This window comes from Flavobacterium terrae (assembly GCF_900142035.1).
GTDB classification, from domain to species: domain Bacteria; phylum Bacteroidota; class Bacteroidia; order Flavobacteriales; family Flavobacteriaceae; genus Flavobacterium; species Flavobacterium terrae.
The window spans coordinates 922,742-972,192 of record NZ_FQZI01000001.1 but is presented as its reverse complement, the minus strand read 5'-3'; the positions used below and the strand labels follow the sequence as shown (position 1 = coordinate 972,192).

The 49,451-nt window shown below is 31.8% G+C and carries 46 protein-coding genes (1 of these 46 cut by a window edge); 8 read left to right on the top strand and 38 right to left on the bottom strand.

The genetic code is table 11. From position 1 onward, the window contains the following. Positions 1-668: 668 nt before the first annotated feature. Positions 669-1,922: an ABC transporter permease gene (locus BUC09_RS04300; RefSeq protein WP_073308978.1), complete on the bottom strand. Its 1,254-nt coding sequence runs from the start codon at positions 1,920-1,922 to the stop codon at positions 669-671. A gap of 3 nt (positions 1,923-1,925) precedes the next feature. Between BUC09_RS04300 and BUC09_RS04295 the strand changes: the two genes are divergently transcribed. Then, positions 1,926-3,197: an exo-beta-N-acetylmuramidase NamZ family protein gene (locus BUC09_RS04295; protein ID WP_394332998.1), complete on the top strand. Its 1,272-nt coding sequence runs from the start codon at positions 1,926-1,928 to the stop codon at positions 3,195-3,197. Positions 3,198-3,244: 47 nt separating this feature from the next. Here the strand turns inward: BUC09_RS04295 and BUC09_RS04290 are convergent, their stop codons facing one another. After that, complete coding sequence (locus BUC09_RS04290; RefSeq protein WP_200778471.1) at positions 3,245-3,742, bottom strand: YkgJ family cysteine cluster protein; 498 nt, start codon at positions 3,740-3,742, stop codon at positions 3,245-3,247. 77 nt (positions 3,743-3,819) lie between these two features. On the opposite strand from BUC09_RS04290, the gene BUC09_RS04285 reads away from it, so the two are divergent. After that, positions 3,820-4,521, top strand: a complete 702-nt coding sequence (locus BUC09_RS04285) for a class I SAM-dependent methyltransferase (RefSeq protein WP_073308974.1) — start codon at positions 3,820-3,822, stop codon at positions 4,519-4,521. A gap of 110 nt (positions 4,522-4,631) precedes the next feature. Here the strand turns inward: BUC09_RS04285 and BUC09_RS04280 are convergent, their stop codons facing one another. The 11 genes from BUC09_RS04280 to BUC09_RS04225 form a co-directional block, all read right to left on the bottom strand. Then, the gene (locus BUC09_RS04280) at positions 4,632-5,789 is read right to left on the bottom strand and encodes an aminotransferase class V-fold PLP-dependent enzyme (RefSeq protein ID WP_073308972.1); all 1,158 of its coding nucleotides are present in this window, start codon (positions 5,787-5,789) and stop codon (positions 4,632-4,634) included. 57 nt (positions 5,790-5,846) lie between these two features. Then, complete coding sequence (locus tag BUC09_RS04275) at positions 5,847-6,239, bottom strand: energy transducer TonB (RefSeq protein ID WP_073308970.1); 393 nt, start codon at positions 6,237-6,239, stop codon at positions 5,847-5,849. 176 nt (positions 6,240-6,415) lie between these two features. After that, entirely contained in the window at positions 6,416-6,811 is a 396-nt protein-coding gene (locus tag BUC09_RS04270) for an energy transducer TonB (RefSeq protein ID WP_073308968.1), read from the bottom strand. 141 nt (positions 6,812-6,952) lie between these two features. Next, on the bottom strand, positions 6,953-7,339 hold the full coding sequence (locus tag BUC09_RS04265) for an energy transducer TonB (protein ID WP_073308966.1): 387 nt from the start codon (positions 7,337-7,339) through the stop codon (positions 6,953-6,955). After that, the gene (locus tag BUC09_RS04260) at positions 7,339-7,971 is read right to left on the bottom strand and encodes a 7-carboxy-7-deazaguanine synthase QueE (RefSeq protein WP_073308964.1); all 633 of its coding nucleotides are present in this window, start codon (positions 7,969-7,971) and stop codon (positions 7,339-7,341) included. Before BUC09_RS04260 ends, BUC09_RS04265 begins: the two co-directional genes overlap by 1 nt. Before the next feature lie 162 nt (positions 7,972-8,133). Next, positions 8,134-9,813: a tetratricopeptide repeat protein gene (locus BUC09_RS04255; RefSeq protein WP_317041190.1), complete on the bottom strand. Its 1,680-nt coding sequence runs from the start codon at positions 9,811-9,813 to the stop codon at positions 8,134-8,136. 23 nt (positions 9,814-9,836) lie between these two features. Further along, a complete protein-coding gene (locus BUC09_RS04250; protein ID WP_073308960.1) occupies positions 9,837-10,748 on the bottom strand; it encodes a PstS family phosphate ABC transporter substrate-binding protein in 912 nt (303 codons plus the stop codon). Positions 10,749-10,973: 225 nt separating this feature from the next. Further along, on the bottom strand, positions 10,974-11,783 hold the full coding sequence (locus BUC09_RS04240; protein WP_073308956.1) for an energy transducer TonB: 810 nt from the start codon (positions 11,781-11,783) through the stop codon (positions 10,974-10,976). Positions 11,784-11,801: 18 nt separating this feature from the next. Beyond that, a complete protein-coding gene (locus tag BUC09_RS04235; protein WP_073308953.1) occupies positions 11,802-12,356 on the bottom strand; it encodes an ExbD/TolR family protein in 555 nt (184 codons plus the stop codon). Positions 12,357-12,376: 20 nt separating this feature from the next. Then, a complete protein-coding gene (locus BUC09_RS04230) occupies positions 12,377-12,988 on the bottom strand; it encodes an ExbD/TolR family protein (protein WP_073308952.1) in 612 nt (203 codons plus the stop codon). Positions 12,989-13,049: 61 nt separating this feature from the next. Continuing rightward, positions 13,050-13,877: a MotA/TolQ/ExbB proton channel family protein gene (locus BUC09_RS04225; RefSeq protein WP_073308950.1), complete on the bottom strand. Its 828-nt coding sequence runs from the start codon at positions 13,875-13,877 to the stop codon at positions 13,050-13,052. A 386-nt stretch (positions 13,878-14,263) separates the two neighbouring features. Between BUC09_RS04225 and BUC09_RS04220 the strand changes: the two genes are divergently transcribed. Next, positions 14,264-15,769, top strand: coding sequence for a helicase HerA-like domain-containing protein (locus tag BUC09_RS04220; RefSeq protein WP_073308948.1), 1,506 nt, complete (start codon positions 14,264-14,266; stop codon positions 15,767-15,769). Positions 15,770-15,816: 47 nt separating this feature from the next. Continuing rightward, positions 15,817-16,179, top strand: a complete 363-nt coding sequence (locus BUC09_RS04215) for a cupin domain-containing protein (RefSeq protein ID WP_073308946.1) — start codon at positions 15,817-15,819, stop codon at positions 16,177-16,179. Between the two features lie 44 nt (positions 16,180-16,223). On the opposite strand, the gene BUC09_RS04210 is transcribed toward BUC09_RS04215, so the two are convergent. The 8 genes from BUC09_RS04210 to BUC09_RS04175 all read right to left on the bottom strand — a co-directional run bounded on the left by BUC09_RS04210 (position 16,224) and on the right by BUC09_RS04175 (position 28,547). Continuing rightward, on the bottom strand, positions 16,224-17,579 hold the full coding sequence (locus BUC09_RS04210) for an FAD-dependent oxidoreductase (RefSeq protein ID WP_073308944.1): 1,356 nt from the start codon (positions 17,577-17,579) through the stop codon (positions 16,224-16,226). Between the two features lie 65 nt (positions 17,580-17,644). Then, positions 17,645-20,032, bottom strand: coding sequence for a penicillin acylase family protein (locus BUC09_RS04205; protein WP_073308942.1), 2,388 nt, complete (start codon positions 20,030-20,032; stop codon positions 17,645-17,647). Between the two features lie 112 nt (positions 20,033-20,144). Then, on the bottom strand, positions 20,145-20,543 hold the full coding sequence (locus BUC09_RS04200; RefSeq protein WP_073308940.1) for a glycine zipper family protein: 399 nt from the start codon (positions 20,541-20,543) through the stop codon (positions 20,145-20,147). Between the two features lie 167 nt (positions 20,544-20,710). Continuing rightward, positions 20,711-21,796, bottom strand: a complete 1,086-nt coding sequence (locus BUC09_RS04195; RefSeq protein WP_073308937.1) for an agmatinase family protein — start codon at positions 21,794-21,796, stop codon at positions 20,711-20,713. Between the two features lie 97 nt (positions 21,797-21,893). Then, positions 21,894-23,990 (bottom strand): T9SS type A sorting domain-containing protein, encoded by a 2,097-nt coding sequence (locus BUC09_RS04190; RefSeq protein ID WP_073308936.1) that lies wholly within the window; start codon positions 23,988-23,990, stop codon positions 21,894-21,896. An 82-nt stretch (positions 23,991-24,072) separates the two neighbouring features. Continuing rightward, the gene (gene kynU, locus BUC09_RS04185; RefSeq protein WP_073308934.1) at positions 24,073-25,347 is read right to left on the bottom strand and encodes a kynureninase; all 1,275 of its coding nucleotides are present in this window, start codon (positions 25,345-25,347) and stop codon (positions 24,073-24,075) included. 164 nt (positions 25,348-25,511) lie between these two features. Then, positions 25,512-26,561 carry a tRNA preQ1(34) S-adenosylmethionine ribosyltransferase-isomerase QueA gene (queA, locus tag BUC09_RS04180; protein ID WP_073308932.1) on the bottom strand — a complete coding sequence of 350 codons (1,050 nt, stop codon included), beginning with the start codon at positions 26,559-26,561 and terminating at the stop codon, positions 25,512-25,514. A gap of 162 nt (positions 26,562-26,723) precedes the next feature. Then, positions 26,724-28,547: a LamG-like jellyroll fold domain-containing protein gene (locus BUC09_RS04175; RefSeq protein WP_084127085.1), complete on the bottom strand. Its 1,824-nt coding sequence runs from the start codon at positions 28,545-28,547 to the stop codon at positions 26,724-26,726. 245 nt (positions 28,548-28,792) lie between these two features. Here BUC09_RS04175 and BUC09_RS04170 point away from each other — a divergent pair, with 245 nt between their 5' ends. Together BUC09_RS04170 and BUC09_RS04165 are read left to right on the top strand one after the other, a co-directional pair. Next, entirely contained in the window at positions 28,793-31,618 is a 2,826-nt protein-coding gene (locus tag BUC09_RS04170) for a sensor histidine kinase (protein ID WP_073308928.1), read from the top strand. Continuing rightward, complete coding sequence (locus tag BUC09_RS04165; RefSeq protein ID WP_073308926.1) at positions 31,599-32,345, top strand: LytR/AlgR family response regulator transcription factor; 747 nt, start codon at positions 31,599-31,601, stop codon at positions 32,343-32,345. The genes BUC09_RS04170 and BUC09_RS04165 overlap by 20 nt, the downstream gene beginning before the upstream one ends. Position 32,346: 1 nt before the next feature. Here BUC09_RS04165 and aroA read toward each other — a convergent pair whose 3' ends face one another. The 7 genes from aroA to rsgA are packed head-to-tail and all read right to left on the bottom strand — an operon-like array spanning position 32,347 to position 39,518. Beyond that, entirely contained in the window at positions 32,347-33,591 is a 1,245-nt protein-coding gene (gene aroA / locus BUC09_RS04160) for a 3-phosphoshikimate 1-carboxyvinyltransferase (RefSeq protein ID WP_073308924.1), read from the bottom strand. Then, the gene (locus tag BUC09_RS04155) at positions 33,591-33,917 is read right to left on the bottom strand and encodes a DMT family transporter (RefSeq protein ID WP_073308922.1); all 327 of its coding nucleotides are present in this window, start codon (positions 33,915-33,917) and stop codon (positions 33,591-33,593) included. Before BUC09_RS04155 ends, aroA begins: the two co-directional genes overlap by 1 nt. Before the next feature lies 1 nt (position 33,918). Continuing rightward, positions 33,919-34,245: a nucleotide pyrophosphohydrolase gene (locus BUC09_RS04150; RefSeq protein WP_073308920.1), complete on the bottom strand. Its 327-nt coding sequence runs from the start codon at positions 34,243-34,245 to the stop codon at positions 33,919-33,921. A 2-nt stretch (positions 34,246-34,247) separates the two neighbouring features. Continuing rightward, entirely contained in the window at positions 34,248-36,176 is a 1,929-nt protein-coding gene (locus tag BUC09_RS04145) for a DUF3857 domain-containing protein (RefSeq protein ID WP_073308918.1), read from the bottom strand. A gap of 15 nt (positions 36,177-36,191) precedes the next feature. Next, positions 36,192-38,087 (bottom strand): DUF3857 domain-containing protein, encoded by a 1,896-nt coding sequence (locus BUC09_RS04140; RefSeq protein ID WP_073308916.1) that lies wholly within the window; start codon positions 38,085-38,087, stop codon positions 36,192-36,194. 6 nt (positions 38,088-38,093) lie between these two features. Beyond that, positions 38,094-38,546: a D-aminoacyl-tRNA deacylase gene (dtd, locus tag BUC09_RS04135; protein ID WP_073308913.1), complete on the bottom strand. Its 453-nt coding sequence runs from the start codon at positions 38,544-38,546 to the stop codon at positions 38,094-38,096. Between the two features lie 3 nt (positions 38,547-38,549). Next, positions 38,550-39,518, bottom strand: coding sequence for a ribosome small subunit-dependent GTPase A (gene rsgA, locus BUC09_RS04130; RefSeq protein ID WP_073308911.1), 969 nt, complete (start codon positions 39,516-39,518; stop codon positions 38,550-38,552). Between the two features lie 63 nt (positions 39,519-39,581). On the opposite strand from rsgA, the gene BUC09_RS04125 reads away from it, so the two are divergent. Then, the gene (locus BUC09_RS04125; protein ID WP_073308909.1) at positions 39,582-40,025 is read left to right on the top strand and encodes a hypothetical protein; all 444 of its coding nucleotides are present in this window, start codon (positions 39,582-39,584) and stop codon (positions 40,023-40,025) included. Between the two features lie 24 nt (positions 40,026-40,049). Here BUC09_RS04125 and BUC09_RS04120 read toward each other — a convergent pair whose 3' ends face one another. The 8 genes from BUC09_RS04120 to BUC09_RS04085 form a co-directional block, all read right to left on the bottom strand. After that, on the bottom strand, positions 40,050-41,129 hold the full coding sequence (locus BUC09_RS04120; protein ID WP_073308907.1) for a bifunctional 3-deoxy-7-phosphoheptulonate synthase/chorismate mutase type II: 1,080 nt from the start codon (positions 41,127-41,129) through the stop codon (positions 40,050-40,052). Between the two features lie 2 nt (positions 41,130-41,131). Continuing rightward, positions 41,132-42,007 (bottom strand): prephenate dehydratase, encoded by an 876-nt coding sequence (locus tag BUC09_RS04115; RefSeq protein WP_073308905.1) that lies wholly within the window; start codon positions 42,005-42,007, stop codon positions 41,132-41,134. Positions 42,008-42,252: 245 nt separating this feature from the next. After that, complete coding sequence (folE, locus tag BUC09_RS04110) at positions 42,253-42,939, bottom strand: GTP cyclohydrolase I FolE (protein WP_073308903.1); 687 nt, start codon at positions 42,937-42,939, stop codon at positions 42,253-42,255. A 32-nt stretch (positions 42,940-42,971) separates the two neighbouring features. Further along, positions 42,972-43,283 (bottom strand): TIGR03643 family protein, encoded by a 312-nt coding sequence (locus BUC09_RS04105; RefSeq protein WP_073308901.1) that lies wholly within the window; start codon positions 43,281-43,283, stop codon positions 42,972-42,974. Between the two features lie 57 nt (positions 43,284-43,340). After that, positions 43,341-44,816, bottom strand: coding sequence for a cryptochrome/photolyase family protein (locus tag BUC09_RS04100; protein ID WP_234972515.1), 1,476 nt, complete (start codon positions 44,814-44,816; stop codon positions 43,341-43,343). Positions 44,817-44,847: 31 nt separating this feature from the next. After that, a complete protein-coding gene (locus BUC09_RS04095) occupies positions 44,848-45,015 on the bottom strand; it encodes a DUF2256 domain-containing protein (protein WP_073308899.1) in 168 nt (55 codons plus the stop codon). Continuing rightward, a complete protein-coding gene (locus BUC09_RS04090) occupies positions 44,996-46,303 on the bottom strand; it encodes an ABC1 kinase family protein (RefSeq protein WP_073308897.1) in 1,308 nt (435 codons plus the stop codon). Before BUC09_RS04090 ends, BUC09_RS04095 begins: the two co-directional genes overlap by 20 nt. Beyond that, positions 46,300-46,974 (bottom strand): TetR family transcriptional regulator C-terminal domain-containing protein, encoded by a 675-nt coding sequence (locus BUC09_RS04085; protein WP_073308895.1) that lies wholly within the window; start codon positions 46,972-46,974, stop codon positions 46,300-46,302. Before BUC09_RS04085 ends, BUC09_RS04090 begins: the two co-directional genes overlap by 4 nt. A 119-nt stretch (positions 46,975-47,093) precedes the next feature. Here BUC09_RS04085 and gldA point away from each other — a divergent pair, with 119 nt between their 5' ends. Beyond that, entirely contained in the window at positions 47,094-47,990 is an 897-nt protein-coding gene (gene gldA / locus BUC09_RS04080) for a gliding motility-associated ABC transporter ATP-binding subunit GldA (RefSeq protein WP_073308893.1), read from the top strand. 39 nt (positions 47,991-48,029) lie between these two features. Here the strand turns inward: gldA and metF are convergent, their stop codons facing one another. Beyond that, positions 48,030-48,986, bottom strand: a complete 957-nt coding sequence (gene metF, locus BUC09_RS04075) for a methylenetetrahydrofolate reductase [NAD(P)H] (protein ID WP_073308891.1) — start codon at positions 48,984-48,986, stop codon at positions 48,030-48,032. 1 nt (position 48,987) lies between these two features. After that, a protein-coding gene (metH, locus tag BUC09_RS04070) for a methionine synthase (RefSeq protein WP_073308890.1) crosses the window boundary here: on the bottom strand, positions 48,988-49,451 show its final stretch. The gene runs 2,215 nt beyond the window's last position; only the last 464 of its 2,679 coding nucleotides appear in the window; its start codon lies beyond the right edge, outside the window; the stop codon is at positions 48,988-48,990.

The window sequence follows — 49,451 nt, the reverse complement described above, 5'->3', positions numbered from 1 at the left end:
GCGGCTGTCAATCCAATATGTCTATGAACGTTTCTTCTTATTTCTCGCTTAACTTCTTTCGTTGTTTTTGCGGGTGCAAAGGTAAGAACTCTTTTTCTATTTACCAAAACTTTTTGAAACTTTTTTTTGAGAAAATTTTCAGTCCGTTTTAATTATCAATATCCTTAAGAACCTCTCCGTTGCGGGGTGCAAAGATAACATCTTTATTTTCTTATCTCCAAATCTTTTTGCAATTTTTTTTTAAGTTTTTCACTCTCGCTTTAAACTCAATCACTTAAAGATTTTTTAACACTATGATAAAGAACTTCGCTTGTTTTGCATGTCACTCGTTGTTCAATGCGGGTGCAAAAGTACCACCTTTTTTCAATTACACAAGCCTTTTGCAAAACTTTTTTTGAAGTTTTTTACAGTTCTTCTGACCGTCAATAAGTTAGCTTTGAAAGTTTTTTTAAGCAGTCGGATTTTTCTGCAACTTCTGTGGTTTAGCTATTCTATACTATATATAGGTACAGCTTTTTCTATACTATATAGATGTATCGCGTGAGGGATAGAAGCGACATCCTTTAATACGGTCATTGAGCGTAGCCGAAATGACCGTATTAAAGATACAGCGGAAAGCCCGACCCGAAGGGGCACGCAATGAAATAAAAATTAAATGAGATTTAAAACTAACTAAACTTGATAGCTTTTACTGGAGAAATTTTAGTAATGATGTGAGAAGGTATATGTAACACAAGGAAACAAACTATAACAGTACCTAAGTTCAACAAGAATATATACCATAGATTAATATCTACAGGCGCTGTGTCTACATAGTAATTTTCTGGATTAAGCTTGACTATACCAAAGTACTTCTGAATAAGCAACAATCCAACACCTATAACATTACCCCAAAGAAGCCCTTGAGCAATTAAGTACAAAGCATTAAATAAGAATATTTTTCTAACTGTCCAGTTATTTGCACCTATTGATTTTAGTATACCAATCATTTGTGTTCTTTCCAAAATCAAAACCAGTAATGCTACAACCATATTTATAGTTGCCACAACTATCATGATAGAAAGAATTACTAATATATTAAAGTCAAACAGTTTTAGCCATTCAAAAATGTAGAAGTATTTCTGCGAAATGGTTTGAGTATCTAAAGTTTTAGAAGCATCTTCTTTATTTTGAGAGTTATTATAAACCTCTGCCCCTTTTTGCTCAATTTTATTAAAGTCATCCAGAAAAACCTCAAAAGAACCTACTTCTGTAGGTTTCCATTTGTTCATTTTTTGTATATGACGAATATCCCCCAATAAGAAAGTAGCATCAAATTCTTGAAATCCTGAATTATAAATACCTACTATTTTAAAGACCCTAAGGTTTGGAAGCTGATTACCTCCTTCTTTCATAAAGAAAGTATTACACTTATCACCAAGTTTTAATTCAAGTCGATTTGCTAAGTATTCTGATATTATTATTTCGGGGTTTAATTCTTCTTTAAGATTAGGAATTCTTCCTTCTACTAAATACTCTGTTAGATTATCCCATTTGTAGTCCTTACCAACTCCTTTGAATACAATTCCTTCAAAAGACTTTTCTGTTCTTATTATTCCAGCTTTACTAGCAACCGCTTGAATATGATTTATACCTTGAACCGATTTAAACTTTGGATAAAAGTCTTGGTTAGTTGAAACAGGATTAACACTTACCTCAGATTGATTGTCATCAAAATTTGAAATAACAATATGTCCATTGAATGCCGCGATTTTTTGACGTATTTTATTTTGAAGACCAATCCCAGTTGCTACGGAAACAATCATCATAATTAACCCTATAGCAATAGCAGCTATCGCAATTTTTATAATTGGCGAAGATATATTACTTTTATGGTCTTTAGCCCTTGTTAACCTTCGGGCAATAAAATATTCTAAATTCAAAAGATGATGATTTACAGATTCTCTATTCGACGTATAAATACAATCGTTGGTGTCAAAAATACATTTTTATTCTTGTTTTTAACAATGATTTCGTGTGGAAATTGCAAAAAGACAGAAGAAATCTCTAATCAGACATCTGTAGAAACTAAAGAAATTAAAATATCAGAACCTATTAAAACTGGTGCCGATAATTCTCAAGCTTACTTACCAATCCTAAAAGACAAAAAAGTTGGTATAGTTACCAATCAAACCGGAATACTTTCTAATAAAACTCATTTGGTAGATTTTTTAATCGAAAAGAAAATCAATCTACAAAAAATATATGCTCCAGAACATGGTTTTCGAGGAACGGCAGATGCTGGTGAATTAATAAAAGATGGTAAAGACACCAAAACTGGTTTACCAATAGTTTCTTTATACGGAAACAACAAGAAACCAAAACCAGAGCAATTAGCAGGAATTGATGTTATGATTTTTGACTTACAAGATGTAGGTGCGAGATTCTACACCTATATATCTTCTTTACATTATGTAATGGAAGCTTGCGCGGAAAACAATATTCCATTAATTGTTTTAGATCGACCGAATCCAAATGGCGGCATAGTTGATGGACCAATTTTAGAAAAAGAACACACTAGTTTCGTAGGTATGCACCAAATACCAATTCTTCACGGGATGACAATTGGCGAATACGCTAAAATGATCAATGGAGAAAAATGGTTAAACCCTTCGACAAGCTCAGAGCAAGTGAAACAATGTAAACTAGAAATTATTACTTGTTTGAATTACAATAGAAATATGCAATATGACTTACTAGCAAAACCATCACCCAACTTACCAAACTCACAAGCCATAAACTTATATGCTAGCTTGTGTCTTTTTGAAGGCACTAACATAAGTGTTGGTAGAGGCACAGAAATGCAATTTCAGATTTACGGATCACCTTATTTAAAGAATACTGGTTTTAGCTTTACTCCTAAACCAAATTTTGGCGCTAAAGATCCTGTTTGGAACGGAAAAGAATGCTTTGGAGAAGATTTGACAAAAATTGAAAAAGTAAATCGTCTTGAATTGAAATGGCTAATTAAAGCTTATAAAGAAAACTCAGAAACTAAAAACCCTTTCTTTAACGATTTCTTTATCAAATTAGCTGGAACCAAAAAATTACAGCAACAAATTGAAAGTGGAGTTTCTGAAACCGAAATTAGAAAGTCATGGGAAAAAGGGTTAGAAGACTTTAAAACAATGAGAGAAAAATATCTAATCTATAAATAACACTTAGATTTCGCTCAGGCTACTATCCTAAAAAAGAAAATGCCACTTTAAAGAGGCATTTTCTTTTTCATTTCTTCTACAATATTATAAGCGGCTGGGCAGATAGCAACGTTTTTTAATGTCAGATTTGAAATTTGCTGAAATTTCTTCCTATCAGTATGGGGAAATTCCCGACAAGCTTTTGGACGAACATCATAAATCATGCAGTAATTTTCATTGTCCAAAAACGTACAAGGGACGCTTTGTAATACATAATCATTATCCTCATCTATTTTTAAATACTGATCTATGAACTGCTGTGGTTTTAAACGAAAGTGTTTAGCTATTCGTTCAATATCTACAGAAGTGAATAATGGACCAGTTGTTTTACAACAATTAGCACATTCTAAGCAATCTGTTCTTTTAAATTCGGCCTCATGCAACTCCTGCATTACATAATCAATATTTTTAGGAGCTTTCTTTTTCAGCTTATCAAAATACTTTTTGTTTTCGTTATGCTTATCTTTGGCTAACTTTTGTAATATGTTGATTTGAGGATTTGTCAATTTGTTTATTTAATAAATGAAACGCAAAATTATAGAAAACGAATCAACAAATAATCGAATCATCAAATAAACTTAAAATGAAAGATCTTTTCGGCAAAGCTATATTAGATTATCAAACCAATAATTCACCTAAAAACTTAATTACTGAAACTAATATATCTGAAGCAGATGAAATGTCTGTTGACTATTTATTTCGTTCCTTTAAAAACATGCCTGAAATTGAGCAAAAGGCTTTGCAACTCTCTAAAGGCAAAATTCTTGATGTAGGTTGCGGAGCTGGAAGTCATGCTCTTTATTTACAAGAAAAAGGACTTGATGTGACCGCTATAGATATCTCACAGAATGCTATTGAGGCTTGTACATTGAGAGGTGTTCAAAAAGCATTCGTTGCTGACATTTTAAATGTAGACAATTCTAAAAAGTTTGATACCATTTTATTATTAATGAACGGCACAGGAATCTTTGGAACGCTAAAGGAAACTTCTAAATTTCTTCAAAAACTGAAATCATTACTTTCAGATAATGGTCAAATATTAATTGATTCTTCCGATTTGATTTATATGTATGATCAAGATGAAGATGGAGCCTATGAAGTTCCTGCAAATGGTTATTATGGTGAATTAACTTTTACTGTACATTATAAAGGTGAAACCGAAAAATCATTTCCTTGGCTATATTTAGATTACAACACGCTCCAAAATGCTTGTCATGCTAATGGCTTGCAATGTGAATTAATTCACGAAGGAAAACATTTTGATTATTTAGCGAGATTATATTAGGAGCTTTTTCCAGCTGTCCGTTATATCTTTTATTGTAGTCTTCGAGAACACTTCAACAAGCTAAGTGTAACACCTGAGACTACAATAAAAGGATGCCACTTCCATCTGGGCTATTTTTTTATCAAATCAGTTGTAGCAATAATCTCTTCTAATGCCTTATACAACTTATCCAAATCTTCTTGTGAGTTATAGCCATTAATAGAATATCTGATGAAGATATTTCCATTTAAAGGCATAACTGGAACCTGAATCTTATACTTATCGTAAAGAAGTGCTTTTAACTCAACTGGTTGATCTGTTTTAACTGGAACGCTTGCCATTTGTCCTAAAAATTCATCTGTAATTGGACAAATTGGTTGAGTACCCAATAAATCACAAAAACGCTGATAATTTTCAAAGACTATTTGTTTGCACTTTTTTGAAACTTCTTTCCAATTATTTTCCTCTAAAAAACTGATTACAGTTGGCGTACACAAATATTGAGCTATATCATTTGTACCTTGATATTCATGATAATCTAGAAATTGGCTATCACTAGGCGCTAAACTTTCATAACCCCAACTCACCACCAAAGGGTCTAAATCATTTTGAAATTCTTCTTTCACATATAAAAATGAGCTTCCTTTAGGGGCTAACATCCATTTATGCAATGTCCCAGTATAATAATCAGGATTTAATTCTGAAATATTCAAATCAATATGTCCTGGAACATGCGCACCATCAACGATTGTTATCAATCCGAGTTCTTGAGCTTTATCACAAATTTCTTTAACTGGAAAAATTAAAGCCGTTGCACTAGAGAAATGATTTAAGAAGATTACTTTAGTTTTATCACTATAACCCTTCCAAAATTCTTCTAGGAGTTGTTCTTTAGATTGAACTGGCAAAGTTATATTTTGACGAATATATTTGACACCTGTTTTTTTACAGAAAAAATTCCATGTTCTATCCATGGCTCCGTACTCATGATTAGTAGCTAGAATTTCATCTCCAGGTTGAAGATTCAAGCTTCTCATTATAGTGTTTATGGCAACAGTTGGATTGGGAATAAAGAAAAAATCTTTTTCTCTGCAATGGATAAACTCTGCTAGAGATTTTTTAGCATCCTTTAAATATTGAGATTGTTTAACAACAATAAAATTGACAGGATCATTTTCAAGTTCTTTTTGAAAACGTTGATACTCTTCAAAAATTAGTTTTGGAGAAGCCCCAAATGAACCATGATTTAAAAAAGTAATTGAATTATCTAATTGAAAAAAGGATTTCATAAATTATTTTTAACAACGTAAAAATAAAAAATCCCGAACATCAATTCGGGATTTTCTTTATTTAATTGTAATTGGAAAGTTATAAACTACAGGAACATTTTGTCCTTTTTGTCTTCCAGGTGTCCATTTAGGACATTTTGATAAGACTCTTTTTATTTCTTTCCCCGCATTTCCAACATCTTTAAGTATATCAACATTACTTATTGTTCCATCTGCACCAATAATTATACTTACTTGTACAACTCCTGTTGCACCTCCTCCTTCTTCCTCTTCAGGAACTTGGTAGTTCTTCATCACAAATCTCATAAACTCAGTTATTCCTCCTGGAAACATTGGCTTAACCTCTACAGATTCGAAAGGTATTGGAGCCTCAACGCTTTTATCAATTTTATTGGAAAAAACTAGGTTAATACATAAAAAAGATAAAATTAAAATAGCAATTTTTTTCATACTCTAATCAATTTTGTGTTACTTTTTCCAGCTAATAAAACTAGACAACAATAATACAATTGATTTTGATGAAATGCACAAAAAAATCGATGAAATGCAATTAACAGACTGATTTTTAATAAAATACCCACAAAAATTAATTTTGTGGGTATCATTTATTTGCTTTTTAAGGCTAGTTAGTTTCTAATAGTTATTGGCAAGGTAAAAAGAACTCTTGCTGGTTTTCCTTCATGATCTCCAGCTGTCCATTTAGGTGATAATGACAAAACTCTTTTAATCTCTTCAGCGGTCCCATGTCCCAAATCATTGACAACTTTAACATCGCTTATCGAACCATTTGTTTCTATGACAAAAGTAACTTTTAAAACTCCTCTTAAATCTTCAACTTCAGGGACTCTGAAGTTTTTTCCAACAAATTTAATAAATTCGTTATTTCCGCCTGGAAAGATTGGTTGATTTTCTACATTTTCAAAAGGAATTACAGCCGTTTTATTAACAACACTCATTGGTGATTGTGCTAAGCTTATCTGAGCAACAAATAATGTTACTATAAGAATCAGAAGTTTTTTCATATGTCGTGGTATTTATAGGTTTCTAAAAACAACCAAAACAAAGTAAGTAAAGCTTTTTTATTGGGGCAAAAAAGTATATAATATGCGAATGTAAATTTTTTTTTATTAAAAACAAAACATTATGTTAATTTTTAAAAATTATCATTCTTTATATTTGAATTCAACTGGAAATTTCAAATTAATAGACACTGGCTTACCTCCTCTCATTGCGGGTTGCCAAATTGGAGCTTCTTTTAATACTTTTATTACTTCGGCGGCAAAGTCCATATCTTTGAATTCAACAATTCTAATATTTTTTATTTCTCCTGTAGTAATTATATCAAATGTAAAAACAACCCTACCGGCCTGTTTTATTTTTGTTTTATCAATTTTGCTGTAAATATAATTGCTAAATAACTCAATTCCTCCACCATTAAATTTCGGTTGAATTAAATCTCCATTAAGATAAACTTCATCTTCACCTTGAATTTGACCTATAGCAGAAAATGAATTTAATGCCAACAAGAAAAGTAAAACAATATTCTTCATTAAGGGATATTTAAATATTTATGTGTTTGAAGTGAAACTCGCCATTTTGGATTACTCATAACATAATCCACAATTAGTGGAGTTATTTCATCCCTCTTACTCCATTCTGGTTGCAAAAATAAGATTGCTTTATTATTAACCTTCTCTGCCTGTTCTTCTGCAAAAATGAAGTCGTGTTTATTATAAATAATAACTTTTAATTCGTCTGCAATAGCATATGCATCGTCTACGGGTAGTTTTGTTTTTTTGGGAGATAAGCAAAACCAATCCCATGTCCCAGTGACACTATAAGCTCCCGAAGTTTCAATATGCACTCTTAAGTTTGCTTCCTTAAGTTTAGTAGTCAACTGTGACATATCCCAAGTCAATGGCTCCCCACCAGTTACAACTACTGTTTCAGCGTACTTTTTAGCATTAGACACAATTTTTTCTATATGGGTAGGAGGGTGAAGTTCTGCATTCCAGCTTTCTTTTACATCACACCAGTGACACCCAACATCACAACCGCCTATTCGAACAAAATACGCAGCTGTACCTGTATGATATCCTTCACCTTGAATAGTATAAAACTCTTCCATTAAGGGAAGCATTTCTCCCTTTTCAACAGCCAACTGTGTATGTTTTTCAAGCATTGTTGTAAAATTCTAAATTATTGGGGTGCAAAGATAGTCAATTCAAATCTTACATTAAACATTTTTAACCTTTTAGAAAATAAGTCTTTGAAACAAATAAACTAAAAAGAATATTTAAAATTGTCATAAAAAAACCGCTTCTTAAAAGAAGCGGTTTTAAAATTATTTTAAAGCTTTTTGAAGATTTAAAGTATCTGCATTTGTAGGCTCTAGAGCTAAAGCTTTAGCGATATAATCATTCGATTTAGCCTTATCTGTTTTTGAATAATATCTAGCCAATTCTTGATAAGCCTCAACAAATTTACTCTTATTCTTTTCAACTGTTTCAGGACCTTTGTCTGTAACAACTTTTACAAACTCTTCATAGCTCTTTGCCATTTGGTCTTTAGCAGCAGCATCTGTTAATACTCCATTCACTCTAGCTCTATAAATATGAGCATCTTGAGTTGTTGGAGAAGCTAAAGTTACATTAGCAAAAGCAACATCTGCTTTTTTTAGAGCTTCAACAACATCTGCCTTTTTCACATCTTCACCAGCATATTCAAAATATAAAGAATATCCTAAAAAGAAATTATCATACAAATAATTTTGTGAGTTTGGATTTGAAGTAGCTACTTCATAAATCCCAGCTGCATATTTATATAACTTTTGGTCAAAATATACTTTTCCTATGTCATTTAATTCATTAGCCATAGGCTTATCTAAATTAACTGCTTTTTGAAAATTTGCAACAGCTGTTTTATACAAAACATCATCAATCACTGGCTTTGCATCACCTGAAGTAGCTGGGATAGCCTTTTTAAGTTGAGCCATACCTAAATACAAGTAATCACGACCAATAATTTTGTTTTTAGGATTTGATGTAAAATCTTTTAAAGCAGCAATAGCCTCATCAATATTACCATTTTCATAAGAAGAATATCCTAAATAACGAAGAATTCTTGGATTTACATTATCCAATTTTTTCATTTCAAGAGCTTCCTTTTCTAAAGCTTTGTAATCTTTTGCAACAATCAAGAAATCTGCATGGCGCATACGTGAAGCCAAAGAATAATCTGTCAAACTCATGTATTTTTCATAGCTTTCTAAAGCTTTAGCTGTATACTCTTTGTATTTAGATTTATCTGCTAAAGCAATTCCAAAATAAGTTTCAGCTAATTCACGATAAACAGGACCATAATTAGGATTTTCAGCCAAAACTTTATCTAAAGCATTTTTAGCTTCTGTGTACGCTTTAGCTCCTTTTAATAAAACTCCTAATTGTAATTTAGCTCTCAATAAAGAAGCATCTGCATTTGCGGCATTTCTATATGCTGCATAAGCTTCATTTTGGTTTTTATCACCATAAAAAGCATCACCTAAAGCCAATAAAGTTTGAGCATCATTCATATTGATTGCTTTGGCTTTATTTAAAACTTCGATGGCTTTTTTGAAATTTGGATTATCAGAGTTAGTATACGCTTTACCAATATAAACGTATTGTTCTAAATCTTTCTTTCTCATATCCTTAGTAGCTTGATCAAAATTGATTTGAGCCGCTGAAGCATTTCCGTTATCTAAATCAATTTGGCCTAATCCAATATAATTGAACTCCGCAAAATCTTTTGCTTTTAATCCTTTATCAAAAAATATCTTAGCCGAATCCTGAAGATTTTGACGTAAATACACATTTCCTAATAAAAATGCTGCTTTACCATTATCTGGTGTTTTATTTACAGCTTCTTTTAAAATTGATTTTGCTTTTTCATACTGTTCAGCATCGATAGCTTTTTTGGCAGCATCAATATCTTGAGCAAAAGATGTATAACCTAATGCTAAGAAAACAATGCTGAAAAATTTCATTTTATTCATTTTGTTGCTATTAATTATTTTACATTTTCTATTTCTTTTCGAACAATAATGTTTCGACTTGGCATTCTCATAGGAACCAATCCTGATTTTAGAATTATACGTTGTCCTATTTCTCCAGCTACAAAGGAAGCAAATCCCATGCCTAAACCAGAATATCCTTGATAATTTAACATTTTAATAATACGGGTAGCCGGATATGTTTGTCGACCTATTTGATCTTGAGTTGGTTGTACAAAGGTACCATTCTTAGTCTTTACTTCCAAAACACTAACGTTGTCAACTATTTTTTGAAATTCAGGTAATGGTTGAAATAACCAATTAACACCAACTACTCCAATCATCCCTTTGTTCTTAGAAACAAACTCAATTACTTCATTATTATTGTTAAAAGAGTACACTTTTTCTTTTGGAAGTTCCTGAATTCCAGCTACTCTTTTCATATATGCAACAGTACTTGAATTAGCATTATCAAAAACTAAACCTGTAAATTTTGATTGATCTTTACCTTGCATAAAGACAGCTATGTCTTTCAAGTCAATTTTGATATTACCATCAGCTTTATTTGTAATGAATGCGATAGCATCTAAAGCCAATAATGTTTCTTTAGGTTTGATTTTTTTTTCATCAAAAACTCTAGCCTCACCTTCTGAAAGTGACCTTGTAAGTATTGCCAAATCATATTTCCCTTCGGATAATAATTTTACAATTTCCATTTCGGATTTACCAATTAAATTGATTTTGGCATCATACTGATTTTCGAAAACCATCACTTGATCTTCAATAACCGGTAAAATGGTTTCATCCACCAATATATTTACATTACCAGTTAAAATTGTATCTTGATTGCTAGATTCTTTTTTTTGATTACAACTAAAAGCTAGCACTACAGTAATTAGTACTGCTAAAAGAAAATGTGTTTTTTTCATACTAAGATTTTTGGAAAAATCGTATAAAACGCAGGAAAGCATAAATAATAATAATCAATCCAAAAGCTATACGATAGTTTTGAGGCATTTTTAAAGGAAATTTATCCCAAAATAAAACAGCAAGTCCTAAAATAAGATAAACCAAAAAGAAGAGTACACCTATAACGAGAAGAAATCGCTCTTTAAGCGATTTCTTCTCATTTTTATTTGAATAATAATTACTCATTACTCTGTTCTAATATCTAACATAATTGGCAAACTATATCTAACACGGATTTTTTTACCATTTTGTTCACCTGGACTCCATTTAGGTGCATTTTTAAGCATTCTAATTGCTTCTGCACCAGTTCCATATCCAAGATCTCTTATGACTTTGATATCTGTTAAACTTCCGTCTTTTTCAACAACGAACTCAACAAAAACTCTACCTTTAAGATCGTTTTCAACTTCAGGAGTACGGTAATTTCTTTGAACATATTTTGCAAAACCTGCAGCACCACCAGGAAATTCTGGCTGCACCTCGATACCTGCTGAACTATATACGTTGTTATCTACAACTTCAACAGTTTTTTCAGCTTCACCTGAAGGTTTATCAATTTTAAAGTCTGCATCTTTATCACCTTTAATATCTTTTTCGGCAATATTTTTATCTTTAAGCTCTTCAATTGTTTTAATCTCTTCGGTTACCTTTTTAGCTTCAACAACTTTAGGTTTCACGAATTTAACTTCATCAATTTTAGGCTTTGGTGGCTCAACTTTTTTTGGTGGTGGTGGTGGTGGAACATTTTCCTTTGGTTTTTCCATGTTCACCAAAACCACTTTCTCATCCAAAGTGTTCTTAGCTTCTTTACCACTAGGAATCAACTCAATCAATTTAGGTGCACTCACCGCAATTGAAAACACAATTCCTCCAAGTAATAATGAACGTAAAGATGTTTTAGGGTTTTCTTTACGCAACACATAAGCACCATACTTTTTGTTACGTCCTTCAAAAACTAAATCTAACCACTGTGATTTGAATATATCTAATTTCATTTTTTCAATATTATTGGGTTAGTCATTATTATCTAGTAAAGCTTTTTCTTCCTTAGTCAAATCTACAATTGCATACGTAGGAACTTTTGCGATTGCCATTTCATCAAGGATATCAACCATATTTTTATAATTGGTCTTCTTATCAAGCTTAATAATTACAATTAATCCTTTTTTTGGATCACCGTATTTAGCCGGTACAGATTTTACTTTTTCTAAAATCGGCTGACGTATTCCTGCCTTACCATAAGAAGAATCTTCAGGACCTTCCAGAGGGGAAGTAAACTGACCCATATACCATTTTACTTTGTTATTTTCACCTAACAAAATTGTCATGGTTCTATCATCAGCAACTTCAATATCCTTCTCAGGTTGATCTTTCTTTTGCTTATCCGGCATTCCCAAGTTCATCGACTGTGGCTTTGATAATGAAGTAGTAAGCATAAAGAAAGTAATTAGTAAGAACGCTAAGTCAACCATCGCTGTTAAGTCAACTTTATTGTTCCCTTTTTTACTTCTTACCTTGCCACTACCTTTTTTCTTGCCACCGCCGGCGTCGGTATTTAATTCTGCCATTTCTTATTTTTTATATACTGTTAGAAATTTTCTCCACGTAAACCAGTTACTAAATTGAAACTGTTTACTTCTTGGTCTTGCAAAATATCCATTACTTTTTTAATGTTTGGATACTCTAATTTAGCATCACCTTTAATAGCAAATTTCAATTCTTGCTGATGCAATTCGATATTTGCCATACGCGCGTTATAAATCCATTCTTTCAACTCATTATTTAATGAATCTTTAGGAATACCTGGCTGCAATCCTTGCTGATTTCTTTCTGAACCTGTCATAGCAATGATTTGTTTTAAATTTGCTATTGGCACACCAAAACCATCCATCAAAGCAAAACGTTGTCTTTCTTCTGGAGAAAACGCGATACCATATTTGATACCCATCATCTCTAAAGTTCTTTCTCTTACGTCTCTTCCTAAAACTCCGAAGAACACTTTTCCATCACCAACTGTTAGAGTTGCTAAATCAGTTTCTGGCAATTTTGTTTGCACAGTTGAGTTAGGAGTTTCTACAGTTAACGGCTCAGGCTGTTTAGCGGTAGCTGTTAAGATAAAGAAAGTAAGCAATAGGAAAGCCACGTCACACATCGCAGTCATGTCGATTGCACCAGCTTTTTTTTGCGTTTTTACTGCCATACTTTATTTTTTAAATGTATAACCTATATAATTATAACGTTATACAAGAATTGTTATTATATTATTTTAAGCTTCCTTTGAAACGTCTGTAAGTATTTACAATCGAATTTGCTGCTTCATCAATTGAATATGTTAATGTATCAATTTTAGAAGTAAAGAAGTTATAAACAACAATTGCTAAAGCTGAAGTTGAGATACCTGTTGCTGTATTAATAAGTGCTTCAGAAATACCATTTGCTAACATCGCTTGGTCAGGAGTGCCAGAAGTTGCTAATGCACCGAACGCCTTGATCATACCTGTTACAGTTCCTAATAATCCAGCTAATGTACCTAAAGATACTAAAGTAGATAAGATTGTTAAGTTTTTCTCTAACATTGGCATTTCTAATGAAGTTGCCTCTTCAATTTCTTTATGAATAGTTTCTGTAGCTTCCTCAGAAGAAAAACCTTCAGCTTTTACTTGGTTGTATTTTATTAAACCTGCTTTGATTGCATTAGCAACAGAACCTTTTTGTTTATCACAAGCATCAATAGCACCATCAATATCACCACCATTTACACTAGTTTGAACTTTTTTCATGAAAGCATCTAAATTACCTTTACCAGCTGCTTTAGAAATTACTGCAAAACGCTCAAATGAGAAAACAACTACCATCAATAATAAGCCCATTAACACAGGTACGATAGCTCCTCCTTTGTAAACCATTCCTAAATAGTTTCCTGGTAGTGGGTGACCTTCTGGATTTCCTCCTTCAAAGTTTGATGGAGCTCCCATAACGAATTTCCATACTAACCATCCTACCACAATACATGCTACGATTACAAGACCAGAGAAAATATCTCCTCCGTTTGAATTTGAACTTTTTTCTTTTTTAACGTTGTTTGCCATTTTTTTTAAATTTAAATTTTTAATTGATTAATTCTGACGTGAATTTAATAAATAATGGGAGCAAATTTAATTTTTTAGATGTAATAAAAAAACTTTTTTTCAATTAATAACACCCAAAAAAGCACGGCTCTACAACGTTTTCTTGATTCATAATGAAAATTATCCATCAAAGCGCCTGAAAACTGTTAAAAAATGAATATTTTTCATAATAATTAACTTTTTTTTGAATTATTATCAAATTAAGTAAATTGTGTTTTATCTTAATAAAAATCAATTAAAATTAACATATTATAACAACATCAATAATTAAGCCATAGTATTTTAACAATACCATTTTTTTAATACATTTTTAATATCTTGCAACTACTAATATTTTTTTATCAAAAATGAGCAAAATAGAGCAATTTACTACAGAAATTAATCAGGGATATACCTGTAAGGGATCAAGCATAAATTTAGGAGGCGCAATTTTTGAAGGAGAAGCTCATGATATACATGTAAAAATCCCTCTTAAAACATTAAATAGACACGGATTAATCGCAGGAGCAACTGGGACTGGAAAAACAAAAACCATTCAAGTCTTGTCTGAACAACTATCACAAAATGGAATTCCTGTATTAATGATGGATATTAAAGGAGATTTTTCTGGAATTGCAGCAAAAGGAGAGGAAAAAGAATTTATCAAAGAACGTCATTCGAAAATCAACATACCTTTTACCCCAAAAGAGTTTCCAGTTGAACTCATGACACTTTCATCACAAGACGGAGTAAGATTACGCGCCACAGTTTCTGAATTTGGACCTGTACTTTTTTCAAGAATATTGGATTTAAATGAAACTCAGGCGGGTGTTATTGCCGTTATTTTTAAATATTGTGATGATAAAAAAATGCCTCTTCTTGACTTGAAAGACATCAAGAAAGTAATGAATTATATTACTGAAGAAGGCAAAGAAGAAATCTCTGAAGAATATGGTAAAATCTCTACTGCTACTACAGGCACCATCCTTAGAAAGATTATAGAATTAGAACAACAAGGCGGAGATATTTTCTTTGGAGAAAAATCATTCGAAATTGACGATTTAATGCGAATAGATAAAAATGGCTTTGGATATGTAAACATTGTACGATTAAACGACATTCAAGACAAACCAAAACTCTTTTCTACATTCATGCTAAATTTATTAGCAGAGATATACAACACAATGCCAGAAAAAGGGGATGTGGAACAACCTGAATTAGTTGTTTTTATTGATGAAGCACATTTGATTTTTAATGAAGCAAGTAACGCTTTGTTAAATCAAATTGAAACAATTATAAAATTGATTCGCTCAAAAGGAATAGGCGTTTACTTTATTACTCAAAATCCAACTGATATCCCTAAAGGAGTTTTAGCTCAATTAGGCTTAAAAATCCAACATGCTTTGCGAGCTTTTACTGCTAACGATCGTCAAGCAATTAAACAAACTGCCGAAAACTACCCTATCTCAGAATTTTACAAAACAGATGAAGTGATAACATCTTTAGGAATTGGAGAAGCTTTAGTCACCGCTCTAAACGAAAAAGGAATTCCTACCCCATTAGTAGCATGTATGATGAGAGCACCTGAAAGCCGAATGGACATCTTGAATGAAAAAGAAATTGACACCATCAACTCAAATTCAAAATTAGTTGAAAAATATGCTGAAGAAATAGACAGAGAAAGTGCTTATGAAATACTAAGTAAGAAAATTGTAGAAATTTCTGAAGAAGCTACTGATAAAGATGAAGAGAAAAAATCAACCAAAGGACCAAGCACAGGGGAAGTAATTGGGAAGTCTGTTTTAAAAGTAGTTACAAGTGCAACTTTTATAAGAGGCGCTTTTAATGTATTAATGAAAGTATTAAAGAAATAGAATTAAAAGTCTAACTATTTTATAGCTCACCATTTCGGATTAAAACAATGAAAAATTATTTTATTCAAAAATCACCGTTTGTAGTACCAACTTCTGATGGCAAACTAATCGAAGAACATCACGGACTTGCCACAACCAATAATAGCGAAATCTCGATTGCTCATATGGTAGCACCACCAGGCTGGAGCGAACCGTTTCAAACTCCTGAATTTGAAGAATACACTTATATCATTTCTGGAAAAAAACAATTTATCATTGAAAACGAAACGATAGTCTTAGAAGCAGGACAATCTATCAAAATTGAAAAAAATATAAGAGTCCAATATTCAAATCCATTCGAAGAACCTTGTGAATATATTGCAATTTGCAAACCCGCATTTAGTATGGATTTAGTTCATAGAGAAGAGTAATTAAAAAAAGCTCCAAATTCTAGTTTAATTTGGAGCTTTTTAATTTAATGTACTTTCGAACTTAAAAGCGAAATTATTTTTTCTTCTACTTCTAGACTATTCCACTTGTTTTCTATATCTGGTATAGTAGTCATAACCTCTTCCATTATTTTGTTTTGGAAATCGCCTATTGCTAAAGCCTCAGAATAAGGTTGAGTACTAAAAGTTACTCTACTATACAATGGCAACCATTTTTCTGGATGCTTATCTGAAAACCATTTTTCAATTTTCTTTTGAAGCAAGAATTTCTCATCGGCAGTTTTAGTACTCATTTCTATGAAATTTCTCATTGAAAGTTCAGCTATAGCATCAGCATTTGGCTTGCGAGATTTTTCATAAGATTTGAAAATTAATTCCCAATCATCGCCATACTTGTTTATCATTTCAACCAAAACAGAAATATCCTCAAATCCAACATTCATTCCTTGACCGTAAAAAGGCACAATTGCATGAGCAGCATCTCCAATTAAAGCAATGTTATCTTCATGAGTCCATGGGAAACATTTCATCATTACTAAATAACTTGTTGGATTTTTAAAGAAATCATGAACCAAGTCTGGAATTACTTCTTTTGTATCTGGGAAATATTTGGCAAAAAAATCAACTAACTTATCCTCTTCTTGTAAAGCGTTAAAAGAATTCTCTCCTTCAAAAGGCATAAACAAAGTACAAGTAAAACTTCCGTCTAGATTTGGCAAAGCCATTAACATAAATTGTCCTCTGGGCCAAATGTGAAGTGAGTTTTTATCTATTTTATGGGTTCCATCTGCATTAGCTGGAATATGTAATTCTTTGTAGCCTATTTTCATGAACTCCTGAGAATAATCGAACAAGCTCTGGCGTTGCATACGATGGCGTATTCTTGAAAAAGCACCATCAGCTCCAAAGACCTTATCGTATTTTAACTCGGTCCACTCACCTCTTTCGCTTTCTCCTATGTGTAAGGTCGCATCGGCTAACGTTACATCCCAAATTTTATGCTCAAATTTAAACTCTACTCCAACAGCTTCAGCTAAATCAATCATTTTTCGATTTAAAACACCGCGTGAAAGCGAAAAAATAGCTTCACCATCTTTACCATAAAATTGGTAATTCAATTTACCATCTTGTAGATGAATTGCTCTTTTATCTACAGGAATTCCAATTTTACGTATCTCGTGATCAATCCCAATATCTTCAAGCGATTTCCAACCTCGGTTAGACATCACAAGATTAATTGAACGCCCCGAAAATTCAACGGTTCTAATGTCTGGACTACGATCAAAAACGTGAACCGTATGACCCATTTTTTTTAAGTAGATTGCCAATAAAGTTCCAACTAATCCAGAACCAATAACAGCAATTTTTTGAGGAGTTTGCATTTAAATTTTTATAAGCAGTTGTGCAAATTTAAGATTTTAAGCCTAAAAGCGCATTCATTTTAAGATTATTTGACCTTGAAAACCAGTTTTGTTGATGAATTTTCAATTTCTTCTCTATTCATTTTCATCTTTCTAAACTTTCCATCGATGTACATTTGTGCTTGATCGTTGTAATGTTTACTCATTGGATTACCAGATTGACCCGTTGGTAAAATACTCCACGAATTTTCTATATCACTAAAATCGATTACTCTTCGAGTTGAAGGTCCCGCCGAAATATCATAAGATTCTGCATCTGTATAATAATACATAACATTATTAATTACCTCGTTTGCTCCTGGGGCTTCAAAAAGACCTACATTAAACAAAGGACGCAATAAAGCTACTTGCCCAATAGGATGTTTATATTCTACTTTATGCACTCTGCCCCAATTCCATGTCGAAACATCATTTCCTAACTGAGAGGAAAGATTAGCAATAGTTTCTTTAAATGATTTTGTTAAGATATCTTGACGATTTTCTTTTTTATTTTTAGTTGTAATATCATCCCACCAAACAGAATTCTCAATCTTAGATTGATTATCTATACACTGCTTCATGATGTGAGTTTTCATAAATTGTTTGAAAGCTAGCTCTCCCATTTCATCTTTAAAAGTGTTTTTAAAATAGAAATACAACAGCTTATTATAAATAGTAGGCACAACATCTGAAGTACTGTTACTGCCATTCCATTTTGTTAATTGTTCTAAGGCTTGTTTTTCAATCTTGGAAAAGTCTTTGGTAGAAATCCAAGAAACAAAATTACGCGATACACTTGCACTAACTGAAGATGTATTATCGTAAATCATTTTAGAAACATCCTCTTTAGACCAATTATTTTTTTCATCCAATAAAGTAGAAATTCGTTTAGCCCTATCTTCGGGCAAATAATAACCCGGATACTCATAGCCATCTATAGCTTGAGGCATATTGTTAGCCGAATACACATAATTCCACTCTGGATTTACTGCTTTTGGATTTTTCGAAAAATCTAAATATTCAACTTTATCATCTACACCATTAGTTCCACTTAAAATATAATTCGAATTGACACCTTTTGGAAACTTATATAATTTTCCTGAGGTTTGCCAAGCAATATTATTTTTAGCATCACCATACATAATATTCAGACCAGGAGCTACTATATATGAAATCCCTTTTTGAAAATCGCTTAGACTCTTAGAATGACTTAAGGAATAGACAGCATCCAAAATTTTATTTTCTTCATGAGTATAAATCCAATTAAAAGCAACTGGTTGGCTTGGATTAAAATCTCTAAGAATACCATTCATAACAGCTCCATGATTTGTTTCTTTTATTTTTAAAGCAACAGAGGCACTATCTTTTACTTTTATTTCTTTAGTTCTTATTTTGAAATCTGTAAAACCAGCTATAGATTTATACTGTTCTTTATTTGATGGATTAACTTCTTCTTGAAAAAAATCGGCATCATCGTTTTCAAACATAGTCAAACCATAAGCATAATCTCGATTATGACCAAGTAAAGGATATGGTGTTCCTGCCAAATAATAACCATACATTTCATGTTCAGGCGTCACAACATGCGCTTCATACCAAGTTCCTGGTTGAGAATATGAAATATGGGGATCGTTTGCAAAGATTACCTTTCCAGTTGTTGTTTTTTTAGGAGCAATTACCCAACTATTACTTCCTATAAAAGGAGGAAAAGGTGACTTGTCAAGCAAGTTAGCCACAGCAGTTGAAGCCTCTATAAATTGCTCTTGTATTTTACCATCATTGGTTTTTATTTTTGTAGTGTTATACGAACCATCTACACCTAATTCTTTCAAATAACTTTCTCCAAGTTTATTTTTTAAATCTGTTAAAAGCGGATCTGTTTTTTGGGCACATGCAAAACTAAAAGCCATGTAACCAAAAATATTATAAACGTCTTTTAAAGTAAAAGGCTTTTTCTCTATTCCCAACAAAGTAAACTCTATTGGGGTTTTACCATTTTCTAAATATTGATTAACTCCATCAACATAGGCCATGGCAAGTTGATATGATTTTCCATTTTTATCCAACTTCGCAATTGCTTGTTCTGAGTTTTCATCTATCCCTAATGCTAAAAACAACTTATCATTGTCTAAAGCTTTATTCCCAAATATTTCTGACAACTTTCCTGGCGCAATGCGTCGTAATAATTCCATTTGCCAAAGGCGTTCTTGAGCATGAACATAACCCAAAACAGTTTGAGCATCTTTTTCTGAAGAGGCATAAATATGCGGAATGCCAAACTCATCAAAAAAAACATTGGTTTCTTTGCTAATATTTTTAATTGCTACTTCACCCTCATATTGAGGTTTGCTGTATTGCAAATAACCGTATACTCCAATCACAATAAGAGCGAGTAAAGCAATCATGAACAAGAAAAATTTTTTGATTCGTTTCATTTGGAATTGTTTGTTTATCAAATTTAGACAAAACTGATTTCGATACATAAAAAAAGTGTGCCTAAGTTATAAAAACTTAGACACACAGCCCCAAATTAAAGAAGTAACTTTCTTATTTCTTACTTTCATCTACAATAGCACCAGTACCTGCACCAACACCAGCACCAGCCAAACCTCCAATAATTGCACCTTCTGCTTTATTTTTACTTATTGCTGCACCAGTTACAGCACCAACACCCGCACCAATAACAGCTCCCTTAGCAGCACCACTCCATTTTTTCTTTGCGGGAGCAGGTGCAGATTGATTTACCACAACTACTTCTCTTTTACTGTCTGCTTTTTGAGAATTTGCTAACTGCATAGAATCGATAATTCTTTGCTTCTCAATTTCCATCTTCATTGAGTCTATACTAGCTTGTCTTTCTTTTTCAAGATCAAGAGTTCCTTTATTACTGTCTTTACAAGAATATAACATTCCTACCCCTAATAACATTAAAATCAACTTTTTCATAACGTTTTATTTTTATAATTAATAATAGTAATGATTGAATCACATGACAAAGTAATAGCATAAAGCAAAGCGACTCATTATATGATTTTTGAGAATATTTATATAATTCCTATATAACATAAAAAAGGCGAACAAATGTTCGCCTTTTTCACAACTTATAATAACTTTTATTTTCTTGGGAAGTTAATTTTTGTCCCTGTATTTAAACCATTGTTTTTTGCTAAAACTCCACACATATGGAATAACATTCTAGCTCCAACATTTCCATCCCAATCGTCTTTACCAGGTGCAACCTCAACTAAATCAAATCCGATAATTTCTTTACCACTTTCTGCTAATTTATTGAATAAATAAGTCGCTTGTTCGAATGAAAAGCCTCCAGGAACTGGCGTTCCTGTATTAGGACAATACCACGGATACATTCCGTCAATATCAAAAGAAATACAAACTTTTTGAGGTAGTGATTCAATAATTGCATCACATTGTTCAGCCCATGTTTTTCCTTCAAATGATTCTGTTTTCAAATCAGCATCAGTATTAACTAAAACTCTTCCGTTTGATTCATTAACAACTTCTACTTCTTGCTCACAAAAATCTCTTATTCCAACTTGAACAATTTTAGAAATTTCTGGAATTTGCAAAGCATTATACATAACCGAAGCATGTGAAAAAGTAAATCCTTCGTATGCAATACGTAAATCCATATGCGCATCTAAGTGCAGGATTCCAAAATTATCATATTTTGAGGCTAATGCTTGATAATATCCTAGTGGAGTACTATGATCACCTCCTAATAAAACAACTTTTTTTCCTTTGTTTAACCAATTTGTTGTTTGCTCTTTAACAGCATCAACCATATTAGCACAAGCATCATTAATTTTATTCAAATTTTCTCTTAACTCAGCATTTTTCCCGACATCTCCTCCTTCTTCTAAACATTCAATAATTGGCTGAGCCATTTTTTTAAATTTTTTAGACTTACGCTTTAATTTTGGAGGATACTGATCTAAATATATTCCCAATTTCCAAAGTTCAGGAAAATCTTGATGATTTAAGTCTACTTGATATGATGCTTCTAAAACTGTTTCAGGTCCTTTTGAAGCCCCTGCACCATAACTTACAGTAACTTCCCAAGGCACAGGAATGACTATAATTTCAGAATCATCTGCCGAAAATGGCAATCCAAAAATAGTTGCATCTGCTAATCCTGGTTGACTGGGATCAAAACTTTCTATAATTTGTTGCTTATTCATTTCTTAACTAATTTATCACAAAGATATTTGTATTAGACGAATAAAAAAAACCTGCTCTTACAAGAACAGGTTTTAATAACTTTATAATAGCATTTTATTAATTTTTAATAAACTTAAGAGTTGTATTACTTCCTTTAAATTTAGCCGTATATACTCCTGAAGACAGACTTGAAATATCTATTTTTTCTTCATTAGTTATTAAGTTTTTCTGAATAAGTTTTTGACCTAATAAGTTATAGATTTCAATATCTTGACCAGAAATAAAGTCTCCGCTAACAGTAATTTCTGTAGAAGCTGGATTAGGATAAAGCTTTAAATTTTTCTTTACAAATTCATCAACACTTAAAGCCGGTTGAACTGTTAATTGAAAATTACAACTAGTGCCTCCAGTAGCCGTCATGGTTACTGTATAAGTACCTGGAGCTAAACTTGTACCAACAGCTGGATTTTGCGTTGCTGTTGCTGAACAATTTGCACTAATTACATTTGTTTGAGATATAAAACTAGCCATTGAATAAGTATTTCCTGCTCCAGCAACAACTGTTTGATTCCCTGGGCAATTTATCCTAGTAGTAACCGCAGGCATTGTATAACCTGCTTGTGTAAACTTTTGCGTCATTGTTAGAACATCCGCACATGGGAAATTCATATCGATTGCAGCTTGCCTAACAGCTATAGCAGCATTTTGTTGGTTTGTAGAACTATTTGTCATTGATAACCCTTCTAAGAAAGCTTTATCAGTTTTTTCTCTACCAATTACATCCCATATTTTCATCAATACTGTTGACCAAATCTGACCGTCTGTATGAACTTGATTAACAAGTCCACCTGGGTATACCGCACCATAATTAGTTGTACGACCTCCCCAGCATGTATTATGTCCATCCCAATTAAACATATAATGATATGCAGCATCCGAAGTTGTCCAGTGATTTAATATTCTACTATGTGATTGAGCCCAATAGTCACCAGAACCCTCACTTAATCCATTCACTTGAGAAAGCGATCCTCCAGTTAACCAATCATGTAATCCATGCCCCAATTCATGCCAAATTACATCTCCATCTTCACCATCATCAACACAGCCCTCACCAAAAACAAGTACACCATTTGAATAATGTGAGTTGTCTGCACCGTTCTCTCCAGAAGGATCAAACCACAATACTCCAGCATGAGAATTATCAACATTTTGCACACAAGGTATACCTAAAGTTTGATTTATATATCTTAAACTATTATCTGTATGATAGAAAACATTTGCGGCTTCAAAACCATCTTGACTTCTTGTAAATGCAAAGTTCGAAGTCGCTTGTGTAAACAACCCTTTATTTGGGTTTTCAAGATTTTTTATTTCAACATAAGAACTCTTTAACTTATAAGTTCCAGCTGTATTTTCTACTTGAGGCAATGTAACATTAACTCTTTGCCCATTTAATTGAGCCGTGTCTGTGTCGCCCTGACCGTTACCATCAGTAAATCCTGTATCTCCATAAGTTGCATGCGCACTCGACAAAGGATCTGCTAAAAACACCATTGCGGATCCAGATTCAAAAGCCAAAGCAGATTTTTCCTCAACTGGCATAAAAAACTTTTGACTATTAGATTTTTCGAACTTTACACCATGATTGGATGTCTCTTCACCATTAAAACCACAATGAATAGCAATATCTTTTACACTTAAAACTTCTCCTGAATTTGCGTCTAATATAACTTCCCAACTTCCTGGTCTTTCTTCAAAACTTGTTACAATTCTATAAACAAGTTTTGTTGAACCCAATTTATTGTATACAAATAATTTGTTCTCTTGAAATGTTACCATTCCTGCAACATCAATTTTTTTATCAGAAATAGCAATCGCGTCTTCTTTTGTAATTTGAGGAACAGTCGAGATTTGTGCTACATTTTTATCAAAATTTAAATCTGAGTAACTGATATCTCCATTTGGAGAAAAGTGAATAACTAATTCCGTATCAAATACAGGAACTCCATTAATCATTTGTTGAAATCTAAGTGTTTCTCCAGACAAACTTTTACGTACAAATCTTAGAGACAAATTAGAATCAGAATTTAAGTTTAACTCCTTAATATTTTCTTTTATCCATGCTCTAGCTTGTCCTTCCTTATCGGAAGTTTGAGCATTTGAAAAAGAGAAAAACAAAGAAAGTAAACCTGCGAAGAGTAGGTTTTTTTTCATAACAATTTGGTTTTTGGATTAATCAAAGCAAATAGACTAAAAATAATTTAAAAAACAAACAAATTGCTAATAAAATGTTAAATTATTTTAAAATTCCGTTTTTTAATATTTGACCAAAATTATACATATCTTCAAATGAAGTGTAAAAAGGAACTGGAGCTAATCGTATTACATTAGGCTCTCTCCAGTCTGTAATTACACCGTTTTTCATCAGATAATCAAATAAATCACGTCCTTGTCCGTGAAGATAAACAGATAATTGACATGCTCTATCTTTAGCTTCTTTAGGGGTAATAACTTCAAATTCTGAGCCTTCAATTTCTTTATCTATTTCATGAAGAATAAACTCTAAATATGCGGTTATTAAATCTCTTTTCTTGATTAATTTATCCATACCTACTTCTGCAAACATTTCGGCAGATGCTAAATAAGGAGCTAAAGATAGTATCGGTAAATTACTTACTTGCCAACCATCGGCTCCATGAACAGGATCAAACTGAGGCTCCATTTTAAAACGTCTTTCTTTATTATGACCCCACCACCCGGCAAAACGAGGCAGATTAGAATGATGATGCTTTTCATGTACAAAACACCCTGAAGCATTACCTGGTCCAGAATTCATATATTTATATGAACACCAAGCTGCAAAATCGACATTCCAATCGTGCAATTCTAATTTTATATTACCCGCAGCATGCGCTAAGTCAAAACCAACATTTGCTCCAACTTTATGTCCAGCATCTGTAATGGTTTTCATGTCAAAAACTTGACCTGTGTAATAATTTACACCTCCAAATAAAACCAAAGCCAATTCGTCTCCTACTTCTTCTATTTTACTTAAAATATCTTCTAACCTAATGTTATGCTCTCCATCTCTACGCTTGATTTCAATAATTGCATCTTCTGGATTGTAACCATGATGTTTTACTTGGCTTTGAAACATATACTGATCAGAAGGAAAAGCCTTTTCTTCACAAATAATTTTAAAACGGTTAGAAGTTGGCCTATAAAATGAAACCATTAACAAATGTAAGTTGACAGTTAAGGTATTCATAACAGTAACCTCACTTGGTTTTGCTCCAATAATTTTACTTAATGGCTCAGAAAATCTTTCTTGATAATCCCACCAAGGCTTATTGGCATAAAAATGACCTTCGACAGCTAGATTAGCCCAATCTTCCATTACTTCATTCACATAATCTCTCGCTCTTTTTGGTTGCAATCCTAATGAATTACCTGTGAAATAGATTACATCTTTACCATTGTGTTGTGGAAAAATAAATTCGTTTCTGTACTGTTTTAATTCGTCTTGAGCATCTAATTGTTGAGCAAATTCGAGAGTATTCTGAAAAGTCATTGTTTAGTTTTTATTTTGGGTAAAAATAAGAAAATTGAAAAACTCTGTTTAATTATATCTGTTTAATTTCATTGAAGATACTTTAAAACACGAAAAAGGAATTTCTTGTGATATTTAAGTATAAAAAAAAGCGTTCAAAATTGAACGCTTTATATTTTTGTAATCTATAAAATCAACATTGCATCACCGTATGAATAGAATCGGTATTTTTGCTCAATAGCTTCTTTGTAAGCCTTCATCATTAAATCATGACCACAAAATGCGGAAATCATCATCAATAAAGTTGATTTTGGAGTATGAAAATTGGTTACCATACAATCTGCAACACTAAAATCATAAGGAGGGAAAATAAATTTATTTGTCCAACCTTCGTATGGATTTAATGTTTTATTTGAAGAAACGGAACTCTCCATAGCTCTCATTGATGTCGTACCAATTGCACAAACTTTCTTTTTAGACACTTTAGCTTTATTTACTACATCACAAGCTTCTTGAGTAATTTTCAATTCCTCAGAATCCATTTTGTGTTTTGATAAATCTTCAACCTCAACTGGGTTAAAAGTACCTAAACCAACATGCAAAGTTACTTCTGCAAAATCTACTCCTTTAATTTCTAAACGTTTCATTAAATGCTTAGAAAAGTGTAAACCAGCAGTTGGTGCTGCTACAGCTCCTTCTTCTTTAGCATAAATGGTTTGATAACGCTCAGCATCATCTTCATTTACTTCACGATTAATGTATTTTGGAATTGGAGTTTCTCCAAGATCCACTAATTTTTGACGAAATTCCTCATAAGATCCATCATATAAGAAACGTAATGTACGACCACGAGAAGTTGTGTTATCAATAACCTCAGCAACTAATGAATCATCATCACCAAAATATAGTTTGTTACCTATACGAATTTTACGAGCAGGATCTACTAATACATCCCATAAACGTTGCTCTGCATTTAATTCTCTTAATAAGAAAACTTCGATACGCGCACCTGTTTTTTCTTTATTTCCGTAAAGACGAGCTGGAAAAACTTTAGTATTGTTTACAACCATTACATCGCCTTCATCAAAATACTCGATAATATCTTTAAACAATCTATGCTCGATCTCACCTGTTTTACGGTTTACTACCATTAAACGAGATTCGTCGCGATTTTCAGCAGGATATTCAGCTAATAATTCAGCTGGAAGATTAAAATTGAAATTAGATAACTTCATACTTAAATTTAGGATTAAGAAATTAGAAATCAGAATTTTTCTGAAATCAAAATTGGCTGCAAATATACAATTGTGAAATAGGCGTTGTCAAGTAAAAAGCAGTTTATTTTACAAACCCCTTTATTTACTGTACAACGCCTAAATTAAAAACCAATAAAACAACTACTTAATTACTATTTTCTTTGTAGATACGTTATTATCAACATCTTCAATTCTAACCAAATACATTCCAGAAGCTAAATCAGAAACATGCACTTGTTTTTGATTTGATTGCATTACTTTTTGCCCTTGAATGTTGTAAATTTCAACGGATTTAACATCTAAATCAGTTTCAACATTTAAAATATCACGAACTGGGTTTGGATATAAAGCAACTTTTAGATTGTTTTGAGAAAAATCTGATACAGATAAGAAAGTATTGGAATTATATAATCCAGATATTTGAGAATCACTTAAAACATAATTGAATATTTTTAAATCGTCTATTGCACCATTAAAGTTTAACTCTCCACCAACTCCGGTACCTAATTTAAACAAATTACTGTTGTTCAAAGTATTCCATGCTTTTGGAGTTGTACTTAACAAAGTTCCATTTTTGTAAATTTTAGCATTTGTACCATCATAGGTATATGTAAAGAAATACCAAGTGCCTGCTGAATTAGAAGAGCTTGCGCTAAAATTATTTGCGTAACCAAAATACTCAACCAACGAACCATTAAATGAACCTCCACAAGCATTACTTGTATTTGGTTGTCCATATGAAAAAGTCATATTATAAGGGGCTTGCATGGTGTTTAATTTAGCCCAGAAACATATTGTTCTTGGAGAATTTGAATAAGGCAGTCCCGGTATGGTTGCAGTAGAACCTGTATTATTAATATTTAAAGCCGAAAAAGCATTACCAAATCTATCCGTTGTAAAAGAAGTACCTGCGTTACTGCTAAACGGATTAGCCCCATTTATGTCTGTAAAATAATTATTAAATCTATAATCTGCAATAGCGTCAGTATAATCTCCCGTAGTAACTATATATTGTGACGAATAAGCTGCCCCAACAGAATTTGTTGCCTCTATTCTAATAAAATAGGTAGTATTACTTGCCAAACCAGTTAAATCAACGAAGTTTGTTGTATTAGATGTTCCGGAAGCAGAGAATCCAGCAACTTGATTAGGCCAAGACCCAAAAGAAAGACCATATTTTACTACTGATGTTGTAGCAGCATTATTTGCATTTAATGTATAATTTACCCTAACAGAATTTTGAGATGTTTGTAATGAAACATTTGTTATTGAAGGTGAACTTGATGTTGTTCCATTAAACAGTTGAAGCACTTGTGAATCAGACAATACAGTGTTAAAAATTTTTAAATCATCAATATCTGCTTGTAATCGATGAGTAGTTCTAGTTGGTGTAGTTCCTAAGTTAAAATAATTATTAGTCACAGTATCTGTGGTCAAATTCATTGCCTGAGTTTTTACTAAAACTCCATTAATATAAATTCTTGTATTTACACCATCATAAGTAGTAACTAAATGATAATATTGTGATGTATTAAAAGTATAATTATAAATTGAGCTAAAACCAGCACCCCAAGCATATTGTTCAAGTGCTGTATTTCCGTTCATTGTTAAACCAAATGCTTTACCATTAGTTGGTGTTCCATAACTAAAAATATAATTACCATTAGATGGATCATACCCGTTAAATTTAATCCAAACCGCTACGGTTCGATTTGAGCCACCAGAAGCTAAATTGCTAAATTGTGCAGATACTGAACCATAATTTTGTATCCTTAATGCTTGCCCTCCATTTTGACCATTTAGAAAAGTTGAGGCATAACCAATATTATTATCATAAAATCTTACATTATGATTGGTATCCCACCACGTATCTGCATTATCAAAAGTAAAATGATAAAGCGGTGTTTGTGCATTTATCATATTGAAAAACACCATAAAAAATAAAAAGAGTAGTCTTGTTTTCATGTTCGTTTATTTTATAATTATGATGTAAAATTAGTAGTATCATTATTCTTAAAACGGATGAGTTAACCAAACCCCATTTTGGGTTAACGAAAACAAAAGCAAAATAAAAACAGCACCTTCATTAACTGAAACAAGAATTTCATTAACTGAAGATTTGGTATATTCGTTATATCGCTACATTTGAACAAAATCTGACGTTGAATTATTTATATTGCATATTTTTACTATTAACCACCCAAATCTTTTTGGGGCAAAATCCTTATTTTAACACCATTGACAAATCACAAGGATTGCTAACCAATAGTGTTTACGATATTTTTCAGGATAAAGACAACTTTATGTGGTTTGCTACTGAAAAAGGTCTGTGTCAATTTAATGGTTACACTTTTCAATATTTTAGCACAAGCGATATGACTTCAAAAGCTGGTTCTTGTATTCAACAAGATGCTTTCGGAAGAGTTTGGTACGAGAACTTTGATGGTTATTTGTATTATGTTGAGAAAAATCAATTGAAAAAATTAAACCAAAACAAATCGATTGGCTATTTCAAATTTGGAATTATAAAAAACCAATTATACATCATTAACGAAAATACTATAGATGTGTACGATTTGAAAAGTTTACGTTTAACAAAAAAAATAAAACTCAACACAAAAGATTCTAAATACATATTTTTTAGTGATGAAACGATTTATGTTTTTGCAAATCAGTTGATCATTATTCAAAATGACAGCATTCAGAAAGAAGTCAAATTCCCACAAGGCTTTACAGAAAACTTCAACTCCATTTTGGTTGAAAAAACAAAAGAAGGCCTCTTAATTGGTTCCAAATTTTCAGATTATTGCTATTACTTTCAAAATAATCAATTTATCAAAAGAAACTTAAACCTCAAAAATACTATTGTTCAAAATTTAAGCTGGTGCAACAACAAAAACTGGCTTTGCACAACCACAGGTATTGTAGAAATAGACAATGCTTCTGAAAACAAAAAAGAATTTTTCAGTGGAACCAATATTTCCTATATATACAAGACCAAAAACAATAATTATTGGATTTCAACTTTAACCGAAGGTTTGTTTTACATTGAAGATTTTGAAACGCAATTAATTAGTTCTAAAGAAAGTTTAACTTCTTTGTGTTTTAAAAACGATCAATTAGTTATTGGAACCAAAAACGATAAAATTCTTGCTTTAGAAAAAAATCAGTTTAAAACGATTTATACTGGTAAAGACAACCATCAAATGGGCCAGCTTTTTTATGAAAAAGTATCAGACAATTTATTTTTTACTTCCTCAAAATTCGGCATATTAGATTCTAAACAAAGCTTAGTAAAAGAAATTGCTATGGCAGTGAAAAGTGTCTATCCTATAGATTCTAAATACTTAGCTTTTGCCTCAAGTAGTTCCTCTGGCCTTTTTAAAACAAAAGATAGAATGGAGAGTAATTGGGATAGCGTTTTCTATTCTTTTACACAATCAGAAAAGAAAGACTACAATAATATTATCTTGAACGCCAAAGGAAAATCTACGGCATATGACAGTATCAATAAAACTATCTATTTTGCAACCAATAACGGTTTGTTTTATATTGGTCAAAACGGGTTACTTTCCGAATTAAAACATAAAAATGCTTCGTTAAACATTACCAAACTTTCTTATGAGCAAGGAAAAATTTATGCTTGTAATGGTGATTTGAATTTATTTCAAATTGATAACAATACAATTTCAGAAATTAATTTTCCGGCAACCATTCAACAAGAAAATGTAGAAAGAACGATTCTCAAAAACAGATTGCTTTTTATCATTACCAATAAATACATTTTTGAGTTCGATTTGCGAACCAAAAAGCTAAAGCAAATTATTCACATTAATAGCAATATTGAAGTGAATGATATAATCTTAAAAAACAATAGCTATTACATTTCGACCAATAGAGGTTTAATCATTAAAAAACAAGAAGTTTACAATCGTTCCAATCCAACTTTTATCATTGAGAATATAAAAGCAAACAATGAAGTTGTAACAAAATTGAAATTGAATGATTTGGCTTATGACGAAAATAACATTCATATTACGTATCGTTTTTTATCGCCAACGCCTTTTGAAGAACACGAATTTTTATATAGAATTAACGAATCGCAATGGCAAAAAGCAGATATTTTAAATCCGGAATTGGTTTTAAACTCGTTAACCCATGGAAGTTATACGATTGAGTTTGTACTAAATTCCAATTTTAAAAACACAACGAAAATTCATTTCACAATCAATCGTCCGTTTTGGTTGCAATTTCCGTTTATTTTTGGGGCATCAGTTTTCCTTTTGGCTTTTATGTATTGGTTATATCGCATAAATATCAAAAAAATTGAAAAGCGAAATCAATTGGTTTTAGACAAAATCAATATGGAAAAAAATGCCAACCAATCGAAGTTGAAAGCGATCAAATCGCAAATGAATCCGCATTTCTTTTACAATGCTTTAAACACCTTACAATCGTTCATTTTATCGAATGAAAAGCGTTTGGCTATTGATTATTTATCCAAATTTTCAAACCTAACGCGAACGATTTTAGAAATGACGGAAAAAGATTTTATTTCGATTTCCGAAGAAGTTAAAACGCTTCAACTCTATTTGGATATTGAAAAAGGTCGTTTTGATGAAGATTTTAGTTACGAAATTCAAGTTGGAAAAAACATTGATCAAGAAAGCATCAAAATTCCAACGATGTTATTGCAGCCTTATGTTGAAAATGCTGTAAAACACGGATTGCTTCACAAACAAGGCGATAAAAAAGTTACGATTTCGTTCGAAATACAGAATAACGAATTGCATATTGGAATTGATGATAATGGCATTGGTCGACAAAAAAGCAATGAATTGAATCAGATTAAAAATAAAAACCATCAGTCATTTGCTACTGAAGCGTTACAAAACCGAATTGACTTGTTGAATGAACACAATCACAAAAACATTTCTTTAAAAATAATTGACAAACACAATCTACAAAATCAACCTACGGGAACATTAGTAGAAATAATAATACCGATACACACCCATGAAAGCTATAATTATTGATGATGAAAAAAGAGCTCGCTTAAACCTATCGCTACTCGTTGACGAATATTGTAAAAATGTTGAAGTGGTTGCTGAATGCGAAAATCTTCCGGAAGGTGTAAAAGCGATTCGTAAATACCAACCTGATTTGGTTTTACTTGACATTGAAATGCCAGGTCATAGCGGTTTGGAATTATTAGACTTTTTTGACGAAAATGAAGTCAAATTCAAAATCATTTTCACAACTGCTTATCACGAGTATGCGTTGCAAGCTTTTAAATTTTCTGCGGTAGATTATTTGTTAAAACCAATCAACCCAGAAGAATTATCAAATGCTATTACTCGAATGGAAAAACAAAAATCATCAGAAACTAATTATTCGCTTTTAAAGGAAACCATGAAGCAGGATGTGTTGCAACGTATTGCGGTGCCAAGCGGTAATAGCATTCTGTTTTTGGAAACCGAAGATATTCAATTCATAAAAGGTGACGGCGCTTATTCTGAAATTAAATGTGCCAATGATGTAAAACATGTGGTAAGTAGAAATTTGAAAAACTTCGAAGATATTTTATGCAGTAATCCAAACTTCGTTCGTATTCACAAATCGTATATTGTTAACGTGAACTTTGTTTCGGCTTACAATAAATCAGATGGCGGGAATTTGGTATTAAAAAATGGTTTGCAATTACCTATTTCTTCAGATAAAGTACAAACCATTTTAGATAGTATTCAGTTAATCAAAAGATAATTTATTCCATTTGAAAACCAACCGATTTTAGGTCATTCCAAAAATCAGGATAGGATTTCGAAACTACTTCAGCTTCTTCAATAATTATTGGAACACGAAGTGCAAGTGGTGCAAACGCCATTGCCATTCTGTGATCTTGATATGTTTTTATCGCGATATTTTCATTAATAGAAGTCGAAGGTTTTAAATGTAACGATTCGTTTGTCACTGAAATTGCAGCGCCTAATTTGGTTAACTCCGTTTTTAACGCTTCCAAACGATCGGTTTCTTTAATTTTCAAGGTATGTAAACCATATAAATCACAACCTATTCCTAAACCAAAACAAGTTACTGCAATCGTTTGGGCAATGTCGGGACAATCTTTTAGGTCATAGGTAAAAGGTAAAAGGTTATGGGCTTTTACTTTTGAAATTGTGATTGTATTGTTTCCGTTGAAAATAGTTTTTACTCCAAAATTTTGATAAATTTCAGCTAAAGCAGCATCACCTTGTAAGCTATTTTTCTTGTAGCTCGATAAGGTAATTTGGGTTCCAATTTCAGACAAAGCCACGATAGAATACCAATAGGAAACTGAACTCCAATCGCTTTCAACCGTTAATCGTGTTGCTCCGACATATTTAGCATGACCAACTGTAATTATATTATTTTCAAAAGAAGTTTCTATCCTAATTTCATTTAACAATGCTAACGTCATTTTGATATAAGGAACAGAAGTGATTTCTCCTTCTAATGTCAATTCCAAACCATATTCTAATTTTGGCGCAATCAACAACAAAGCCGAAATATATTGGCTACTTACATTCGCAGGTAGAGAAACTTTATTTTGCGTTAGTTTTTTCCCTTTAATTTGAATTGGAGGATAGCCGTCGTTTTCGACATACGAAATCTCAGCTCCCAGTTGTTGTAATGCTTCAACTAAAATTTTAATTGGTCTTTCTTTCATTCTAGAAGAACCTGTTAAAACAATTTCCTTTTCTTCTTGGATAGCAAAAAAAGCAGTAAGAAAACGCATGGCAGTTCCTGCGTGATGCACATCTATTGTTTGGGTGATGGGTGATGGGTGATAGGTGAAAGCTAATGCTTTTTGCATCACTTCTGAATCATCTGAATTAGAAATATTATCTATAGTCAAATTAGGATACAACGCTTGTAAAAGCAACAATCTATTTGTTTCTGATTTACTTCCCGTTATTGTAACTTTTAACTCTTGATTTTTGACTTCCGATTTTTGTAAATGTACATTCATTATTCAGAAACATATTTTAATCCAACGATGGAGGCAATTAATGCCATTAGAAAGAATATTCGCCAGAAAGTTGCGGGTTCTTTAAAGATAAAAATCCCAATTAAAACACTTCCTACTGCTCCAATTCCTGTCCAAACGGCATAAGCAGTTCCAATTGGAATATCTTTGGTAACTTTTACTAATAGTACCATGCTAATGGTTAGGCATACTAAAAAACCTAAATACCAAAGCCACATGGTTTGCCCAGAAGTTTCTTTTGCTTTACCTAAACAAGTAGCAAATGCTACTTCAAAAAATCCGGCTATAATTAGTAAAATCCAACTCAATTTATTTTAATTTATCGTTGTTATGATGACGATCGTGATCACGTTTTGTTTTTAAATCCATTTTTTTATCGAATGCTGCCTGTAAATCAACTCCTGTTTGATTTGCCAAACATAAAACCACAAAAACTACATCGGCCAGTTCTTCGCCTAGGTCTTTGTTTTTATCACTTTCTTTTTCCGATTGTTCACCATAACGACGCGCTATAATTCGAGCAACTTCACCCACTTCTTCGGTTAGTTGCGCCATATTTGTTAATTCGTTAAAGTAACGAACGCCGTGCTCTTTAATCCAATTATCTACGTCTAATTGTGCGTTTTTGATGTTCATAATTATACTTTTTTAAGTACGATTTTTTCTGTTTGTTTTTTAATCATTTCACTAAAAAACTCTTTTAAGTCACTATAATAATCTTTAGAAATTAAAGGCAAATTAACTTCAGTAGTCACTTGCAATTGGATGTTTTTTTCATTTGCTGATAGCATATACTTAAAACTTAAATATCCTTCCAAAGCATTTAAATGTATTTGTTTTGGAAAACTATCGACAATATATCCTTCAGGTATATTTATAACTATATTATATTTATCTTGAAATGGATATCCAAAATCAACAGGGTAATTTCTTGTTTCCAACTTAAATGGGTTTTCTTCAATTTTAAGAAATGCAAGAGGAGAGAAATATAACTTATCGCCAATTTTTTCAACTGCTTTTGTATCCCTAAAAGAGAACATTTCAATAAAAGGTTTATCAATTTCAATTTTATTTTGGCTCTCGTAATCAGATATTTCTATACCATCATATCTATTTTCTAACTTTTCGAGATAAGAATCTTGGTTTAGTTCATTATAATTACTTCTTTGATTGAGAGCATAATGATTTGTTATTTGTTTTCTAATTTTACCCTCAAAAGAACCTTGAGAATTAATATTACAAAGCATATTAACATTCTCCAATGATTTATTTTTGACATTTAAATCAATTTCATTAAAACTGCCATTTTTTCTAATTATTCTCCCTGTCCAATTCATTGTTCGAAGTGGCAAAACATTTGGCATAGAAAATTTATCTGTAGCATCTAATAAAATAACATCATTTTCAATCTCAACAGCCGAAACTACGTAATTAAATGCGCTACGGGAAGGAAATAATGCAATACCATTAGATTTTGTGCTCACTAATACAGGATTAGCATCAACATTTGCAAATCTCAACATAGCAGTTAGCATTAAGTTAATTTCAGCGACATTCCCATTTTTTAATTCATATGCTTTTTTTACACCTTGTTGACATGTATAACCATATTTTTCATTCCACTTAACACGTTCCTTTACAAATTTTAGAACAGCACTTATTTTGTCATCACGAGTTATTTTATCTTTTAAAACAACTTCTAAATCCTTTTCAAAATATCCGGTTTTCTTTAACTCATCTCCAAAATCAGAATCTTCATATACATTTTTAACGACTCCTTGCCAATCTAAAGATAAGTTTTGCGCTGGTCTACTTGGATATTCAATAGAAGCCAATTCACTTTTCAAAATTGAAGTATAATTTCTAATATTATCTACAAAAGCCTCAGTTTTTATGGAAGGTAAATCTTTTCTAAAATAGGACTTTTTAAGTTCATTGAATTTAGAATTAGCAATTTGTGCTTCCTCACTATTAATTGATTCATAACCTGAGATAATAAACCTATACCTGAAATAAGAAGGAATATATAAATTGTAGGAAACATAATTTACAGGCAACTCTTCTTGAAATTGAAACTCATTTAGATTTGAAATAAAAGGGGATTTTAAAGAGTATGAAAACTCGATAATACTCCCTACTTTCACATCTGCAAGAACAATTTTTTTAGTTGACCACTTTTCATTTGTAGCTTCTGTAAATTTAGCATCTGATTTCATTTTTGTTTTAACAATAGCACCATTTACTAAATTATAAGTAACAGCATCACTAAAAGACAAACGTTCTCCTGATCCACCGGTATAATATGAAGCTTCTTGATTTGCATATTTCAATCCATCTTTCTTATAAATTTTTATCTTACATTTAATTTCTGTCAAATAAGTCCAGTTCCCATCAGGATCAAGATTAAATCTAGTCTCTCCAGTTTTAAATAATATTGCAGCAGAAGCTGTTGTATCTTTAGGGTGTATGTTTTCTTTTAATTCTTCTATTGTAACTTTTCCTAATTCATATTTCTGAGCATAACTTTGTACAACAAAAAATAAAGCAAGTAAAAATATTTTTTTCATATTGTAGATATCTATTTATTTTAAGATTAATTTTGAATTATCACTTTTAGCAATCTGTTCCCTAAACTGTCTATACAGCTCATAATCAGTAGATTCGTATTTTCCTTTTTTTAACAAAAGTTTTCTAGTAAATAAAATTTTACTGTCATTCAAAATTGTAATTTCTAATAAATATTTTCCAAATTTATTTTCTAATTCAATTTTTTCAGGTTTAAAGATTATTTTTTTATTACTAGGTATTAAAATCTCTATTGTATCTTCATCATAAAACCCATGTGTTATTTTAAAACCTGTTTTTCTGGTTCTATATCTTTTGGGTATGTTGGAGTTTTGATTAAAAACATTAACATTCATAACCCACTCTCCATTTATTTCTTTAAGATAGTCTTTTACAGACAAATTAAAATTTTCTGTAAATTCAACTTTATCTCTGTTGTTTTCAACTTTAAAATTATTGAAAGTAAAACCATTAAGATGAGAATATCTATACTTTAAAGTCTCTTCTAATTTTTCAGGAGTTAAAAACTCTTCATGTGAGACGTAAACATATTGATTACCTTTAAATTTTAATTGTACATTTCCAGATATGCTTCTCAAGTCATTGACAATGATATTTCCTTTTGTTATCTGGGAATTATCAAAATCAATATAATGATTTGTTCTTGTAATCTCTCCTCCATCGGGTTTGACTATTAAAGCTAGTCTATCATCTGTAAAGTTCCCCTGAAACCCAAAAGCTTCGGTTTGACTAGTACATTCTAAAAAAACATACTTCTTATCAATTGGAACTGCCAATATAACATGATTCCCTTGCATAGAAACAAAATCTTCGATTAAATCCTTTTTATCTCTATCACCATAAATAATAGTATAATAAGAATCAATTCCAGCTATTTTTAGCAATGCTTTTGTATAGTTAGTTAATGCTTTACAATCTCCATACCCTAATCGATCAACATTTTTAGCCAACATAGGTTTCCAACCTCCGATACCTAATTGAATACTCACATATCGATTTTTATCTTGAACATACTTGTATACAATTTTTGACTTTTCTATAATATCAGAGGTATTGCTGGTCAATTCTAGAATTTTTTTCTTAGTTTCCTCCGAAACTTCATCATTTCCTAACAAAAGCTTTTCATTCATCCAAATTCCAAAATCTTTCCATGTTTTTGCATTTCCTTCAACTCCCTCCAAATAAAATCTATCTAGTCCAAAAATCACATAAGGAAATTCATACGAAGAGAGCTCTTCAAGCTTTTTTGATTCAACATTTTCTATTGAAAAAATAAGTTTATTTACTGACTCTTTCTTTTGAATAGGCGTATCCTTTTCAAAATTAATCTCTTTGAATTTAAACCCTAAATCTGATGGAAAAGAAATTTGAAATTCTGATTTTTGAACACTTTCTTCAAAATCGTTAATTGGATACCATTTTGGTAAAAAAGCAGTATTCGAAGTTTCCACTTCGCTTTCATAGACTAAAGTAAAAGGATATTCAGTTGGAGTATAATTAAGATGTAAAACCCTTGAATCAGTAATGTCGCCAGCATCCCCTGCGACACTTACATCTACGAAATCTTTTCTTTTTATCTTCTTAATTTCAACACCTGCTTGGCTATAGACAGTAGCTTCAATGGATTTTACGACTCTAGATTTATCAAAGTACTCAAACGCATCTATATTTGACAACCCATTTTTATTAAAAACTGTTATTGCCTTAAAATTCTTAATGTTTACTTTTGAAATAGAGATTATCTCTATTAAATCTTTTTGATCCCTTATTACAGAATTCGCATTTGTTTTTAAATTTTCAGGTATCAAATCTACCGAATAATTGTTTTTTTGGGCACTTGTTTTAATGTTAATAAACAAAAAAAACAGAATAAATAATAATCTTACTCTCATTTAATTTCAATCTTTATTTTTAGTATCTATAATTATAGTCACTGGTCCATCGTTCACTAAAGCCACTTTCATATCAGCTCCAAATTGCCCAGTTTGTACTTTTTTTCCTAATTCTATTTCCATTTGTTGTACAAAAGATTCATAGAGCGGAATCGCAACATCTGGTTTTGATGCTTTAATATAGCTTGGTCTATTTCCTTTTTTTGTTGCGGCGTGTAATGTGAATTGACTAACTACAATCATGTCCCCATCAATATCTTTTATTGAAAGATTCATCACTCCGTTTTCGTCACCAAAAATTCTAAGATTTGCAATTTTTGAGGTCAACCAATTTATATCTTCTTGGTTTGAAGCATCTTCTATACCAACTAGAACCAACAATCCTTTTTGAATAGTTGCAACCTTTTCACCTTCGATTGTTACAGATGCCTCAGAAACTCTTTGTATTACTGCTCGCATGGTCTAAAATTTATTAGGATCTCTTTCACTTCCATAAATATCATTTCGATAGGTTTCATCATCTCCTTCTAATATTTGCAAATATGAATTGTATCGAGACCAAGCTATTTCGTCATTATCTAATGCATCTTTAACAGCACAATGAGGTTCTTCTTTGTGCAAACAGTTATTAAACTTACATTGATCTTTTAAGGCAAAAAACTCTGGAAAATAATCTCCTATTTCTTGTTTTTCCATATCTACAATTCCGAATCCTCTAATTCCTGGTGTATCTATGATTTTAGCTCCAAACGATAAATCGAACATTTCTGCAAAAGTTGTGGTATGTTGTCCTTGAGAATGTGAGTCTGATATTTCTTTTGTCTTCAGGTTTAATGCAGGTTCTAACGCATTGACCAAGGTTGATTTCCCTACACCAGAATGACCGGAAAACATTGAAACTCTATCTTTCATTAAATGTTTTAAGTCATCTAATCCTTTTTCTTCTTTAGCCGAAACTCTCAAACATTGGTATCCAATATTTGAATAAATATATTGTAAATAAAGCTGCTCATCTAAAGTAGCTTCATCATAAGTATCTATTTTATTAAAAACTAAAACTGCTTCAATTCCGTAAGCTTCGGCAGTTACTAAAAATCGATCAATAAAACTTGTTGTGGTAACAGGATTATTAATAGTTACCAATAAAAAAACTACATCTATATTTGATGCAATGATATGAGTTTGCTTGGAAAGATTCACAGACTTACGAACGATATAATTTTTTCTATCGTGAATTTTTGTAATTACACCAATAGTTTCATCTGCAGAATTATCTAAATCATAATCTACAATATCTCCCACCGCAATAGGATTAGTGCTTTTAATTCCTTGAATACGGAATTTACCCTTTATACGGCATTCTAAAAATTGGTTTTCTTCAGTTTTTATCGTGTACCAACTTCCGGTAGATTTATATACTATTCCTGTCATGTGGCAAATATACAAGAAACTATTTTTTTTATTATTTTTAACATTACTTAAAACAAACTAATTATGAAAAAAGCTCTATTTACTCTTTCCTTAATTTTGGTTTCTATCCTTACTCATGCTCAACAATTTGAATACAAGGTTATCACCTGTGTAGAATCTATTGTTCCTAATGGTTTAGGTAGATCAAGATTGATTGATGTTGAGGACAAAAGAAATTATAAAGACTTTGCCTCTGAACATAGCTCTGGTAGAAATAAAAGTGACCGAGGTGACATTCGTGTAGAAAATTTCGAAGAAACAAAACTTTTAAATTTTTATAATTTAGGTGGTATTCGATTCGAAAACATAGCTGCAAATGACGCCATAATAACTTCTAAATTGAACGAACTTTCTAACGAAGGTTGGGAATTATTCCAAGCCTTGAGTGGTGTAGAAAGTGATGCTGGAGACAAAGATGGCCAAGGTATTTACATTACTCGATTTGTATTTAGAAAATTGAAAAAATAAGATAAAGCCTTAAAAGGTTTTATCTTATTTATATACCTTCTCCTGATGATTAATACTTTCTTGATGTATTGCTTTGAAAATTTTCAAAACAAATTCCTCACTTAGTCCTTTTTCTTCTCCGTCTAAAATCATTTTTCCAAGGATTTCATTCCATCTGTTATTTTGAAGGATTGCCACGTTCTTTTCTTTCTTTAACAAACCAATTTGATCAGCCACTTTCATACGTTTTCCGAGAATTTCTAAAAGTTTCTCATCAAACTCATCAATTTGTGTTCTTAATTTTGAAATACGTTTATGATAATCATCAGTCTCATCACTTGTTTTACGAACTTTCAAATCAACAAACATTTGTTTTAAAGTATCTGGTGTTACTTGCTGAGCAGCATCACTCCAAGCTTCGTCTGGGGTACAATGTGTTTCAATCATTAATCCATCAAAGTTCAAATCCAGAGCTTGTTGTGAAACTTCTTGAATCATATCTCTTTTCCCAGTGATATGAGATGGATCACAGATTAAAACTAAGTCTGGAAATTTATTTTGCAAGTCAATCGCTATTTGCCACTCAGGATTATTTCTATACTTCGATTTATCATAAGTAGAAAATCCACGATGAATCATACCAAGTTTTTTGATCCCTGCATTATACAAACGTTCTAACCCTCCTATCCATAATGACAAATCAGGATTTACTGGATTTTTCAATAAAACTATTTTATCAGTATTCTGTAGAACATCTGCAATTTCTTGAACAGCAAATGGATTTACCGTAGTTCTTGCACCTATCCAAAGAATATCTACATCATGTTGTAAAGCCAATTTCACATGCTCTGCAGTAGCCACTTCTGTAGCAATTAACAAGCCTGTAGCAGCTTTTGCCTTTTGTAACCAAGGTAAGCCTATTGCTCCTACCCCCTCAAATCCTCCTGGACGAGTACGAGGTTTCCAAATTCCTGCTCTAAAAACAGAAACATCAGAATTCTTTAATTCATTTGCCACCGCCATTATTTGTTCTTCTGTTTCGGCGCTACATGGTCCTGCAATTACTAATGGATGATTTAATTGTAAATCGTCTAACCATTTTCTATTTTCTTTCTTTATTTCCATCACTATTCACTTAATACTATTGCTTGTTCTTTATTACTATTTTTATTTATTGGCATAACACCTGACTGATATTCTCCTAAGACTTTAAAATGTGTTGTCATGATTTCTAATACACTTTTTGCCTTTTCAAAATGTTTGTATTTATCAAAAACTACATCCACAAAAAAAGAATATTGAAATGGCTTTTCAACTATAGGCATAGATTGAATCTTAGTTAAATTCAACTTACAATTATTCATTACATTTAATATTGTTGCCAAGCTTCCTGGTGTATCATCTAACTCAAATTTTACCGAAGCTTTATTAATTTCTTTCTGCTCTAAAACAGACTTATCCTTTTGCAGGATCATAAACCTTGTAATACTACTCTCAACTGATTGCACTTCTGGTGCAATTATTTCAAGTTCAAAAACCTTAGCCGCTGTAGGGCCAGCCAATGCGGCTATTCCTTTTATTTTTTCATCACAAATTCTTTTAGCAGTTATTGCAGTATCAGAACTTTCTATAATCTTAATACGCTTGTGTTTTTCTAAAAATTTAGCGCATTGAAGCAGCGCAATTGGATGCGAATGCACTTCATTAATATCATCTATGTTTTGTCCTGGCAAGACCATTAAATTTAAACTAATTTTTAAAAAATATTCTCCTAAAACACTAAATTCATTTTCATCGATTAAAGCATAATTGGGTATCAAAGCACCAGCTATAGAATTTTCTATTGCCATAACCCCATAATTTACTAAACCCTTATTTAATCTTTTGGCAACTTCTTTAAAAGATTTACATTCGATCACTTCGATATCTTCACCAAAATAATTGTTAGCCACTTCTTGATGAAATGAACCATTAATTCCTTGAATTGCAACTTTAGTTTTCATGTTCTACTTTTTAAAAATGAATTCCGAACAAAAATTTGAATAAAAAAAATCCCGATGTGGTCTACATCGGGATTGCATTGAATATTAACTTTATATTTTTAACTTAAGTTTACACAATAACAATCCCTTTTCTGATACCAGAAATAAAAGAAAAAATTGTTAAAATATGTAAATAAGTTATTCATGTATTTGTAATTGTCTGTTGCAAATATAAAAAACTAATTAAATCATTCTTTAAAATAAATTTAAATTTTTAAATAATTATGCAATTCAATCACTTTTTGTTCATTTTGAAACTCTCCTCCATAATAACTTGTAACTGTGGCTGAACTTTCATCTTTTATACCTCTAGATGAAACACATAAATGTTTTGCATCGACAATAACTGCAATATCTTCTGTTTCTAAAATTTTTTGTAGCTCCAACCCTATTTGCATTGTCAATCGCTCTTGTACTTGTGGTCTTTGCGCAAAATATTGAACTATTCTATTGATTTTAGAAAGACCAATTACTTTTCCTTTTGAAACATAAGCCACATGTATTTTCCCATAAATAGGCACGAAATGATGTTCGCAGTTAGAGTAAAAAGTTATATTTTTCTCTAGTAACATCTGATTGTATTGGTATTTGTTTTCAAAAAGTGCCACTTGAGGTTTATTTGCAGGGTTTAATCCACAAAAAATTTCATCAACATACATTTTTGCAACACGTTGTGGTGTTCCCTTTAGAGAATCATCATTCAAATCAAGTCCTAAAACCTCCATAATTTCCCTAAAATGAAAAGCAATTTTTTCTTTCTTTTCCTCATCAGCCATAACAAATGCATCAGGCTTAATGGGTGTCTCAACGCTAGTAAACAAGTGATTGTCTCCAATTTCATCAATTGAAAAAGAAACTAATTTCGACTTATCTATTTCTGGATTTTTTGTCATGGGATCTAGATGTATTGGTTTATAATTATATTCTATCTTTTTGCTATTTTATTTCCTGTAATTTGTCTTTGCCTACTGCATTTAAACCGGCTAATTTCGGGATTGCGTTTGTGCAAATGTTTTTGGCTTACGCCTGAGTTCACTCTCTTACGCCACAAATTAAAAGATGATCGTTTCAATTCTTTTCGCATCAATTGAATCACTTCATTTTCCGGTAGTCCAAATTGGTATTCAATGGCTTCAAAAGGAGTTCTGTCTTCCCACGCCATTTCAATAATTCGATCAATTTCTGCTACAGTTAAATTTGCATTTTTTCTCGGTGCTATAATTTTTTCTTCCTTCATTTGGTATTTAGCAATTTCTGGTTTGGATTAAAAATTGTGCTCTTTGATTTATTTTTTCTAATTCATTTTATCCATTTTATTCAACAAGGCATACATCATTTTCATGCGTTGATTGTTTTCAAACCGATTCCTATTTCGATCTAAGAAATGCCAGTACAAACTATTCAAAGGACAACTATTCTCTTCGATTTTGGTTTTTTTATCATAACTACAATTCGAACAATAATTAGTCATCTTATCGATATAATTCCCCGAAGAGATGTAAGGTTTGGTAGCTACAATACCTCCATCGGCAAACTGGCTCATTCCTCGTGTATTGGGCAACTGCACCCATTCTATTGCATCTACATACACACCAAGATACCAGGCATCTACTTCATTCGGATGCGTCTCCATCAATAGCGCATAGTTACCCAACACCATCAACCTTTGAATGTGATGCGCATAGGAATTGTCCAAAGAGTTTTGCGCACATGTTGCTACACATTTCATTTTTGATTTCCCTGTCCAAAAAACCTCAGTTAATGGATATTTGTTTTCTAGAAAATTACTTGTTTTTACTTCTTCAAATTTATTCCAGTACACCAATCTTACATATTCACGCCAACCTAATATTTGGCGAATGAACCCTTCTACCTGTGCTAATGCGATTGTATCTTGATGTTGATAAAAATAGTTTTCGGTTTCTTGGACAACTTCTTTAGGACTTATCATTTTCACATTCAGTGCAAAAGACAAATTAGAATGAAACAATAGCGCTTCCTCCGTATGCATAGCATCCTGATACGTACCAAAATGAGGCAATAGAAACTTTAAAAAATAGTTCAATTGTTCTAATGCTTGTTTTCTTGATTTAGGATAATTTGAAACGGTTAGTTGCTTTCCAAAAGTGGTAATTTCTTTTTCCTTCAAATCATCTAGTATATCTGTCACTTCATTTTTAAAAAGTAATGCGCTAGGAATAGTCACTTGGTTTTTCCATTTGTTTCTATTTTCCGAATCAAAATTCCATTTGCCTCCTATAGGTTTATCATTTACCACTAAAACATGGAATTTCTTCCGTAAGTGCCGGTAAAAATTTTCAAGCAAATAGAATTTTTTTTCCGCACCTAAGTCTGCAATTTCTTTTAAACTGCAATAAAAATGTTCGCTTTCAAATGCTTTAACTTCAAATGGAAAAAGTCCTTTGAAACTTTTAAAATCCTGATACAATCTATATTCATCCGGCAATTGATAATGCAGCGCTTCTACTTGAAATTGGGATCGTAAAAACTGAATATTTTTTTCAAAAGAATGATGATTAACCGCATCGTTAATTTTAAAATAATATACTTGAAAACCTTTGGATCTCAATTCTTCGGCAAAATTGCGCATCGCGGCGAAAAAAGCCACCACTTTCTGATGATGCTGTAGCACATATTCGGTTTCAGACTTTATTTCCATCAAAACATACAAATAGCATAACGTATCCTCTTCTTGAAACCAAGAATGTTTAGTATTTAGTTGATCTCCTAAAATCAATCGTAAAGTCATAATCTGAATGTTCTATTTACAAATCAAAAAATTATAATTCGTATGATTTTTTACTTTCTTTTCTGCAAGCATCGCTACAATATTTTACTTCTTCCCAATTTTTCTCCCATTTTTTACGCCATGAAAATGGTTTTTCACATGTGACGCAAATTTTGGAAGGCAGATAGGATTTATTTCCTTTATGATAGGTATTTTTCAAAATCGCTGATTTTAATTTTTGCTTTGATATCAAACATTAAATTGTACAACCCAAAGAAAGTCCTGTTGACATAAATAAAATGCTTTGAACCTCTATTTCCATTCATTTTACGAAGTTCCTTATCGTTTGCAAACTTTTCACTTAAAGCGGCTATTTTCCCAAAGAATTCAGGATTAGCAAAATCGAATTCCGACATGTGAATTGGTTCCGTAAAAACGGATAACAATTCATGAAACATAGCAGTAAAAAATTCCTTTTCCTTTGGACTATCTGTTTCTTTTAAAATTTCTAATTCGAATAACTTCATTTTAAAATAGTCCATATCCGCCAAAGCACTTGGTGCTGAAACTTCAAAATAAGGCTTATAAAATGACTCCGGAATTTGTTTCATACAGCCAAAATCGATAGCAATTAAATTTGCTTCTTCGTCAACCAAGAAATTACCCGGATGCGGATCGGCGTGAAATTTTTTCAATTGATGAATTTGGTACATATAAAAATTCCATAGTGTCTGTCCTACTTGATTTCTTTTTTCTTGTGAAGTTTCAGTGGCACAAAACTCAGACAAATGCACCCCTTTCATCCAATCCATTGTAATAATTTTATTGGAAGAAAATTCTGGATAATAGCTTGGAAGTTTTAAATTTTCGATGATTAAACATTCTTTTCGAACAGTCTCACTTTGTTCTAATTCCAATTTATAGTCTGTTTCCTCTGTTAGTTTGTCTTCAACTTCCTGAAAATATTCATCAGAAGTACCTTGCAAATTGAACATTCGAATCGCTATTGGTTTAACTAAAGCAATATCAGTACTTATACTTTCTCTAACCCCTGGATATTGAATCTTTACAGCTAGCTCTTTCCCTTCTTTTTTGGCTCTGTGCACTTGGCCAATACTTGCGGCATTGATAGAATCAAGAGAAAATTCATCAAATAATTCTTCAGGATATTTTTTAAAATAATTTTTAAAAGTTTTACGTACTAATGGTGCAGAAAGAGGTGGTACAGAAAATTGTGATAAAGAAAACTTTTCTACATACGATTGCGGTAGTAAATTTTTCTCCATACTTAACATTTGCGCTACTTTTAGTGCACTCCCTTTTAATTCTTTAAGTCCGTCGTAAATATCAGTGGCGTTATTTTCATGAAGTTTATCTTTCGTTAAGCTAGGATTAACTACTTTTTCGCCGTAATATTTAAGGTAATTCCCTCCTACTTTAACACCTGTAGTCACTAATTTGGCTACACGTTCCATTTTATTCGTTGGAATTGAATCTATTTTTTTCATCCTTTTGTATTAAAATTTCCAAATTTTTCTTTCCAGATGAATTTTCCGAAATCCAAAATACTTTCAATAGGTACATTATAGACCATATCAAAACTTGCTTTAACTGATTTTTCAATAAACACATCTGTTTTTTCAAAATTGACAGAAGTATCTTCCATCCAATATTTCAGTATAGACAAAAATTGTAACCAAGCGCCTTCATGCACCACTCGATTTTGTATGTCTGTAATTTTTTGATTTTCTATTTTATAAGGTGTAGCTAAAACGGTTTTTACATATGATAAGAAATCTTTACGAAGTGTTTTTAACTTCATTAAATTTCTCAAAGGCATTTTTTCTTGATTTAACAAATACATTACAAAGCTTCTGTTTGCTGTAGCTACTTCAAAAAAGGTAAAATAAAAACATGATAATTTTTGAGATGCATCATACTTCTCATATTCTGAAGTAGCAGACAATAATCCTAAACTATAATGCAACATATCAGAAAAAAACTGTTCTTCTAAAGCTTCAAATGAGGCAAAGAATTTATAAAAATCTGTCTCTTCCATCCCATTATTTTTCGCAAACTCATAAACAGAATTTGGCCTTTTACCATTTGTAAGTACATAATCTGAATAAATAGACACAAAAGCATCTTTGTTTATTTCTATTGATTTTTTCTTTGCCATGATTTTATTTTTTGTCTAACAAATTTACAAAAATGTTAAACAATTTTATACCGTTAAGCAATTAATTAACAATCAAGCTATAATTAAAATTTATTACTTTTGTGGCAAATCACCCTAACATGTCAATTGAAGTTCAAAATATTTCTAAAAGCTACGGCACACAAAAAGCCCTAGACAATGTTTCATTTAAAGTTAACAAAGGAGAAATCGTAGGCTTTCTAGGTCCTAATGGCGCAGGAAAATCAACTTTAATGAAAATTTTGACTACCTACATCAATGCTGATGAAGGTGTTGCCAAAGTGAATGCTTTTGATGTAAATGCGAATCAAATTGATGTTCAAAAATCGGTAGGTTATTTACCAGAACACAATCCACTATACTTAGATTTATACGTTAGAGAATATTTAACTTTTAATGCTGATGTTTACAAAGTAGATAAATCTCGCATTGATGAAGTAATCACTTTAACTGGACTTACTCCCGAAGCACATAAAAAGATTGGACAATTATCGAAAGGTTACCGTCAACGTGTGGGACTAGCAACTGCACTATTACACAATCCGGATGTTTTAATTTTAGACGAACCAACAACTGGATTAGACCCTAACCAATTAGTTGAGATTCGTGAATTAATTAAAAACATTGGCAAAGACAAAACGGTTTTTCTTTCTACTCACATTATGCAGGAAGTTGAAGCTATTTGCGACCGAGTAATCATTATCAATAAAGGAAAAATAGTAACTGACAACACCATTGAAAATTTAGTTCAAGAAGTAACTGAGCAAATCATTGAAGTTGAATTTGATAAAATCGTTGAAGAAAATCTAATTGCCACAATTCCTAATATAAGTTCATTTACTAAACAAGGTAATACTTGGGAATTAACTTTTACTTCGATTGAAGATATGCGTCCCACAGTTTTTGATTTTGCTCAAGCCAACGGATTAAAAACATTACAACTTTCTCAGAAAAACAAGGATTTAGAAAGTGTATTTAGAGAGAAGACGAAATATTAAAAGGCTGCAAAAATGCAGCCTTTTTAAATCTCATATATTTTAAAAAACTTCGTTAGCAATCGCCTTAATATTTTCAGCTTTACCCATAGAATAGTAATGCAATACTGGAATTCCAGCTTTGACTAATTCTTTACTTTGTGCAATACACCACTCGATTCCAATTTGTTTTACTGCATCGTTGTCTTTTGCTTTTACAACAGCCATGATTAAATCATCTGGCAGATCTACCTTAAAACGGTGTGGAATTAAATTCAATTGTTTTTTTGTTGCAATCGGCTTCAATCCGGGAATAATTGGAACTGTAATTCCAGCAGCTCTACATTTTTCAACATATTCAAAAAACTTCTGGTTATCAAAAAACATTTGGGTAATGATATAATCTGCACCATTTTTAATTTTTTGTTTCATGAAATAAATATCACTATCCATACTTGGTGCTTCCATATGCTTTTCTGGATAACCTGCCACACCAATACAAAAATCGGTTGCATTAGAGTTTTGCAAATCAGCGTCTAAATACAAACCATTATTCAAATCACTGATTTGTTTTACCAATTCAGAAGCATAAGCGTTTCCTTCCTTTTCAGCTTTAAAATAAATTTCACTTTTCACAGCATCACCACGCAATGCTACTACATTATCAATACCAAGGAAATCCAAATCAATCAATAAATTTTCCGTATCTTCTTTGGTAAAACCTCCACATAAAATATGCGGAATAGCATCTACATTATACTTATTTTGAATACCTGCACAAATCCCAACAGTTCCTGGTCGCTTTTTTACAATTTTCTTTTGTAATAAACCATTTTCCAATTCTTTGAATTCGTATTCTTCACGATGATAGGTCACATCTATAAATGGAGGATTGAATTCCATAAGTGGATCAATTCCGTCAAAAATACATTGAATATTCTGTCCTTTTAAAGGAGGAAGTATTTCGAAAGAAAAAAGAGTTTTTCCGTTGGCTTTTTCTATATGTTGCGTTACTTTCATCTTAATCTGCTATGTTTGGATTTAGCCATTTTTCGGCATATTCGTAGGTACAATTTCTTCTTTGTGCGTAATCACGCACCTGATCTTCTTTAATTTTTCCAAGACCAAAATATTTACTTTCTGGATGTCCAAAATAGTATCCTGATACTGAAGACGCTGGCCACATTGCCATACTCTCTGTCAGTTTTACACCTATTTTTTCTTCTACATTTAATAAATTCCAAATAGTAGGTTTTTCTAAATGGTCTGGGCATGCTGGATAGCCTGGAGCCGGACGTATTCCTTTATATTCTTCTTTGATTAATTCTTCATTTGACAAATGTTCTTCTGAAGCATATCCCCAGATTTCCTTACGAATTTTCTCGTGTAGATATTCCGCAAATGCTTCTGCAAAACGATCACCCAAAGCTTTTACCATAATCGAACTATAATCATCATTGGCTTCTTCAAATTCTTTTGCTTTTT

Coding starts and splice junctions, on each gene's coding strand:
- BUC09_RS04115 (WP_073308905.1), bottom strand. CDS start 42,007: ATGAAAACTAAAGTTGCAATTCAAGGAATTAATGGTTCATTTCATCAA.
- BUC09_RS04280 (WP_073308972.1), bottom strand. CDS start 5,789: ATGAAATCCTTTTTTCAATTAGATAATTCAATTACTTTTTTAAATCAT.
- BUC09_RS04150 (WP_073308920.1), bottom strand. CDS start 34,245: ATGAACATCAAAAACGCACAATTAGACGTAGATAATTGGATTAAAGAG.
- BUC09_RS04220 (WP_073308948.1), top strand. CDS start 14,264: ATGAGCAAAATAGAGCAATTTACTACAGAAATTAATCAGGGATATACC.
- BUC09_RS04175 (WP_084127085.1), bottom strand. CDS start 28,547: ATGAAAACAAGACTACTCTTTTTATTTTTTATGGTGTTTTTCAATATG.
- BUC09_RS04200 (WP_073308940.1), bottom strand. CDS start 20,543: ATGAAAAAGTTGATTTTAATGTTATTAGGGGTAGGAATGTTATATTCT.
- folE (WP_073308903.1), bottom strand. CDS start 42,939: ATGACAAAAAATCCAGAAATAGATAAGTCGAAATTAGTTTCTTTTTCA.
- BUC09_RS04240 (WP_073308956.1), bottom strand. CDS start 11,783: ATGAAATTAGATATATTCAAATCACAGTGGTTAGATTTAGTTTTTGAA.
- BUC09_RS04090 (WP_073308897.1), bottom strand. CDS start 46,303: ATGAAAAAAATAGATTCAATTCCAACGAATAAAATGGAACGTGTAGCC.
- BUC09_RS04190 (WP_073308936.1), bottom strand. CDS start 23,990: ATGAAAAAAAACCTACTCTTCGCAGGTTTACTTTCTTTGTTTTTCTCT.
- metF (WP_073308891.1), bottom strand. CDS start 48,986: ATGAAAGTAACGCAACATATAGAAAAAGCCAACGGAAAAACTCTTTTT.
- BUC09_RS04100 (WP_234972515.1), bottom strand. CDS start 44,816: ATGACTTTACGATTGATTTTAGGAGATCAACTAAATACTAAACATTCT.
- BUC09_RS04140 (WP_073308916.1), bottom strand. CDS start 38,087: ATGAGAGTAAGATTATTATTTATTCTGTTTTTTTTGTTTATTAACATT.
- queA (WP_073308932.1), bottom strand. CDS start 26,561: ATGAAGTTATCTAATTTCAATTTTAATCTTCCAGCTGAATTATTAGCT.
- BUC09_RS04225 (WP_073308950.1), bottom strand. CDS start 13,877: ATGGCAAACAACGTTAAAAAAGAAAAAAGTTCAAATTCAAACGGAGGA.
- BUC09_RS04120 (WP_073308907.1), bottom strand. CDS start 41,129: ATGGAAATAAAGAAAGAAAATAGAAAATGGTTAGACGATTTACAATTA.
- dtd (WP_073308913.1), bottom strand. CDS start 38,546: ATGCGAGCAGTAATACAAAGAGTTTCTGAGGCATCTGTAACAATCGAA.
- BUC09_RS04255 (WP_317041190.1), bottom strand. CDS start 9,813: ATGAAATTTTTCAGCATTGTTTTCTTAGCATTAGGTTATACATCTTTT.
- aroA (WP_073308924.1), bottom strand. CDS start 33,591: ATGAATGTACATTTACAAAAATCGGAAGTCAAAAATCAAGAGTTAAAA.
- rsgA (WP_073308911.1), bottom strand. CDS start 39,518: ATGACAGGAATAGTATATAAATCTACCGGAAGTTGGTACACGATAAAA.
- BUC09_RS04195 (WP_073308937.1), bottom strand. CDS start 21,796: ATGAATAAGCAACAAATTATAGAAAGTTTTGATCCCAGTCAACCAGGA.
- BUC09_RS04125 (WP_073308909.1), top strand. CDS start 39,582: ATGAAAAAAGCTCTATTTACTCTTTCCTTAATTTTGGTTTCTATCCTT.
- BUC09_RS04210 (WP_073308944.1), bottom strand. CDS start 17,579: ATGCAAACTCCTCAAAAAATTGCTGTTATTGGTTCTGGATTAGTTGGA.
- BUC09_RS04265 (WP_073308966.1), bottom strand. CDS start 7,339: ATGAAGAATATTGTTTTACTTTTCTTGTTGGCATTAAATTCATTTTCT.
- kynU (WP_073308934.1), bottom strand. CDS start 25,347: ATGACTTTTCAGAATACTCTCGAATTTGCTCAACAATTAGATGCTCAA.
- BUC09_RS04085 (WP_073308895.1), bottom strand. CDS start 46,974: ATGGCAAAGAAAAAATCAATAGAAATAAACAAAGATGCTTTTGTGTCT.
- BUC09_RS04275 (WP_073308970.1), bottom strand. CDS start 6,239: ATGAAAAAAATTGCTATTTTAATTTTATCTTTTTTATGTATTAACCTA.
- BUC09_RS04235 (WP_073308953.1), bottom strand. CDS start 12,356: ATGGCAGAATTAAATACCGACGCCGGCGGTGGCAAGAAAAAAGGTAGT.
- gldA (WP_073308893.1), top strand. CDS start 47,094: ATGTCAATTGAAGTTCAAAATATTTCTAAAAGCTACGGCACACAAAAA.
- BUC09_RS04105 (WP_073308901.1), bottom strand. CDS start 43,283: ATGAAGGAAGAAAAAATTATAGCACCGAGAAAAAATGCAAATTTAACT.
- BUC09_RS04205 (WP_073308942.1), bottom strand. CDS start 20,032: ATGAAACGAATCAAAAAATTTTTCTTGTTCATGATTGCTTTACTCGCT.
- BUC09_RS04285 (WP_073308974.1), top strand. CDS start 3,820: ATGAAAGATCTTTTCGGCAAAGCTATATTAGATTATCAAACCAATAAT.
- BUC09_RS04250 (WP_073308960.1), bottom strand. CDS start 10,748: ATGAAAAAAACACATTTTCTTTTAGCAGTACTAATTACTGTAGTGCTA.
- BUC09_RS04165 (WP_073308926.1), top strand. CDS start 31,599: ATGAAAGCTATAATTATTGATGATGAAAAAAGAGCTCGCTTAAACCTA.
- BUC09_RS04215 (WP_073308946.1), top strand. CDS start 15,817: ATGAAAAATTATTTTATTCAAAAATCACCGTTTGTAGTACCAACTTCT.
- BUC09_RS04145 (WP_073308918.1), bottom strand. CDS start 36,176: ATGAAAAAAATATTTTTACTTGCTTTATTTTTTGTTGTACAAAGTTAT.
- BUC09_RS04260 (WP_073308964.1), bottom strand. CDS start 7,971: ATGCTTGAAAAACATACACAGTTGGCTGTTGAAAAGGGAGAAATGCTT.
- BUC09_RS04295 (WP_394332998.1), top strand. CDS start 1,926: ATGATGATTTACAGATTCTCTATTCGACGTATAAATACAATCGTTGGT.
- BUC09_RS04270 (WP_073308968.1), bottom strand. CDS start 6,811: ATGAAAAAACTTCTGATTCTTATAGTAACATTATTTGTTGCTCAGATA.
- BUC09_RS04230 (WP_073308952.1), bottom strand. CDS start 12,988: ATGGCAGTAAAAACGCAAAAAAAAGCTGGTGCAATCGACATGACTGCG.